Origin of the sequence: Acaryochloris sp. IP29b_bin.137 (assembly GCF_028285745.1) — a bacterium.
In the GTDB taxonomy this organism is placed as follows: Bacteria; Cyanobacteriota; Cyanobacteriia; order Thermosynechococcales; family Thermosynechococcaceae; genus Acaryochloris.
In genome coordinates this window covers 1-49895 of the sequence record NZ_JANQOP010000124.1, presented here as the reverse complement: position 1 = coordinate 49895, position 49895 = coordinate 1, and the positions used below count along the sequence as shown (strand labels likewise).

Genomic DNA, 49895 nt, shown 5'->3' with positions numbered 1-49895 from the left:
TGAAAGGAAGTTGACGGCGAAGTCTGCCCGAGGGCGGACAAGCTTCTGCTGCCCATTATCAGTCAATTTGCAGCCTTTTCTGGTTGCTGTCAACGCATTGATGTACTCGCAGGAGATAGACATGCTATCGAACCCCCGTCAAAATCAGGCCACCCGCCGATTCTCTGCTAAATCTTTGTTGAAATTGAGCGGCGTGGTTTTAGGACTTGGCCTCTCGTTGGGCAGCATTGCCCCCGCTACCTTGGCTTCGGATCATGATGATGGTGAAACCAATACCAAGAGCCGTAATCTCAACCTGACGGACTTATATGTGTTCCGCGAAGGCGATCAAAATCCCAACGCCTCCACCGATGACTTGGTGTTGATTATGAATACCAACCCTCGGTCGGTGGCCCGGCAGCAATACTATTTCAATAACAAGGCCCGCTACGAATTTCATATTGCTCGCACCCCCGATAACGATGCCACCCCCACGGGTAAGCCAGATGTGACGTTACGGTTTGAATTTAGTCAACCCAAGCCAAATCAGACTCAGACTGTCAAAATTACTACGATTCGCGACGGCAGCAGCCATGTAGGCAAAGCGATCACCACCCCCCTTAATAGCGACCCCAAGACCACCCAAGTGCCCATGGGCGGCCAGACCCTCTCCGTTTTTGCCGGACTCCGAGAAGATCCCTTTTTCTTTGATGTGGAGCAGTTTTTCCGGGTCCGAGCGGGGGCGTTAGGCAAAGGACCTGCCGTGGGCTTCCGGGACCCTGATAAAGCGGTCGATTTTACGACGGGCTATAACGTCAATGCGATCGCAGTTCGCGTTCCCATCAAGTTCCTCCAGAATGAGTCGGGTGCCACGACCTTTGACGTTTGGCAAACCATTTCCGTCCGGGGCAAAGGTGGCAAATACCGACAAGTGGAACGCTTGGCCCGTCCAGCAGTCAATGAAGGGCTGATTGTTTCCAATGATTTCCTCAACGCCCTCAACAGCGTCGGTCCTGACTTTGAAGCCGCTGCCCTAGCCGGTCAAAAACCTGCCGCCAAAGTTGCCGGTCCCATTGTTAATGAAGCTGCTCAAACCCTCAAAGCCATTGGCAACGATGACCAGCGCACCAATACCTTGCTGCAAGCTTTCTTACCGGACGTGATGCGGATTGATACCACGGATACTAGCGGTTATGGCAATGCCCTGAATAGCAAAGGCAGCCCTATTCGTGGTCGCTTGCTGAAAGACGATGTGGTGGATATCACCCTGAGCGTCCTCACCAATGGGGCCATCACCACGGATAACGTCTCCTACGAGGGCACTCCCGGCAATCCCTCTCAGGGTCACAGTCCACTCCAAACCCAGTTTCCTTACCTGGCGCTACCCAACTAAGTCTCCCTGTTCTAAAGCCATTTGTTTTCATCCTTTGCGATTTCCCTGCCCTGGCTTGCAGAGGATGAAAGCTTTACTAATCCACCATGAGGTTTTGCAATGATTTTGAATATCTGGAAATGGTCCCGCACCTCTTTGCTCTCAGGCGTGACGCTTACCCTAGTGCTGGGAATTAGCGTTGACCTGGGGCAGCCAGCCCGAGCCCATTCCCATGGGGGGGAAACTCATGCCCATACGAGAGAATCCCATTCCCATGCAGTCGAACATTCGGTAACAGATGCCCTGCAGCGCGAGATTGCCTTCTACCAAAATCGAATTCAGGCCAATCCCACAGATGGTTTAGATCGTGCCTCTCTCGCGACTCTATATCTGCAACTGGCCTCCTCGACTGGCAACACCCACTGGTATCACGAGGCGGAAGAAACCGCCCGCCAGTCTTTGACTAACTTACCCTTCAATAACCCCGAAGCCCAGCTGGCCCTGGCAAAAGTGGCTCAAGCGGAACATCAGTTTACGGAAGCGCTACAGTTTGCCGAGGAAGTCCTGCAGGAGAATCCCATAAATCAGCAAGCCCTCTCGATTGTTGTGACCAGCAAGCTAGCTCAGGGGCAGCTTGCGCAAGCACAACCAGTGGCCGATCAGTTGGTTGAACAAGCTCCGACCTTGGTCAGCTATACCCTTCGAGCCTTGGTCCTTGTGGCCCAAGGTGAAGATCAAGCCGCTCTCCAAGATTTCCAGCAAGCCTTGGCTCTAGAACAACCCGATCAACTGTCTCAATCTGCCTGGGCGCGAACATTGCTAGGCCGCTATTATGCCCGTCGGGGCCAACTGCCTCTAGCGAAACAGTACTATCAAGAAGCCCTACATCTACAACCCCAGTCTTCTTTTGCCCAAGTCAAACTGGCGGAACTGGAAACCCGTCAAGGCAATTACGGCACTGCCGAAACCCTCTATCAACAACTACTTCAGCATCCAGAAGCCTCTCATGGACTAGACCATGCGGCCTTGCAGGGACTCGCTCAACTGAAGGTTCTCGAAGGGAAGCTGACGGAAGCCAAGCAGCTCTGGGATGAAGCCGAACATGAGTTTCGCGATCACCAGGATCTGGATCATTTTGGTCATCGTCGGGATTTAGCAAAGTTACTGTTAGCAAGAGGCCACCAAGCAGATTTACCGGAAGCGTTGACTCTGATGCAGACAGAAGCCAGCCTTCGTCGAGATCCTGAAACTCTGAAGACGTTGGCTTGGGTGCTGTCGCGGCTGAACCGATATCGGGAGGCTCAGAGTGTGTTGCAGGATGCGATCGCACTCGGCATACAAGATGCCAGTTTGTTCTATCGAGCCAGTTTAGTAGAAGCTGCCCTAGGCAATAAAGCTCAAGCCAAGATCTATTCTCAAAAGGCATTAGCGATAGATCCCAATTTCGATACCCGAACAAGAGCCCTATTAGCTTTAGGAGGATAGTGTTTTGGCTGAATTCTCAGTCTGATGGCTTAGAAACAGTAGCGATCTCTGGGTACAAAAAATAACCAGATTAATAGTTTGCACCTGTTAGTATGTACAAGTGTGCATACCACGCTTGAGATGGTCTACCAATGGAATAGAGATAAAGCAGCAACCAATCTTCGTAAGCATGGTGTTGACTTTGCTGATGCAGTATCAGTGTTCTCAGATGACTTGGCAATTACCATCCCTGACGAGCGGTTTGATGAAGAGCGGTCACCATTGGACTTGATGCATTTGGCCGAGTTTTGGTGGTTGTCTACACCCTAAGGGGTAACGAGATTAGAATCATCTCTGCGCGCAAAGCCACTCGGCCAGAACAACAGCAGTATGAAGAGGGATAGTCATGGAAGCAGAATATGATTTCAGCAAAGGTCAGCGTGGAGCAATCGATCCGAAACCATCTGGTAAAACTCGCATCACGATTCGGCTGGATGATGAAGTTCTGGCATGGTTTCGTGAGCAAGTTCATAGGGCTGGTGGTGGAAATTATCAAACTTTGATCAATGAAGTCTTGCACCAGCATATTCAGACCAGTCGCGAATCTCTAGAAGCAACCCTACGCAAGGTTGTTCGTGAAGAACTTGAACGTATAGAAAAATAAGGTGGTTGCCTAGCCCTTACAACCTTGTAGGAGTGAACCCTATCCAATATATTTTGGCTCACGCTGATGACGATCAGAACCTCTAGAAATATGCTCCCTACTTTTTAATTTTGGGACCTACAGCCAGTTGCTGGCAGAGTATCGTCCCAAGGTCATTGCTTCTGAGCAGGATAATGAGTCTACTATTGCACTTGCACAAAAGTTAGAACATCTCCCAAATCAAACCTCAGAACAGGAAGCGCTTCTCGAACTACTTTTTATCCAAACGACCCATACGGTTAAACGGGAAAAATCTTTTGGTTGCTTGGCCAATAATTTCACTTCGTTTCACTAGTCCCCAGCACCGACTATCGAGACTATTCTCCCGATGGTCGCCTAATACTAAATAATGATCGGGAGGGATCGTTTGAGGTTGAGATAAATAGATGGGAATAGGTGGATCAATGGGCTTGCTCTCGACGTCCATCGTTACATAATTGGAACGGCATATGTCGGGGCTTGGACTCTCAGTAGTTCCCGACATTGTGTAGGGTTCTTGCAAGGGTTGATTATTAATCCATATAACATTCTGTTTAATCTCGACCTCATCACCGGGGATGCCAATAATCCGCTTTAAAAAAGCATTCTCAAAGCCACCTCGTTTTAACGCCTGGGTGGGTTCAAAAAGAACAATATCTCCTCGTTTTGGGGTTCGAAAGAGATAACTCACTTTATCCACAACGATACGATCATTAATCTGTAGAGTTGGTTCCATTCCTCCAGATGGAATATACCGAGCTTCTACAATCAATGAGCGAATAGCGAGACCCAACGGAATAGATAGCCCGATCGGGGCAATAAACAGCAGCAGAAATAATTTTAATATGATATTTTTGCTGTTTTTTCGTTGATCTGAGGCAGCTTGATAAGCATGGTTAGCGACAAAGGGTAAAACAAACCATAGCCCCAGGAAGACTAGCCACGGCGCATAAATCCAAGTTAATATTTCGGCGACGATTAGAATCGAGCCCAGAATCCATTTCCCCATATAAAGATGGCCAGCTCCTAATATGAAACGGCTTAGGAACACAGCAAGCCAAGGATCTTTATGCTTTTTTCGATGATTTTCAAATGCTGAATCGTTGGTGCGAATTACAGCTCGATAGGCACCGACCCAACTGCCAAATCCCAATAATAAGAATAGGACTATTGCAACAAAGCCGATCAGCCCAGTCTCCTGAGCCGTAATGACTGAGAAAAGTGATAGTAAAAATAAGGCTAAGTACGTAACAATGATGCCCCACCCTTGCAAGGGTTTGCCAGCATAAAGATGCCCTAATCCCGGTAAAATCATCGACCAATTAACTGCCAGCCAAGGCTCTTTGGAGGATGGCTTACCGCTAGTCTCTGGTTCTTTATCAAGCATGCTTTCCTCCAAATACTGACTAACTTAGGTCAAAGTATAGGATTCATGGGCATGATGCCGAATAAAGAAAACGCTGAAGCGAGATTAGCAAGGCTATCAACCTTATTTGATTAAAGTAAATACTGCCAGATTAACCCTATCAACATAGGTTCCACTCAAAGAAGTATTGGTCAACATTCCAAATCTAAGGCAAAAGTCAGACGATAGTACTATAAAACTAATGCCAGCCCTATCCTGGTGTGATTGGATGGGTATTCAGTCTTTACCAGAAACTATAGCTCCCAGTACTTTAAGAAAAACATGAGATAGTTCTGACTGATCACAGCGTAGGCAGAATATTGCTCATTCTCGTTGTAATCACCTTCGTTTAATAGACAAATGACAACTTCCTGACCCACTAAAGTGGCTAATTCTGTTGCCGCTGATGTAATCCGGGCTGTATTTGGGGGAATTTCTGCCGATGCGCCATCCCCATCTTCCCTCAGAATTAATCCGGAGGTTTTGATAATCCATTGGGCAAATTCTTCAGATGATTGCCGTATTAGGGGACGCTTAATTGTCTTAGCATAGTCAGATTCAAGATCATTGAAAAAGACTTTGATTGGGGCAAAAATCTTTGCTCCAAGCTTCATTAGCTCTCTTTTTTCATCTGTGGTGGGTTCAAGGTCTCCCAATAAACTACTAGGCTTAGAGAAAATGTTGAAAAAGAAAGGTGAACTGTAGTACATTTCTGATGCATTCCCTCTCCAAGTTTCCTGTGTGATTGGGGAGAGGCTAAAGAGTGTATCGAGTAAGGATCGAGGAACTTGATAACTGGGTAGCAAAGGAACTTGATCAAACCAAACAGCATAATTGTTGTATTGACTTGCATCTGGGCCATACTGGTCGTTACAGATTTGAAGTTGTTGTTCTGAAATCGTTGTGAATCGATGCAGTGGTCGAATACCTAAGGAATGACTGATTTCTATGTAGTTCAGCAGTTTTTCTGGGACATTAACCGCTTGTGAGAAATCAACATCGAAGATAATCGCGTTTGTGAGCGTACAATCGTCTAGATTGGCTTTGGACAAGTCGCTACCGATTAAATTGGCATTACTGAGATTTGCCCCTTGCAAATGGGCCGTTGCCAACGTGGCCCCTACGAAACAAGCATCCGTTAAGTCTGCCTGAATAAGGTTAGCTGAGGCCAGAGAGCTACCGCTAAAATTAGCCCCAATGGCTCGTATTCCCTGTAAATTACTGTTAGCTAACTGTGCTTCTGTTAGGTTGGCTCGATAAAGATTGGCACGCTGAAGTTGGGCATCTTGGAGATTGGCACTGGCAAGATTAGTTTGCTCCAGATTGGCCTCAGTTAAATTGCTTCTACTAAGGTCGCATTCCTTCAAATTAAGGCAAGTCAGGTCAACGGCACCGAAATCGCGCCCCATACCCTGCTGATTTTGAATTGCCCAAGCATAGAAGTTTTTACCGTGTGCTTCGAAAGTGTCATCAAACTGGGCATTTAGCAGGTTGGCCTGATCCAAAATTGTCCCTTCTAAAATTGCCCCCCGTAGATCAGCGCCTGTTAAGTTAGCATGGGCCAGATTGGTATTAGTCAGGTTTGTATCACTTAGATTTGCTTCGCTTAAGTCGAGCCCTGATAAATCGTGGTTTTTGAGATCAACACCATGGAAATTTGTTCTAATCAAAGTAGCGCGATACCAGTAACTACTCTTGTCTTTGAAGATTGCGTTTGTGAGTTGAGCACCGCGAAAATCTGCGCCCGAGAAGTTAGAAGTGAGTTGTGCACCTGTTAAGTTCGCGTAGCGTAGGTCAATGTTTTCGTAATCGGCCTGTTTCGTTGCGCGCGAATGGTTCCCACCAAAGTCTGCATTGGTTAAGTTGGCATAAGCAAAAACGGCATCGCGCCGATCTCCGGGGCCAATTTTGGTATTACTGAGATTTGCTTCAGTAAAATCGACTTCTGGCATTGGTCCCGTAAATGAACAACCGTTTAGATTGGCCCTACGGAAGTTTGCACCTGTCAAATCGACATGAGAGAAAATTCCATTCTCTATATCAGCTTTTTCCAGAATGATGTGGGCCAATAGTATGGGGTGGTGGAGAGAGCCATAAAATTTGGCTGAATTAAGGTTGATATCTGTGAAATCACGAGTGCCAGCGTCGTACTGGCTAATTAAGATGTTGGCGTTGGTTGTATTGGACATGGAGATTGAAGCTTGGGGTTGGAAGATGTATCACTAAGTTTCGATAAGCTATCAGCAATCGCAAACTTTAGAGCGTAATCTCCATTTTGGAGTAGCAAAATTATTATTCCCATGCCCGCCGGATATCTTAATTGTTAATTTGCTGGACTCTTTGATTTGAGTAGGGGGGAGTTAGCTTTGAATATCTGTACGGATGGAACCGTCCGGCATAGTAGTGTTGCAAAAAATCGCAGTCTCCAAATAGGCAAACCCCGCCTCTGCATCTCCAACCAACGCTTCAAACAATTTGGCGTCCGTCAAATTAGCCTTATCTAGATAAGTTCCTGCTAAATCGGCTCTAGTTAAGTCAGCACCAGTCAAATTAGCACCAATCATACTGGCACCACCCAGGTTAGCCTCAATTAACTTGGCATAGGATAGGTCAGCTCCATCCAAGTCTGCAAAAAAGAGACTGGCTTTAGTCAAATCGGCTTCTCTGAAAATAGCTTCATCCAATCCCGATTCGAAGAAGTTGGTCTCTCGCAAAATAGCCTTAGTAAAATTAATTTGATCCAGAGGGAGTTCTTCCAGTACGAGTCCACTCAAATTAATGCCGCTGAGGTTCATTTGACATAGAGCTTGGCGACAGATCTCGAACTTGATCTCTTGAATATTGCTGAAATCTCTCTCTCCAGCAGCATAACGCTCCAATAATTCTTCGGCAGTTATTGTTTTTCGAGTCATCACAACAATCTCAAGACAACAGCTCTTACTCAGATAGTATTCTTTGAGCAATTCACTCCATATCATCTCAGCATTGAGACTCCTGCGCACAAGTTCAGACTATAGCAACAAGCCTTTAGTCTGAGGGCGGTAGCTGACCGTCTTCCATTTGCAGGATTCGATCGGCCATATCTAGAATGCGGTTGTCGTGAGTCACCAACATCACCGTATAACCTTCGTCTTGAGCTAGTTATTGTTTAGTTGTGGATATCAACTACGTTAAGCAGCAAGTCTACACCAAATATATTCTGACCCACACTGATCACGATAAAAATCTCTGGGAAAATGCCCCTTACTTTTAATGCGGATATCTACAGTCAATTATTAGCGGAGTATCGTCCCAAAGTGATCACTTCTGAACAGGAAAACGAGGCTGCGATGATCATCGACCGGCCTTCGGCCATCGCACTTGCACAAAAGTTAGAACATCTCCCGAATCAAACCTCAGAACAAGAAGCGCTTCTCGATCTACTGGTGATGCTGATTGAAAAGTATGAAGATACCGCTTATCCGATTCCTGTCAGTAGCCCCCGTGAAGTATTGCTGCACTAGATGGAGACCAGAGAATGTATTCAAGAGGATTTGGTCGGTGTTATTGGATCGCGAGGGGTTGTGTCTGAAGTGGTGAACGGTAAGCGAGGTATTAGTATCACTCAAGCTAAATCTTTGGCTGATTACTTTGGCGTTGATGCAGGACTTTTTATTTAAGGGTGATAGCGATCACACTCAGAATTCAAGATGGCCTGTATTAAGCTCTATTCTCGTGTGCTCATCTCACACTGAGGTTATCAAGCCCCAGCGATTAGCCATGCTTTTGTGACTAGGTTCAATTCCCGGATGTGATACGCCTCACTGAGTGGACCTGATAAAGCTGCCATTGTCAAGACATAAATGTTCTGGGGGCCACACACCATGGCGAACGCTAGTATCACACCGACACCTACTTTACTCAATCATCGCTACCAGATTGTCCGTATTCTCGAAGACGGACCTTGGAGTATCGCCTGGCTAGCAGAAGATACGCAGCTTCCGTCTCGTCGGCCATGCATTATTCGCCAGGTTAAACCCCTAACCACAGATGCTTATATCCAAAAACAGCTTTGCGATCGCCTTCAATCCGAAATCGATACCTGGCAAAAACTAGGTGGAATTCATGACCAAATTCCTTGGCTATCTAGCTTTGTCGATACGACTGGTCAAATGTACCTGGTTGAGGAATGGGTTCCAGGGCTCACCCTCACCCAAACCGTTCAAGAACAGGGAGCCTTAGATGAGGACACCGTTCAACATATTTTGACCAAGATACTGACTCTCGTGGACTATCTACACAAAAATCAGGTGGTCCACTGTGCATTAGAACCCAACAACATTGTGCTACGGGAAGAAGACCAAAAACCCGTGCTCCAATACGGAGGTCTACTGAATCAGGTGATTGCCAATACGTTGTTAGAGAACGACATCCGGCCCATCCCCTGGATTCCCATCTCTGGTTTCCTACCCCACGAGCAAGTCATTCTCGATCAACATTATTACTCCAGCAATCTTTACAGCCTGGGTCTGATCGGTATTTATTTGATAACCGGACAAACCCCCTACGACTTGTTCAATCTGGATACGGGGATCGGCGATTGGCACGAAGCGGCATTCGCAGAAGATTCGGCCTTTGTCGCTATCTTAAATAAGGCGATTGCTCGGTTCCCGGGAGAGCGATTTCTCACGGCTCGACAAATGCTGAAAGCTCTGGCTGCACCCGGTCAATTTGTCCAAGAGTCCCTCTTAGCCCACTCCACGCTAATGGCACAGATGGGAGCCTATTTGAATTCTTGCTTGCTCAGCTTAAATCCTTCCGAGCCGTCTCTCCATTCCTATTCGGGATAGCCAGTCCGTTCCCACCGCCAAGCATCTTGAATTCGCTTTAAGTGATAACAATCACGTCATCGTCGTGATAGCTCTCAGCCGTGGTCAGTGATGATTCTCATCGCTGACCCTTTTTAGATCTGAGATGCTTAGCATATCCCTCCAATAGGACGGCTCAAGGATTCAATACAGGGTTTGCAACTTGGGTCTCTGTGGAAGGGGGAATGATGACTGGGAGAAGTATAAATGGTTAGCAATTTCTTAGATAAAGGAACTCAAGGATCTAAGTCCGATTGGAATCCACACAAAAGGGATGAGGCCATCCAGGCGACATGGGCCAACTCAACCCCATCCCTATATGCCATCTCGCTAAACCGAGATCACGCCAAAGTGACCTGTTCAACGGATGCCCAAACCTCGTTGTTCCAGGCCGTGGAAACATCCGCAACGCTCCCTTCTCTAGGAGAGCTAATTGCACTCTCCTGCCACCGCCTAATCTCATATATCCAGCTATCTCGCTTTCTGCCGATCTATGTCAAACAGGCTTGGATTCGCCAAATTAGGGTGTTGGATTTACAACGCTGGCAAGCCAGTTTAACGATTCTGGAAGAACTCTATTTTGATCATCGCTGTGCTCAGGAAGACTATCGGCCGGGCCATGATATCTTTGATGCTCAGACCAACCTGCATCAAGATTTCAATACCGAGATGTCCTGCATTGAGCATGAACTCAATACCATTCAAATGATTCTCAAGTATGCGGAAGTCTCTACTGACGTTATCTAGAGTTTCAGGGACGAATGAGGCTAGATCCGCGATCCATCCCTAAATCCGCTCCATCTGACGAAAGCGTCATCCAACAATCGAGAAAAACCATGGACTATGCGCATCCACCTAACTGAACTCTGATCGTTAACCCGATATCCGGTATATCCTGTTAAGTTGTCGGTATCGCGCAGCGGAACAGTTGAAACGTGATTGATTTAAAGCAGCTACGGGATCACCCGGGAGCCTTTGCAGATCGTCTCAGTCGGCGGGGAGAGTATGATCTGCAGGCTATTTTGGACCTAGATCAAAAGCAGCGCGAATTGGAGACCCAGCGATCGCAACTCCAAGCCCGCAGTAATCAAATTGGTAAAACGATCGGCGAACGGATGAAATCCGGCTCCAATCCTCAAGATCCAGAAATTCAGGAACTGCGACAGGAAGGCGGCACCGTCAAAGCCACTCTGAGTGAGTTAGAACCACAAGAACGCGATCTAAAAGCCGAAATTGGCGAGCTGTTGCTGACGATACCGAATTTACCCAGTGATGATACCCCAGTGGGTAAAAATGAAACAGACAATATCGAAGTGCGGCAATGGGGAGCAGAATACATTCCTAACAATGCCAAACTGGCCCATTGGGAAATTGGTGAAAATCTCGGTATTTTAAACTTTGAGCGCTCTGTCAAAATTGCTCAAAGTCGCTTTGCTACATTGGTTGGAGCTGGGGCTGCCTTAGAACGTGCCCTGATTCAATTGATGCTCGATCAACAGGTAGCAGCCGGCTATGTCGAAGTTCTACCACCCGTTCTGGTCAACAGCGATTCTTTAACGGCGACCGGACAACTCCCCAAGTTCGCCGAAGAAAGCTTTAAATGTGATCAAGATGACTTGTGGCTGAGTCCCACCGCCGAAGTCCCTGTCACCAACCTCTACCGGGATGAGATTATCAACGCTGAAGATCTACCCATCTATCACTGTGCCTATACCCCTTGTTTTCGACGAGAAGCAGGGAGCTATGGGCGCGATACCCGGGGCCTGATCCGGCTTCATCAATTTAATAAAGTTGAACTGGTCAAATTGGTGCATCCCAGTACCTCAGCCGCCGAACATGAGACCCTTGTTAACCATGCGGCTGCTATTTTAGAGGCGCTGAAACTGCCTTATCGCGTGGTCGAGCTTTGTACGGGGGACCTCGGATTTTCAGCTGCAAAATGCTACGACCTCGAAGTATGGCTCCCCTCGGCAGACGGTTACCGGGAAATTTCCAGCTGCTCTAATTTCCTCGACTTCCAAGCGAGACGAGGCAATATCCGCTTTAAAGAATCGGGTCAGAAAGGGACCCAGTTTGTCCATACCCTGAATGGATCGGGCTTGGCCGTCGGACGAACCATGGCGGCCGTCTTAGAAAATTATCAGCAACCGGATGGGACGGTTCACGTCCCTGACGTCTTGCAGCCCTATTTAAACCGCACAGTCCTGTAAAGGCCCGAACCTTCTACAATAGGTGGGACACTGATAAGGTAGGCGGTTGCCGTCTAAGGGAATAGGTTAAGCCCAATCTTTGGGGTCCTATCGGTTGCCCGTCCAACCAATGTTCAATTAAAGGAGCATGTCTTGCTATGCGTTTGAATCGCATCCTGGCTTTAGCATTAGTGACTCTCTGTTTTATTGCTGCTTTGGGAAACTGGTTGGGCGGATCGGTTAGCAAAAGCAAGTCGCCAGGGTCTGCTAATGTCGCCTTGATCAATGTTTATGGTGTGATCAGCGATGAATCCTCGGGGGGAGCCTTCAGCTCCGGGGATGGAGCTAACGCCAATAAACTGATTCAGAGCATTAAAAATGCTCGAGAAGATGAGGGCATTAAAGCGATTTTGCTACGGATCAATAGCCCGGGTGGGACCGCTGCTGCCTCTCAAGCTGTCTATGAGGAACTGATGCGCACCCGCAATGACTCAGATATTAAGATTATTGCCAGTTTAGGAGATGTGGCTGCTTCGGGGGGCTACTACATTGCCAGTGCAGCTGACCATATTGTGGCCAATCCGTCCTCCATCACTGGCTCAATTGGGGTGATTGTCCGCACCCAAAATGTCTCATCCCTAATGGATAAGATTGGCGTCCAAACCAACACGATTCAAAGTGGACCGTTGAAAGATATTCTGTCTCCCTTCCGAGAGACCAAACCCGAAGAGCGAAAAATCCTGCAAGGCGTCGTAGATGAATCGTATCAGCAGTTCTTGGATGCCATCGTGGCTGGACGAGAGATGTCTTTAGACAAACTTAAGCCGTTAGCCGATGGCCGGATCTTTACAGGAACTCAAGCCAAAGAGAAAAATCTAGTAGATTCTCTCGGTAATTATTATGATGCCCTCAAGACGACCGCCGAATTAGCCAATATTTCGGGTGAACCCAGCGTCCGGGATTTTGGTAAAAGCAGTTTTTTTGGGGATTTAGGTCCATTTTTATCGCAGTCTTACCCACCCCTGCCCACGGAATGGATTTCGTCTGAATCCCAATGGCCCCGCTGGTATAAGATTCCCCTGACGATTATGGAGTAAGCAATGCTGGATGCTCTATTTACGACTTTCTTTGGTCCTCAACCGTCACGAAGTCACTCATCGATCACCGTCCTCATTGGCTTTGTCCTCCTCAGTATTTTGGCCTTGAATGCCGCTGGCAAAACGGGAGCAGGCATTGCGGGTGTTATTATTTTCTTCCTCCTCTTTTTGGTCGCAGGCCTGTTGGGCTGGCTATGGGTATCCGCAGCACTGCACTTTATTGCCCAGCTATTCGGGGGACAAGGGAGTGCGCAAGCAAGTTTGCAGGCGGTGATGCAGGGATTATGGCCTTTGATGATCTCGGGGCCTGCGATCGCAGCGTCGCGATGGCCTAGTCTCTTGGGCCAGTTTTTAGGTCTATTGTTAGGGTTTGTCGTTTTAATCGGCACGGTGATTACCCTGACCCGTGCCTTGGGCCAGGTCCATCAACTTCACTGGCAAAAAGCCCTGTTAAGCGTCGTTTTGACCTTAGTTTCCTCACTTCTTGCTTGGTTGGGGCTGATTTTGTGGCCTCTAATGGTGTTATTTGGTTTGTAGCGACCTTCATCAATATTTATTCATGGGTCGCAATATTTTATAACGTTATTTGCCTGTTTTTTAATAAAAAGATACTGATCCCAAGGGGATTTCAGTGCATCTACCCAAGCGATTTTGATAGCATCAGGGAAATACTAGAGTTAAGCAACTAATTCTATTGAACAGTCACAACCTTATAGGGCCTCATCATGATTCAAGACCCAACCCATACAATGTTTTGGACCATCATGGTCTGTGAATTCTTGGTCGCTTTTGGTTTAATTACCTACCTCGCTCAAGGGGAAAAGCGTCGCAATAAACCTCAGTAATCATTGCTTTTATTTGCAGTTAGCAACTTTCAACATACCTCCTAAAATAACCAACAGCAGCTCAGCAACGACTGTGCTGCTTTTTTCATTATCGTCAGCGCTGAAGGCTGGGTTAGCGAAGCCTTTGAAATCATGGCGTACGAAAGCACGAAACGGTTTGATGCGATTGATTTAAGACTCGACTCTCTTGCTGCCAAGCTAAATGGGCTAGACCATCATTGATCCACTCTTAGCAACACTATGCGCCAGGAGGTTGAGGGGAGTGTAGGAAATGAGCAGCAATCAGTTCTGGGTTTTGAGAGTAACGGGGTGGAGGGAGATCATCTACTTCATCTTTGGAAGACTCAGTTGCTCTATCCGAAGATTTGGTTTATCTCTATGGGAACATCAGGGAATGCTTGAAAGCTAAGCATTTCTCCCAGATTAAAGATTTGCAGTTGTTGATAAGTAGTCGTTATGGGCTGGCAATAGCGTTTAACCTGGGTATCGTTTAGGTTAACCAGCCAAACCTCAGGAATGTGTTCCTGAGCGTACATAGGAATTTTCACGTCCCGGTCAAACTCAATGGTGCTATCGGACACCTCTACCAAGGCAAAAATATCGTCAGGTTTAGGGTGTCCTGCATCGTAAAAATCTTCTCGTCGTTGCAGGATAGAGACATCCGGCTGTGGTTCGGAGTGATCACTCAGGAGAATGGGACTTTGCACTCGAATCAATGCTTTTTGGAATAGCTTTAAGACTAATAGCTCATTGAGTCGATCTACACAGGCGGCATGGTGTCTGCCAACGGGCGACATTTCAATAATTTCTCCCTGAATAAGTTCCACATGGTCCCGGTCAGTCAAAATGCCAGATTCAATCATCTGGTGATACTGTCCTACCGTGAATTTTTTTCGCAGAATTTGGACGGTCATTTTAAGCGATATTCCTAAACATGGAATTTTAGCTGAGAACTATACGGGCAGAAGTCTTGGGGGTATTTAATTGCAGTATAGTTCGCAAAAGATCAGAGATAACTTACCGAAGTCCTGGAATGAGTTCACGGATTGCTTTTGCACAGCTACTATTGCAGACCTAGCCTTACCCCACGATACCTTCTTTCATTGCTTGAAGATGTTGCACGATTGAAGTGTCTGAGGATTGGTGTGAGTTTAGGGTTTGGCATTGCGCTGATATCGCAAATGTTACTCTCTGCCAACGCAATTCCTCTAGCCCATTTGGATTATTCAGGATTTTGCTGTGATGGAAAGTTGATTGGCTGATCGTCTGGATCATAGCCAAGATCTCCCACAAAGCAAAATGACAGCATCAGAGAAAAAGTTCTACGATCTAAGTTGAGAACAGGGTCTGTGGCTTGAGTAGTAGAATCGGTCACCATGTGTTTAATGTCAGAGGTGAAACGAGCCCATTCTCTCTTGGTGTGAGAATCTTGATAATTGCTTAAATTGCTTTTGGGGCCTAGCTTTTTCAAGAAGTCTGATAGAGGCAATTCGATGGAAGGATTTTCTGTTATCTTTCCATTGTTGGAGGCAAAGGTTGCTTGCTCCAGCCGCATATCGATTTCGTCGAAGAGACTGCGCATAAAGTCAGGGTATCTGCCTGATAATGCCAGAAATGACATCACGATTCGCTTTTTTGGATCGTCGGGAAGGTCGTGGCCTTTTTCTTTGTGCCTAGTTTTCCAAATAATTTGCAGGATTTTATAGATATTGATGAGCCTTTTCCCGGTACGAGGGGTGATATCCACATATTTACAGCAATCAACTAACAGCTTTAGTTCTTCTTCATCAAATGCATCGACGGTTGCAATTGTTGAGATATAGGTGACTTCTTCTGGAGTCGGAGGTTGGTCTGATAGTGCTTCATTACGCTTGGCAGGGCTAGGATTGCTTTTCTGTTCTGTTTCAGAGGCTTTTGGAAGTTCTGTTGGTTCTGTGCTTGGATTGACTGCAGCTTTGGCATATGGCTCAGATGGTTTTGGACTGGGTAAGCTTTCCTCTGGGGATTTAGCAGAGGAGGTGAGGTTCTGAGCTATCGTTTCATCCTCTGCACTGGATAGGTGATCTACTTCATCGATTACTAGCCGTAGCTTTTCAGATTCTAAGTTGGCTGTATCTTGAATAGATTGGCTTTTTGGTTGCCCTGACTCTGAATTGGAGTGACTTGAAGGCTTAGTACTTGGATCATGGACAGCCTGATACACATTGCCTGCTTTACGTGACTGATCCTCTGGGTCTGAATTTGGTTCTTTGATGGTGAGCTGTGAACGAAAGTACTTTTCAACGGTGTCCGGTGAAATGGGACGCATGCGATAGGGGATTTGGATGATTTTTTCCAGGTAGTCGATACCGGAGGGTTTGCCTCGGCGCTTGAGAACGCCTGCATAGACTTGTTCTAGCGCACGGGCAATGTAGCGATCGTCAATGGCTAAAATGACAACAAATAGTTTGGTATTAAGGAGAAGCTGGACCGCTTCCAGCACTTCAACGACGCGGTCGGGGGGACAACGATCGAGATCATCAATGTAGAGAAATACTCTGGCAGGACCACGGGGAAAAAGTTGTTGAATTTCTTCCTCATTGCCTTGATTTAGGGTCAGACGCGAGGATAGGGCCGCAAGGTCTTGTTTGATCTGCTGCATTAGACCCAGATGTTTGCCATAGTCATCGCCTGATATGCGAGCGTTGACGAAGTCGAGTAATGAAGGATATTGCGCATTGGGTCCCAACTGTAGACGTTCTTCTTCAACCCTTAAACGTAGTTGAGCAACTGCTTGGGCTTCTGATGCGACTCTGTCCTGGGACTGTTGGATTAAGGTATCTTTCTCGCCTTGAATGCGAGCTTGCTCCTTTTGGACTGAGCCAATGTAGGTTGTGAGGGCTTTGATGATAGGTAGTAGGCTAATCAACGTGGCAGATCCAAGCTGCAACCAGGTCGGAAATTCTTTGATTGCCTCAGAAAGCCAAGAGACTAGTGAATTGAGACGGTTCTTAATCCATTCAGGTATGAGGTCACGAAGAGTTTGAGAATTGAGGATGGTTTGTAACAGTTGGATAATTACTTCTCGACTGTCAGAGCTGACGGTAAGTGCAATCAACAAACCCATACAGAATAGGGCAAGTAAGCCTTGCCAGCTTTTAATAGTGTCACGAAACCTTTGGAAAGATTTGCCAGCAGCAGAAAAGGCTTCGATATCCTCTTTAGAAAATTTGAGTCGGGCAATACCGTTAAAGAATGGTGTCCATAGTGCTCCTATTCTTCGTCGATTGAGTTTCTGATTGATACTAATTTCGTTGCTTTTTTGCTTTCGTTCTAAGGTTTTTTCAGCTTCTTTAAGCTTTTGCTCCAATGCCTGAAAGTTCTGAGTTTTCTGTCGTTGAATTTTATCTAGTGTTGACCAAAGGACATTGGATATTTCTTGATCGGATTTTAAGCTGCTCCACTTTGCTCTGTCTTCTTTGCTCAGCCGTTGTTCCAGTAGGGCATCGGCATCTGCTTCGTTGATTTCATACAGTACCTCCCATAAATTCCCACCTTGTCGTAAAGCTTGATTGACCCGAGCAATTTCACCGAATTGGAGGTTCTCATCTATACCAAGTGGTGTTTGCTGGGAATGGCTTTCTGTTTTTGTTGGCTCTAATGCCCCTTGCTGGCGCTGCCAATAAGTTATTCGATTCCGTATTCTTTTTGGAAAACCTTCGAAAAAGAAAAATAAACTCCGTTCAATAACTTGCAAAAAATAGTCAAATTTGCTTGCACTTGGCAAGTGGTTTAGCTGGGGAAAGTAATATGCTGTAAGCTGTCTTTCAAGCCAATCTATAAAGGGTCGGCCTTCAATATAAGAATCAAGTTTATTAACCCAATTAATATCTGTAGATTTGAAGTGGGTTTTTTCTATGCGCCATTGCAAAAAGACAGTGATTAAATACAAGATGATCAATAAAATGGCGAAAAGAATAGTGAAAAATATTAATCCTAGATGAACAATGAGTTGCCCAATCGCTAAATCAAGGAGAGAACAAATTAATAAGAAAATTGTATAGATTTTGTTTTTTATCGATCGATAGAAAGATTGGATCAGTCGATAGTGGCGGAGAATATAATAATTCAGGAATTTATAGGGAGTGTAATGCTGGCTCCGATCAGCAGGACTGATTGGTGATGCTTTTTCAATGAGTGGGATATCCTTTTCGCTTAAAAAGCGGCCCAGTTTTTGTTCTAAGGTAATTTGTCGATTTAATTCATAGAAGATTTCCTGCATCAAACTTGCCCAAAGATTAGACTTGGCATAGGTCCAGGCGTTGAATTGAATCTGATAAACATGACCCACAGATGGAGACATACGTTCTATTTGTGCTTCTTGCCTAGGATTCCACTTTCCCCAGGCTTCTTCTGAAGTCACTGATTGGCGTCGTCGAGCCTTGATCTGGGATTGAATAAGATGCATGCCAAACGATTTGCCACTGCCCCAATTGCCTAATAGTCCGACGGCAACTGGAGGGGTCAAGCTCCTGAGTAGCAGCACTTCAGTTAATGCATTAATTTCATCTTCAACATCTAGAGCATCATTCCCAAAGGCTCGATCGTTTTTAATTCCTTGAGAAATGAGGATATTGCCGATCAGCTCAGATAAATTTTTAATGGGTTTGGCAATGATGGGAGGATACATCCACAGGAGCCTAAAGTCTTGCTCAAGGGTGCGTTTACACAGACATATTGTTCTGTCAGAACTGCCACTGACGATGGTTTTTCCATCTGGGGAGAAGGCGACGGACCTGACAGGGGCAGTATGTCCCGAGAAGGGTTGGCCGATGGGCTGGCCCTCAAGATTCCACAAGCGCAGGGTGTTGTCATAACTGCCACTGACTGACGATGGTCTGGCCATCGGGGGAGAAGGCGACGGACAAGACAGAGGAAGTATGTCCCGAGAAGGGTTGGCCAATGGGCTGGCCCTCCACCAGATCGAAAAGATGAAGAGAACCGTCTTTTAACCCTGCAACGACTTGTTGCCCGTTAGGAGAAATTGTGGTTGATAAAACCGGGCTTTTTAGTGCTGCAAAAATATCAGGCGGTAATGATTTATCCATCGCAGGTGGAATCCTAGAATAGGCAAATCCTTTTCAGGTTGCTCAATCTTATTAACAAGGCTGATCATTTCAATACAACAAGGACATGCGATCCTAAGGGCAAACCTTGCCGAAGATTTACTGTGGCTTGTTGTTTAAGTTTCATCCCTGACAGACCTCCCACTGAATCTTCTCCAAACCAGAATGAGAAGACCTCTAACAGTGAAGATATCTGCTATTTAGGCCTAAATTATGCGTGTTTGGATATGTCAGCAGGTAACGACGCTGTCAACCTAGCCTCGCCCTGCAATCACGTCCTTCATTTCCCGCACGGCCCGCTCCAAACCCACCAACACCGACCGACTCATAATCGTATGGCCAATATTCAGTTCTTCCATCCCCGGTAAACAGGCCACGGGATAGGTATTCCAATAGGTCAAACCATGACCTGCATTGACTCGCAGACCTAAAGCAAGGGCGCGATCACATCCCTGCTTCAGCACTTCCAACTCTTGGGCCTGCTGGGCCTCGCCCTTGGCTTCCGCGTAAGTCCCCGTATGCAGTTCAATAAACTTGGCCTGCACCTGAGCGGCTGCTTCAATTTGGGCAGCATCGGCATCGATAAACAGGCTGACGGGAATATTAGCAGCTTGTAAGGTCTGGACTACATCCGCCATATGAGTTTGCTGGCCGACCACATCTAGCCCCCCTTCTGTGGTTACTTCCTCTCGCTTTTCCGGCACCAGGGTGACATAATCCGGTTGGATACGCAGTGCGATCTCAACCATTTCCGCCGTTGCCGCCATTTCCAAATTTAAATGAGTACGAACCGTTTTTCGCAATACCTCAACATCCCGATCCTGAATATGACGTCGATCTTCCCGTAGATGAACCGTAATGCCATCGGCACCCGCTAATTCCGCTAACACCGCTGCAGCTACTGGATCGGGTTCTACAGTGCGACGGGCTTGGCGAATCGTCGCCACATGATCGATATTGACACCAAGGGTAGGCACGATAACACTCCTGGCTAGGGGGAAGATCAATTATAAAGTTTATTGCGGGTGGCGGAGCATGGGATAGAGTATGGGTGAATTCCCCACCTGCACTGTGCCCAACATTTCAAAGCCATGCTTTTGGTAAAGGGCAACATTGCGAGCATTCGTTGCTTCTAAATACACGAGTTCTTGCTGCTGATCACAGATCCTGAGGGTGTGGGCGAGTAATGCTGATCCATAGCCTTGCCCCTGACAGATTGGATCCGTGCCGATCAGGGCTAAATGCCAATGGGGGACTTGGGGATGGTAACCATCAAGCTGCTCCAGAATAGAGTCTAGGGCCAATTGTTGACTCTCCTCAACCCCCTGCTGAATGAATGCCATCAAGGCTGATTCATTGGGCTGAGTGTTAGGAGGTAGCCAAAGCGCCACCGCACCAAACTCCTCAGTATAAAATGCAGTGGCCTGGTGAAAAGCTTCTCCTCCAAAGGCTTGAGCGAACAGCGGTAAACCTTGAGCATATTGAGATGGCTGTGGAAACATCCACCGAAACGCTGGATCGCTACAGAAGGCTAAGGTGAGAATAGCCAGACAATCCTCTACTTCTGCTGGAGTGGCTATGTTGATCTTGAGAGGTTCCAAGAGCCTGCTCCTAACGCTAGGGGTTTATTTCCAAGTGTGGCTAGCTTGTTCTAGAACAAACTGGGCCACAGTCTCCACTTGCGTATTGTTGAGCTGATCTGCAAACCCCGGCATATTGTTTTGTCCCTGGTCAATAAGATTGATAAGTGGCTCCAGAGCGCCGTAGCCATCCCGTTCTAAAGATTTCTGCTTTAAAGTTTTACGACGACGGATAATATTGCCGCCTTTGGGGTGACAGCCTGCACAGTAGTTCTCAAACAGCACTACTCCGTCTTCAGGCGAGGCCGCCCAGGCAGAGGAGAGATTCAACCCTAACCCCATCACCATTAGGCAGGCGAATAAGCTAGCTTTTCGGCTCAAAGCAATCAAGACATGGAGTAACTTCACCAAAACATCGCCTAATGTAGCGTTCAACTCTATTGTTGTTGACGATTGAGTGGCAAGCAACCTGCTTCGCTAATCTTTATGTCGTCTGAATTCCTGATTCTCTGGTAACCGCTGCTGCAGTCTCGGCAGGATGGCTTTATATTTTCTCAATCTGGCCCAGTCTTTATCGGTTGGATTCGCAATCCGGCTGATATCCATGTTGTCTGTCATATCAGCAATTTTGACCTGCAGTGCGATCGCATTATCCATCACTCTTTCCAAATACCCTTCATAGGGTTCCTGCTCACGTTTGGTAATCGCATCAATGGCGGCCAAAATCTCGTCAGGGAATCCTGCCTCAGCCAGTTCCTCCAGGGTTAAAGCTGAGTCTTCCACGGCATCATGGAGCACGCCCACGATTTTCTCAGGCAGAGTATTGCCCGCTGCCATGACTCGCAGGGGGTGGTTAATGTAGGGCTGGCCTGCTTTATCGATTTGATCGGTATGGCATTGGGTTGCGATTGCGATCGCGGTAACCAGCAAGTCTTCTAAAGAACGGAGTTGGACAAGGGAAGACATAACCTAAGATGACAAAGATTAAGAAAATCCCTCCAGACTTGAAGGGAGTCTCAACTCTATCCTAGCGGCAGAGCCAGGTCTTTCAAGATCTGAAGGGGAAGTGTAGTGAGCGACTTTGGGGCTGAATCCATGCCCACAGCTTTACTGAACCGGGGACTCAACGGTTGAGGCCACCACATCCACCGTCACGCTCCCATGGGGAACTGCTTGAGGCTGAGTGGACGAATCAGCAGGGTCGGCAGCATCCGTGGCTTTGACGTACCAGTTTTTAAGAGACTGGAGTCCGCGCTTCATGGATGTGTAGGAGTCACCATACTGATCCGTGAATTTGGTATCGACGCGAGTGGCTTGCTTCCGTAACGGAGGCGTGAGGGTCTTTTTAAGAGCGGTTGCCATCATCTGGAAGACCCGTTGTAAACGCTCCCAGGTTGAACTGGAGTCTGTTTCATTGCCCCAGGCTTCTTTGAAATTACTGGACGCTTGATGGCGCTTTTCTTTCAGGTCTGCAGCGGCTGTGGCCGACATTTCTGCAGCTAGAGGGCGAACAATGGTATACCCTTCTTTCAGTTCTGCAGAAGTTTGATTAAAGGCATCCTTGAGGATCTTGCCAATCCGCTGGCTACGAGTCCCACCTTCAGTTTTGATTTGGTTAAAGGTCTGCATCATTGGAGTTGTATTGTTCATATCCATCCGTAAAATCTCCTGCACTGTATGTCTGAAATTGTGGAGCTACTAAACAACAGGGTTTGCTTCAATATCAATTGTGTTCGCGGTTGCAAACGTTTCTTCAGAAGTGCGGTTTTTCTTGTTTTCCAACATCAGCTGACAGACTTCAGAAATGAGGAAAGTCGCTAGTACACCGTCATCAATCCAACCCACTACCGGCAAAACATCAGGGGCGATATCTAACGGGCTAACCAGATAAAACAGCGCCCCAACGATGAGAGCCCAGCGATATTTGGGATGGCGAATACCTTTACGAAAGGCAGTTTGAAACAGGTTAAACAGAGAGGTTTGCTTCATCAAAGGTTCTGTGCTTCAGTAACCCTATTCTCACAGACCCACCCCAAAAAATCTGGTGTAGATTACCCGCAAAGATGGGGTAAAACTACACCGAATCGACCGTATACGGTTTGCCACCCCTGCAGAATTCAGGCCAGAGTTATTTTCAGTTACCCAATTGCGAGGATTCTTTTTCCTTTGTTTTCGAACGCGCACGCGAAAACAAAATGGATGTTAGCCCTGACATATAACCAATTTTCCATAAAGCATTACATTTCTGTTTAAAACGTTCTGGTTTATCTGTTGGCATCCATAAATATAAAACTTCCATTGGAGACTTTATTAATTCTAATAGCCTGCCCATAACTGACTTAATTAATCTAAATTTAGATGATGAAACTTGAATATCAAAAAGATTGGCCCTAGAAACACCTTGCCAATAGAGTCTTTGAGTAAACCAAGATTGAGTTAGCCTAGAACTAGGGATAAAATGCTTAACGAAAATATCAGGATCATAATAAATTCCATAGCCTTTATCTCTAATTTGATCCCGCAGCAAAATTTCTTCACATGATAATAGACTCTTCCCTTTTCGGCCTAGATCTAAGGTAAAGCCACCTAGTTCAACAAGTAGCGATCGCAGGATAGCCATATTAGCACCTGCAATAAACTGATTATTCTCGAGGAAAATGGGTTTATCCGACCAATCCACTATGGTGAGATATGAAAGAAACTCATCTGGCAACCACAGCGGCTTGGTCGACTCCCAAATGGGTTCCGTCTTGCCTCCAACACAGCCAGGCTGGGGCTGGATCTCTTCAAAAGCCTTACAGACATCTTCCAACCATTGAGGATTTGCAATGGCATCATCATCAAGATAGGCAATGTACTTTCCCTTAGCATGCTGCCAGCCAGTATTCCGAGCCTGAGACAGCCCTAACTTTGGCTCATAAATGTAGTGTAAGTTAGGTATGTTAACCAGTTCAGCAGTTACAACCTTTTTGGTCTCATCAGTCGAGCAGTTATCTATGACCAATATCTCATAAAGCTCTGTAACGAGGGTTTGCTCAGCTAAACTTTTGAGTGACTTACGAAGATGGTCAGCACGGTTAAAAGTGCAAATAATAGCAGATATTTGTATGGACATTTTAATAGATTAATGACACATTTGTTTTGCGTTTAAATAAGCATAATTAGCAAATAGTGAGCTCCCCCACTTAGACAGTCTTAGACAAATAAATTGACCATAGTCTCAACATTAGCAGCAGCTTTAGTCAAGCCTTCAAGAGCATACTTATCTGTGACATAGAGGCGTAAATCAGCAGGAGCGAGTTGGGAGGCGTAGATTGACGATATTACAACACTCCAGCCGCTATATTTCGCCAGCAGGTCTAAAAATGTTGCCATGGGGACGCTAACTCACGATACATTGTCTTGAAAAGCCTGGTCTCAAAACTTTATTTATTTATCCGATTGGACTTGGTATTTGCACATGGGAATTGAGCATTAGGAACTGGCATATTTAGAAAAGAACAAAGTTCAGGCCATCCTTGCCCCTTTTCCCAACAGACCTCAAGCAATTTGTCAGGTCGATTACGAAAGTAGTCTCGTACTTGTCGGTGATGCTCTCTGTAGCGATTAATATACTGTCGCTCATGCTTCTGAGGCATAGCATGGCCAAAGAATTTCTCACGCCCAGACGATGGTCCGCACCACTCTGAATGCTGCAGAACACTTCTGAGCCAGATCTCTTCATTTAACCGGGTAGTGAGAATAAAACGAGAATCAGGATAATGACTATCAAGCTCACGATAAATGAAGGGCCAAGGCCAATCGTCAAAGCTATCATACTGATCGACCCAAGCAAATATCTGCTGCAGATTGCCGTTTACAACATCCTCTAATAGCACGTTCCGATTTGAAGTCGTATGATTATAACCAAGCATTTTTAAGGCATAGCCAAGACTGGTTGTACCAGTCTTAATCAGGCCAATACAAAATACTTTGGGCAACTTATCACTAGATTTCAACACACTGACTCAATCTCTTTCTGAATGCTTTCGCAACGTACATTATTTTGGTTGGTATCTTTAACTTAAAATCCTAGAGAGATAGTTCTGTTAAAAGACATTTCAAAAAGGCTGCATCACTCCTCTGTTGGTCCTCCCGAACTCACTCTTTGACAAAAAGAAGCGAAATCTTGGGTGTTTCTCTAGAAGTTTCAGATTTATCCTAGAGTATTCCTTCGACAAACATTTCCTAACAGAAAATGAGGCAATATAGAGTTTTTCTGTGATAAACAATAAGAGAAGCATAATTACTCAAAAAAATTCCTCAGAAATAAATTTTCCCTCCAGTTAAGTGCCACTTTTTTGAAGTACTGGTTGTACTAAAGACTGACCATCAAAGTAATCAGGAATTGGTGCATCCATTAAATCTAAGATGGTTGGCGCTAAGTCAACCCCATGACCTATGGGTAATGTTGTCCCTGAAGCAATATCTGGACCTTTCATGATCAAAAAGCCCTGCGAACGGTGGCTACCTGTGCGACGATAGGGCACTGGGCCGATGCGACCGAATTGAGAATGATCAATGACATCTGCTGGCATGTCAGTCCATTCCACAACCAAGTCTGCATCTGGCAGTTTTGGATCGTTGTCATGGGCCGATTGTCTGGTTCGTCTTACTTTTTTGACAACTGATTCCCCCGTTCGGGGATTAACGATCAAATTTAGTTGTTGGATCAACTCATCGCACAAAGAGTCGTATTCTTCCGGAGGAACAAGCCCATTGGGTTCTCGGCCTTGGAGATTGACGCGAATATAGCCTTCCGAGAAGCTAGGCAGAGCGAAAGCCTTCATATGTGGCCACAGCAGCTTGTACCACAACGTGGGCTGCCAAAAGAGTGGAACCCCTCGCTTTTGTAATTGTCCGGGAGAAATCAATCTATGGGCTCTAAAACTCCCAAGCCTGTCTATATATCTATGATATCGAGTGGGTAAACGCTTTCGCAGAAAGCGCTCAAATGGATTGGCTATATGTTTCCGCTGCCAAATGTCACTTGTCCAGCTCTTAGTATTAGGAGAGGTGATCACGGGTGGAACTGTGGCGCTCTTGTGCCCAGGGGCAAGCATCGTCTTACCTGGAAAGCTGAAGCGATACAAAAATTCAGGTAAAAACAGCATACTGGCAACATCAGTTATGTTACTGCCACTACCGTGGGCAGCAAATACCACGACAGTGGCATCTTCAGGAGCAGCATCAAGGATTTCTCCAATGGCTTGATCTGCCGCATCAAAAACATCGAGCATTGGGTCTTCGGTACCTAGTTGCCCTTTTCCATACTCGTATAGGGGGTGGTCAGATTGGCTCATAAACCAAAGATCGTGACCTGCTGAATGGGTTTCACCAAAGATGGTCAAAAATAAATCCCATTGGTCCTGTTGTAGCAAGTCACGACAAATATTTACTCGCTGCTTAAGTCCCGAAATTAACGACTGACGTAGACGATGGAGATAAGCTTGATCCCACCAATCACCATGATCTTTATGAAGGGCTGGGTGCTTCCCATGGCGTTCATTCAAAGCCTCTAATAGTTCGTTGGGCTTTGAGCAACTTGGTGTTTGAGGAGAGTGCGCTCCCCAAGCAAGTACCTGCACCCCATTAACATCACGGGCAAGCGTAGATTGCGGTAGGTCAAAAGTCGCCACTCGATATTGGTCACCCAAGTCATAGAAAGGGGCATACTCATCAAAACTATAGGCTTCAATCTGCTCAACATTGTAGGTTCCCTCCCAAAATTTAAGCGGGGACCAATATCCAGTCTTATCAGGTAAGCAACCCGTTAAAAAAGTAGTCCATGGGGTTTCCGCCTTGTAATAGTCAATGTTGCTCAGGCGACCGTAGGCACCTTGCTCACGAAGGCGTTTAAGATTCTGAAGATATCCCTGAGACATCCAAGTTTCAAGCAGATTTGGATCTGCTGCATCTAAACCAATTGCAATAACAGGCTGCTTCATAGGTTTGTTTCTCTAATCAAAAAAAATGGGAGGGAGGACGATTACAAATCTCTAATCGATAGACAAAATAAGAGGTCAATTACATTCAGAAGCGAGTGACAAGATTCTTGTATCGAAGTATCCAAATTGAAGTGTATAAATGATTTGAACTAACTTGATGGACTTAGGTCATACTGCATCTGGTGATATTTCCATAGCAGTCCACGCCTTTCAAGAAGATTTTGATAACGCCCTTGCTCAACTATGCAACCTTGCTCTAGCACCACAACCTTATCCGCTTGAGCGATAGTTGATAATCGATGGGCAATAGCAATGACAGTCCGGCCAATGGCTAATTTTGCCAGAGATTCTTGTATTACTCGTTCTGTTTCTGAGTCTAAAGCACTTGTTGCCTCATCTAATATCAGAATTTCTGGATTACGCAATAGTGCACGAGCTATTGCGATCCGCTGACGTTGACCACCAGATAAACGAGTACCGCGATCGCCCAGGTTGGTATCAAATCCATGGGGAAGCTCAAGAATAAAATCTAATGCTCCAGCTTGGCGAGCCACTTCCAAAATCAAATCTTCATCTATATGGTCAAGACCGTAAGCGATGTTGTCTCTTACAGAAGTATTGAATATAAAGGTATCTTGACTAACAATCGCCATCCGACTTCGGAAAGAATTTATATCTAGATCACGTAGATCGACTCCATCAATCAGAATCGAACCCTGGCTAGGGTCAAAAAATCGAGGAATCAACTCAGCTAATGTTGATTTACCAGCCCCCGAAGAACCAACTAGCGCCGTAGTCTGTCCTTTTTTAATAGATAGAGTAATATCTTTGAGAACAACTTCGTCAGAATGATAGCTAAAATCAACAGCAATAAAGTCAATCGAATGTGTTAGCTGTGAAAAAATTTGACTTCCATTCATTAGGTACTGCTTATTATCTCGTCTCAGAAGCTCACTGACACTGTTAAACGAACCTTGAAAGCTACTCATTCTTGCCAAGGATCCGTTGATTTGAGTCAACAGCGGCATTGTGCGCGATAAGGTCACCAGAAAAGTTAGCAATGTGGCTGTCCGCATATGCCCAGGACGAACCAAAGAATTAAAAGCGAAAGCAACCATCACAATAAGCATCGTACCTGCCATACCGCGAGTCAGGGGTTGAACGGCAACAGCTAGTCGACCCACTTTGGCACGAGCATTTAAGACATTCTGACTAGCTCTATAAAATCGTTGACGCTCATACTCCTGAGTAACACAGGAATGAACAGTACGAATACCATCAATAAATTCTAGACCAATAGAGGTTAATTGCTTATTCGCAGCTGGAACATCAAAACTAGCTTCGCGAACTCTTGAGGTAATCTTTGAAATAACAACCGATAAAAGACTAAATCCTACCAATGCACCGAGGAATAATTGCCAAGAAAGTGTTAGCATCAAAGCCACATATACAAGCATTGTAAAGCCTTGAGTCACTAACATTGACATTGAGATAAGCACATGCTGGATCTGATCAGTCTCACCTCGCAAAATATTGATCAACTCACCGGAAGACTTCTTGAAAAAAAAGCTGAGACTAAGACTCTGCAATTGTTCAAATATCGACTTATGTATACGGTCAACCAGGCTAAAGGCAGTTAGCTTAGAATAAAGCAAGCTAAAATACTGAAAAGCAGACTGAATCCAAGTCATCAACAATATTAAAAAAGCAATGCGATAAATACGCTGATCCACGGGAGCCCGAGTTGCAAGAACATGAACATCGAACCAATCGAAACCAGTGCGGATAGGGAATTCATCAGGCTTAGCCAAGCTTTGAAGGAATACCCCAATTGAACCAATAGTAAGTCCAGCAGACAAAGCTGCTATCAATGAAAAAAGCAGGGATAAAAATACTAGCCAGCGAATATGTTTTAACTCTCGAAGAATAAGATGATTTTCTCTCCAAAAGCGAACATTTTTTATTAACTCTTTTATTTGAAAAATGAACTTAGAAAGCATGATTTTATAGAGAAAAGAAAGGGCTATGTTGCTAATGAAGGAAATAATAGAGTAAAAATAGAGAGATGAAATTAGTTGGTTAATACCTAAGCATTTCTGAAACTACTTCTTCTTGGTGAGGCGATGCATGAACATTAAACTTTCCTCTGTTGCTACTATAGGAATGAATAGAATAGGACCAGCCATACTCAGAAAAAATATTCATGATATCCTTGAACCAAATATCACCTCCATTAGTTGGATTCGAACACTTCAAAGTCATCTATGAAATTAATCTAGAGTTGATACCAACCGGTAAGATCTGTGTTTAAAAAACGCTGTAGTTCCATGATGTCATCAAAATAAATATCAATGAGTTGTTTGCGAAGATGCAATGGAAGCTGAGGGACTCTATTAACTGACATCAAAAAACGGCTTCTAGTCTCAACATAAAGCTTTCTAAGTGTTTCATATGTACTTTCCGGGAAATACCTTGATAGGCCAGGACCATACGTGCGTCTAAAGTGTTCAAGCAAGCTATAGATAGTTTTATTCTTCGGTATGCCTGCCTGATTAAAGGTAGGGCTATAGTTTCCTAAAAAATATGTGTCATCGACAGACAAAAAGCGACAAATATCTTGTAGCACTCTAGGGGTATCATGTTTAAGATTCTCAAAAAGAAAGATCTTGAGATTATTCGGCTCAACTATATTTGTGTATCTTGACAAACTTTTCCAGTAAAAACCATATTGTAATAGTGAGCTTTTACTATCCTCACTAATCAGATGCGAAAAATAAGGGAAAAGATCTTTTTCAGAGATATTGTCAGGCAATCTGTTATTTCGGTATTGCATTAAATACTCAGAGTAAGCTCGATCAATTGGATTTCTGAGAACGGCTATTAATTTAGCATTAGGTATAAAGCGCTGAATGCTTCCAGGTGCATTGATACTATATAGATATGTTGTTGTTGCCTCCCCAATAGCAGATTCTTTATTTACATTTTTAAAATAGTTTTGATATTTAGATAGATCTTCGTGGTCAATATAATCCTTATGCTTGTGAAAAAAGTGGATCTCCTTTAGTGGACTCATATAAATTTGAGGGTGTTTTTTAAGATTATAATATAGTGATGTTGTTCCAGATTTCGGAGCACCAATAATCAAAAAATTAGGAAGTACCATAACTCTAAAGATTAGATTTAATATATATAGATTTGGTCAGGTTAAAGACATAAAAAATTAAACTGAAGCATAGTAGGTATCAACCGTTTTTTGTGCTACAGATTTCCAATCCATATTAGTAGCTACGCCGAGGCTATGATTACCCATCGTATGGATGCTTGATTGATCCTTCCTAGCTTGAATCATTGCGCTGAGTAAACCCTGATTACTGTCAGGTTTATATAGAAAGGCTTGTGATTCATCTAATAATTCAGGAATACAGCTAATTTTAGGCGCAATACATACTTTGCCAAATGACATTGCCAGAATCAAAGCACCTGAAGTTAAAATACTGTGATAGGGAAACACAATTACGTCACAGGCATTCATATATATCTGAATCTCTTCATCCAAAATATGTTTTAGATGCAGGATGATTTTTGGATTGTTATTTGCTTCCTTTAAAATTTTATCAGAAATATTGATGGTTATTGGACTGCCAGCTATAACAAGAGTTGAATCCTGTCGTTCTAATTCATTAAATGCTTTGACTAGTTGAACAACACCTTTATAGGGTCGAATATTTCCGAGGAATAAGTAGCAAAAATCAGAACTAGGAATCCCTAATAACCTGCGAGCATCTGACTTTGAAATTGAGTTTTCGTAATAATCTATATAGTTGCCGTGGTCAATAACGACTATTTTCTTATGGTCAACCCCAAATCTAGATTCAACCTCTTCTTTTGCAAAATAACTATGGACAATCATTGAATCTGAAACTTTTGCCACAGACCAATTCAAGATATAATCAAGCAGTTGCAACAGTGGGTTTGAATAGGTTTCATGACATTTTAAATTATGAACAGTCCATACTATTTTGTTTTTTTTAAACTTTAAAATTAATAATCCTAAAACAAACCCTATTACTTTGATCAGAGATCTATAAGTACTCTTTGCTTTAAGGTAAGGTTCAAGCCAGTGTATGTGAATGACATTTGGCTTGTACTTTTTAGTCGCTGTAGGCAAAAAGAATTTATACGGATCAATCCCATGAACTTGAACATCTAGGTTGCTCAATGATTGCTCTAATAAGCTTTGATAAGGGTTTGTCGACGGTAGTTTAGGAACGAAACAAACAGTTAGATTGGGATCGTCTATGCGATTCTTTTCAAGAATGCTATTGATATTTAGATCATCTTTTCCTTTATTAATATTTAAAGTATTCATGATTTTCTCAATATTTATATCTACTATTGTTTCCTGAATCCTGTTTCATAAATACCTTCAGTCAATCTAGGACTATTTAATATTACTAATCAGTTCAGCGCAATACGTCGGCGTAAAACATACAGCATATTCATAAGCTTTTCATATTTTTCAGGGCCAAACCAATGCATCAATGCAATTGCAGTACTCAGTCTGAAGTACTCTTTTGTTAGAACTTTTAATGGATAGCTCTTAAATGCTAGATGTTTGTATTTAGAGGCCTGGGTAACATTCTTGTCTTTGCTTTGTAATGCTTTCCAGGCTATAACCATATTTGCATGACTGCAGCTCCGTTTTTTTAAAGGCAATAAGTCTGTATCAACTGACTGAAAAACTTTGTTGATTACTTGGTGGAAAGACGTTTCCATTAAGTGATAGTTTTTAGAGAGGCTGTTAGATACCATTCTAAATTTAACAAGTGGCTCATGTATGGCTGCAAATCTATATCTTTTTGCAATTCGAATCCACATTTCCCAATCTTCAACACAGCGAAAATTTATATCAAACAGACCCACTTGGTCAAAGCATTCACGTCGTACCATCACTGAGGAAGGACAATCTACAAAATTACCTTGAATGAGCAATTCCCAAACGTTGCCTTCTTTAAATGCTTTAAACATTCGACCTGTGGTCTGGCCTTCTTCATTTATGATTGCTGCAGAAGTGTAAATTAGACCAATATGAGTATCTCGATTGAGTACTTGAATCTGTTTAGATAATTTAGTTGGCTCCCAAACATCATCTGCATCTAGAAAAGCAATGTAATCTCCTTTGGCTCTATTAATACCCATATTGCGTGTCGTGGCTAGACCTTGATTTTGATCGTGCTGAATTAGACTTACTCTACGGTCTTCAAGCTGGGATGCCCACTCTACTGTTTCATCTGTACTGGCATCGTCTATGATTAATACCTCAAAGTTGTTGAAAGTTTGTTGTAAAACACTTTCTACCGTTTGAGGTAAATAAGGCATTGCGTTATATGCGGGGATAATCACTGAAACTTTTGTCATCAAATATATCTCATTGAAGTAATTAGCTTTTAGGTATGCAGCGTTTTAAGATTTTTTTACTGAGCAGAGACTTTTTTATTAATTCCTAGCCTCAACAGGCGAAGATTATGTGTGAGTTTTCTTAATCCTTCATAGCCGCCAGGACCAAAAATCAATACCATTGAGATCGCAACGACCAAGCGGGTGCAGTATTCAGAAAATAAAATTGGGAAATGATATGAGAGAGCCTCACGTAGATACCGAAGTGCTTCCCTCGCATCGCCTTGATCAATTTGCATCCATCCCTGCGATAGATAGACACAACTGTAGCTCTTTCGCTTTAAGTGCTGAAAACCATCGGGAACAGATTTGAATGATTTTTCTATCACTTCTATAGAAGTTTTTTTTGTCCCTTCCATGGATCGACTTCTAGACATACTTTGGCTTCTATGTCGATAGAACGTTAGAACTTCTTTGACTACACCAAATTGGTACTTGTAAGCTAAACGAATTCCCATGTCCCAGTCTTGGAATCCTTCTAAATCTGGATCAAAATAGCCTACTGCATCAAAGCACTTAGAACGAATAAGTGCGACGCTATTGCTACATAAGATGTCATCCCTAACTATAATTTTTTCCCAGACATTTCCGCACGCTTGAGACGCTACCACTCTGCCAAGAGAATTGCCTCGCTCATCAATCAATCCAGTCCAGGTATAGACCACTCCAATATCAGAATGTCTCTCTAAATATGACACCTGCTTTTCTAGTTTGGTGGGTTCCCACAAATCATCTGCATCTAGAAGGGCAATATATTCACCTACTGCGTTTTCTATCCCGACATTCCTAGCAATTTGGGCTCCTTTATTTTCTTGAGAAATAAACTTAATTCTTGGATCTACCAGTTCTGCAGACCATTGAACAATATGATCTGAACTACCATCATCAATAATAATCAACTCAAAGTTTTTGAACGTCTGTTCAAGGACACTATTTACCGTAGAAGGCAAAAAGCGCATTACATTATAGGCAGGAATAATTACAGATACTTTAGGCATAATCTAACGTTTCTCACTTACCAGTAAGTTCTTGTGAACTTCAAGCTGCTCATTGAGCTAATGCAATAAACTTTTGAATTTGGATCCTTTCAACACCTGAAGCACCTCCTCATAGTTTGATATTTTCTGTCTGTGGACTCCAAGATTGACTTTTTGGAATTCGCTATTGTAAGTAATATCTAACCGAGGAACACCGAGAAAGTCGATTACCCCATCCATAACTGAGTTCTTATCAGAGCATATTGATTCATAGCTTATCTCGATCACCCTATTGGGCAATAAATGTAGGATATTTCTTATAAGTGTAGCTATGGCCTCGCGAACCCTCAGATCCCTAAGCAGTTGTGAAGAGTTTAAAGATATCTCTGAAGCATTTGATTGATGGCTTCCTTTGAAGTGAACTGCATTATTTTGCTGAAGACTAGCTTTTGAAATTAAGATATCTAGATAATTCGCCCGGACTAAGTGAATAATTTTATACTCATTATTAATTAGATCAATGAGAATCTCAGGTCGAGGGAGTAGTTGGTTATACATCAACTTAAACCCTAAGGTTTGATGGCTTCCCTGGTAGGAATGAAGCTGATCTAAGTATTGAAAGATAATCTGAGGCCGTGAGCCAAAATTAGAGTTTGCAAACCTGTAGTAACTTGGGTGGGGTAATGAGTTGCCTTCAGTCCATAATGACTTGTAGGTTCCCCGTTGTGTTTTCACCCTTTCCCATTCCCGTCGCCAAAGAAACAATTCACCAAACACCTTGATTTCAGGGTGGCAACTGAGAAGATCTTGGAACCAAGTTGACCCACTCCTTTGAGTCGTAATGATACAGAATTTATCTTTTTTAATTCGGTTTTTTGAGTCCATATTATTTACTTAACTGCAGGCAATTCTCTTGTCATTCAATATAGTATTTCTGTTATTTCTTCTAGTTGTATCGACTATAATGTTCTAAGATTTGGTTGCATTATTTTGGTTTATGGAATAGACCTTGTTGTACTACTGTCTTCCGTTGGGGATTTATCCCACTGCCAACCTGCAGTTGCAAACAAAGCCCACCAATATGTGTAAGTTACTGTACTCCGCCATACATTATCAGTAAGCATTCCTAATGTAGAGACTATCAAAAGCCCTAGAAGAACTGTACAAAATCTTCGCTGTTCTGAGCCTTTTGGCAAGTTTATGATTAGTTTAAAAAGACGAATAAACTGAACAACTATAAATGTTATAAACGAGGCTAGTCCTACAATTCCTGTTTCAACTAATGCTCGAACATAGTCATTGTGTGCAATATTATCATATTGACTCAAATGCACCGTTGTATCCAACCCATATCCCAGCCAAGGAGATTTTTGCCATTCGTTTAGTAAGCCATACCATTGGGTTACCCGCCAGTGAAAACTATTGGTAGAACCTCCTGTACTTTGCAGTAATATTGAACGTGAGAAACTGATATCCGGATTGAATAATGGCGTACTTAGAAGTTCTTCAAGTCGAACCTGCCCATATTCGGTAAATAGGAAAAAATTGCTGACCATTAGAAGTACTACAATGCCCCCTAGAATGGTGCGAATATTTAATCGACTAGCTGACATAAATGCTACAAATACGACTAGCATAAATAAAGTTGTTACTGATCTAGTCAAAATAAGGACAAAGACTAGTATGCTGAGTAACACCATCCAACGTAATTGTTGTCGTTTCAGACTAACTTTCCACCAAACCACACCGATAAATACTAATAAATATTTTGTAAAGGCAGATGACTTAACGAATGTTCCTTTAATTCGTTGTGAATCTTCTAAAATGCCGACCGCGGGTTTTAGCAAAGGAGGGAGTATGTCAGGGATTAACAATTGTATAAATGAGACAAACAAGGGAATCGCCAGAGACCAGATTAGAAGAGTAATCGCTTTCTCTGCGATGATTTTGTCTTTAAGCTGCATGAATAGCAAATAAATCATGAGCCATGAGAACAAGCGGACCCATTCCCGAATAGCGCCACTGAAATATATGCTTTCACTAAATCCCAATCCACCAAGCGGGATTAGGATAACCCATATGCCCTGGAATAGTACCCACCCTGCAAAGAACCACCAAAAGCGATCAGTCTGTATGACTTTTCCAGTCAACAACTGAACGACAACATAAGTCAACGTCAAAAGAAATAGGCCCATTCCCGCTAGAGCCGGGACACCTGGGTAGAAATCAATGGCAGTACGCAGAATTAATATACCGAGAACAACTTTCTCAATACTGGAAAATGCATAGACAAGCACTGCCAAGCAAAGAATAAACCCCATACATAGAACTAGAAGTTGGGGTTGAGCAACTGCGATTACACCTGCAAACAATCCCAGAATGACCGCCCCAAGACCAATCCATGTACTTAGATTTGAGAATTTAGCCAATGTTTGGTTGTGAATGGGGTTCTTTCTTGCAGACATTTCAAGGGTTTAATTTATTCTTCTGAGCATATCGTCTAAGAATATTGAGTGAAGCGTTATTCTTTTAACGCACTCACTGTTGACGAGTAATTCTGTAGCTTATATCGATAGTATTTGTCTCTTTCTGCAGTCATACCATTGACTGCAACACCTAAGATACCGATACCGTTATCTGTCAACTCTGCAACAGATTGCTGCAGCAAATCTTTGTCAGTGAAATTGGGTTGAGCCACCAGCATTAATTGGTTGCTATCGCGGCTTAACGCTAAAGCATCTACACACCCTGTGATGGGAGGCGTATCGACAATCACTAAATCATAATCATTGGCAGCTTGTTTCAGAAGCATATGTATTGCCTCTGATTCGAAAAAACGGGAGGGATAGATATGAGAACTCCCAGCTGTTATAACCGACAGATTATTTATCTCTGTTGGCTTTGCCGCTTCAGATAGGTTCATATCCCCAACAACAATATCAGTCAGGCCAGCTTGTTTTTTGAGATTAAACAGACTATGTTGAGTTGGCCGACGTAGGTCTGCATCAATGATTAATGTTCGGCGAGATAGCATGGCTGCTACTGCAGCTAGGTGAGAGGCGGTAACTGATTTTCCTTCTCCCGAAATCGTGCTGCTAATGACGAGAACCGGAAGCTTGCCCAAAAAACGAAACTCAATTGACTTGAGTAGCGCTCGATACGCTTCAACTAAAGCAGGGCTATTGAAAAAATACTCCGGGGACTGGAGATTAAGCGCCGCTTCAGGCAATGTGGGCAACACACTGAGGACTGGGAGTTGGATCAGTTTCTCAATTTCAGCAGCGTTATGAAGTTTACGGTCAAGTAATTCGAGTAATAAGACCGTTGAGATTGTCCAAACGGCCCCCGCAGCAATGCTTAAGACCAGGACAACTGGCAATTTCGGCCAACTCGCCCTTCCAGATGGTTCTGCAACCATAATGACCCTAAGATTGCTAACCAGCTGTGCTTCTGCTATGCGGGCTTCATTCAACTTACCTTCTAACAGCTTCACCTCGTCCGCCAACGTTTGGCGTTTCCGTTCCATCGCTGTGAAGGTCTTCTCGAGGATAGGATACTGTTTGCGGCGATCCTCCAGATTAGTAATACTATTACGAACAGCGATGAGCTTTTCCTGCAAAGATCGCTGCTCAAGTTCACCCTGTACCATTTGGACGGATAAGTCTTGGCTCACTTTATCAGCAAAAACTGTGTTAGGCGTAGATGCGTCTAATCCACTGCCCGTCAACTGTGATATTTGCTGAGCATAGAGGCTGCGAATTTGATCTCGCTCTTGCACAAGTTGAAGCATCTCTGGGTGCGTCTCAGTTAGGTCACCGCGCCGGGACGCAATTTTTGAATCCAGGGCAGCTAACTGAGCCCGTACCTTCTGTAATTCAGGATCTTGACCACTGCGCACGGATTGATAGGTGCCTTCAATTCCCTTGGCATTGGTGACGGCGCGAAGCGAACGATTTCGAGCCTTGACCTCTCGAAGTTGAGACGTTATCTCTCGAGCTTGATCCTCTAAATTTGCTAGGCTTTGTACTAATAGTCGATTAGATTCGCTGGTGGTTTTACCATCGCCTGAGTCACCCGAAAACGATAAAAATCCATAGGATCGCTTAAACTGGCTGATTTGCGACTCAACTTGAGCGAGTTGTACCCGCCTTTGCGGAACATGACGTTCTAAGAATTGTCGTACATTTTTCGCTTCTAAACGAATGGTTTCAGTATTGTCCTTGATAACGGTGCGGGCCAGTATATTTAGAAAATCTGCTGAAAGTTGTGGGTCTTTACTTGCAAGACTAATTTGAATGATTTGGGTGCCTGCGATTATTTCAACCTCCAAACCCTGCTTGATATAACCAATTGAAAGTGGAGGTTCAAACTGTTTCCCTCCTTCATGTTCGTAGGTTAACAAGGCCGCTTCTAAAATATTCTTAGAACCAACTAGCTCCTCTTGCGTGGCCAGGGGAATGCCACCTCTACCCGGCTGTTGGGCAATATCACGACCAAATTCAGAGACACTTTCTGGAGGTCTCTCATTGAGCATAAGTCGAACCTTAGACTCATACTGACGAGGGGCGAGAAAAAAGTAACTGATTCCCCCGACGATCACCGAGGAAAAGACTGCTATTGCAGGCAACCTGTGTCGCTTGAGAATGCTGAGTGTCTGGACTAATTTTTTTGATTCCATATTAATCCCCTGATTCGGGTATCCAACAAGCTATCTAGTAAGAAGTCTATTAAATGATTGAGTGCGAAGTTTGATCTCAAAAAAAGATCAGGGTTGTTTTAACCATAAATTGCAAATCTAATACAAGCGACCCATCCTTTAAATAAATCGTAGCTAGATAAAAACCGAATAATATCACGGAGGCATACCCAAAAGAGGCTCCCTATGGACATTAAAAAGCCTGTAAATATCCAAATCCAAGGCTCCTGAATAAAACCAATAGGCTTGAATAAGGGCAGCATAAACACGAGAGTTGTCGCCGTTAATTGTGAATGAGAACTGCAAAAATGAGCACCTTAGAGCTGGGTCAAAACCACGAGGCAGAATTGCGACGTCCGAGACTAACAATCGTCGCAACAACGAAACTGCGGATACATTTTTTTGATGGATGTTAGAGTTGCCCTGAATGTTCATACCGCCCCCACTATTACTTCTGGTTTTGACTCACGAGAGATTTCGGAGTGCCAGACGTTTCTGCCTGTGCTAAGACTGGATGGAGCAGATGGTTGTATAGGTTGATGGTTTTTGTCGCAATAATATCCCAATCGTAATGAACCCGAACATGGTGTTGTGCACGTTTAGCCCTATCAGCCAAGTCTTGAGGATTTCGAACAGCCCACTCTAGGCAACGAATCAAAGCGTTTAAATCGCCTGCCTTAAACAGCACTCCGCGTTCTTGACCTAGCAGTTGCTGATGGGCAGGAATATTGCTGGCCAGGATGGGGCGTCCCTCTCGCATCGCTTCTAGCATCACCAAGGGCAATCCTTCTAGATCAGACGGCAATGTAAATAAACCTGCCCCTCTGACAATCTCTGCTAAACGACGGCCTCTGAGCTCTCCAGTGAAGACAATATCTTCTCTCTCTGCTGCCATCGACCATAGCTGGGACATAAATGCATTAGTATCGCTCGTCCCACCCACCAAAACAAGCTTCCACCCCTTCAGATTGAGGGATGTAAACGCTCGGAGCAAGAGATCAGGCCGCTTCTCAGGCACTAGTCTGCCTAAGAACAGTACATATTTGTTTGGCGTCAAACCTAAGGATGCTCCGTAGGAAAAGCTGGTATCTGAATCGGCATATTTTGCAGGAGCATTAGGGATATAAACAGTGGGCCTGCCATATTTTTTAACGAAGTAATACTCAAGATCTTGCGAGACCACAATGATACTATGGGCAAAACGGACTGCGGCGCTTTCGCCTAAGCGAATCAAGGTACTAGAAAGCCTGCCCCATTTCGCTCGCCGCCAGTCTAAGCCATGGCAGGTGACAACGACTTTTGCGTTCGTGAAATAAGATAAAAGTCTGGGTATCCAGCTAAACAGTGAGGGCCCGAGGGCATGGAAATGTACAATGTCGTATCGAGAGCGACAAGCTGCAATTGCACCCAGAGCCGAACTGAAAAAAGCATCTATCCCTCTTAATCGGAGAGTTGGCAAAGCAATCACTTGGACTCCCTCCCACTCATAACGGTCGAACCAATTGCTATTGATATAGGAAGATCGGGCAAATAAGTCGACGGAATGGCCTTGAGAAACCATACGGGAATAAATCTCGGCTCCATTATGTTCAATGCCTCCCTGCTTAGCAGGTAGACCCTTCGGGCCAATAACAGCAATCTTCAAGAGACCCACCTAATTAAATGAATGTGTACCTGGGAGTGAGCAAGCAGCTTCAGATTGGCGTCGGAACTGCTTGACTCAATTTTGGTGAAAGAACACTACCAGTTTGGAGGAGGTCTAACTTTAGAGGGGCTATTTAGCGTATCAAAACAAGATTTTGTGGGTACCATGAGCATAGACTCCTATTTACGATGATATGTGCCTGGGAGTTATGAGCGGCTTCAGATTGGCGTCGGGGCCGCTCCGTATTGAGCGTTACATTTTGATTTTCGGACGCGGCGTTCTTTGCAATCTTTTATCTTGTTCTTTTTCCCATCGCTGCCACATCTGTTGATAGACATCGGCAATGACGGTCTCGGCTAAATAGGGTTGAACGGTCTGCGTACAGGCTGCTATTGGAAACTCTTCTGGATGCATTAAAATCTTGCTCAGCGCGTTTGCGATCGCAGAAGGGGTTGATTCGTTACAAAGAACGCCGTTATGGCGCGTGATGATGCTGGGCATTTCACCACATCGAGTGGTTACAACTGGAGTGCCACAAGCAAGGGCCTCCAGTGCAACAATCGGCACCGCTTCAAAGACGCTGGTGATAACAAAAGCATCACAAAGACGATACAAATCTGCCAATTCACGGAAATTCAGCTGGCCCAAAAGAGTCACCTGCTTAGACAGGCCCATACGATCAATTTCCAATTGAGTAGCAGTTAGCAACTCACCATCGCCAGCGATTAAAAGGTGAGGTTTGAGTCGACTCGTGTGAGAATTCAGCGCAGCCAGGGCATGGATCGCCAAAATAGGATTTTTCTGAGGATGCAGTCGCCCTGCAAACAGCAATAAGTGCGTATCTGGAGATAGCCCTATTGACTGACAGTGATCACATTTCTTTTTTTTGCGCTCATCAGAGGATAATGAATAAAAAATCTGAGAATCAACTGAATTTTTGACGTGGCTTGTACGGCTGGCGAGGCGTGGATATTGCTGTTGGTAAAATTTAACCGAATCAGTATGGGGAGAGAGAACTTGGTCAAATTGCCTCATCAAAAAACGTTCTAGGGAAAAATATAAAAACGGAAACTGGCCCCAAAGTATCGCATTTCCAGTTCCCTCGCAGATTTGCTTTTGGATATCATTATGGATAAAGTAGGTCTTCTCCCCGGACCAATTCATTGTTGCTAGCGTCGGCTCTAATCTATGGAAATGCATGAAATCCGAGGCAAGGGAGCGGCCCATCAAAGCCAATGTGTATCTAAGAGAAGTAGGAATATGTTTCCGAACATTATCATTTTGTACACTGATCAATGGTAAAAACTCTAACTTTCTCCCCGCTAATTCAGTGTTTATCCATTGACCTATCGGCCAACTAGAATCAACTGAAGTCCCAACGAGTCTTAATTTGAATTCATCTGGCGCGTACTTAATAAAGTTAAAAATTACAGTTTGAATTCCCCCAAGGCTAGAGTGCCACGGATTAAACTGATAAAAAATTGTCAGCACCGGTCTGTTCAAACAACTCATAATTCCAGACTCTGAATTGAGGTCATCCACATACCACCCTTGCATTCAGAATTTTGCAGACCACAAACCCCATTGGCACGATTTTTGCCAATGATCGGGAAGTCTGTCAGCGTCAACTTTCTGGATGTAAGCATGTATCTACGGAGGATCGATACCAAATTGAATGAGTTGTTTGACAGAAACTTTAGTTAAATCTATTTAGCTCCATCCTCTCCCTTTTCACTTAAATTGCTTGAAGCAATTTAAGTGAAAAGGGAGATGCATTAACCATCAATAAAAACTTAGCTTCGTGATAATTATTAAGATCTATTATAAACGATGTTGTGATTATTATACAAACGAAACCATTTTCATATAAGAGACTACGTTCCTACGTACACCTATCGGGAATAGTTTCTTCTTTTACGCAAAAATTTCGTAAAATACCAAGTTAATATAGAAGCAAGCCTCATGACACTTTTAAACTTAAAACCATAAATAAAAGTAAGCCTAAGAAATGGTACTTATTATGGTAGTAACAGCATAAATGCTTGCAGATATAAACAATATCTAGATCTTGTCTTTACAAGCAGATGATGATGAATATATCTATCCTCTTACTAACTTGCCTGCCTATATGTAGCCTAGACAACATTAAATTTAACCTTTGAATATTCAATTTCTGATTATTATTGGGGATTAGGTCAACTTTGAACAGATAGATAAAGTAATTGAATAGATAGATAAAGTAATTGAATAGATAGATAAAGTAATATTCTGTCAGTAAAAAGTCCGGTGTTGCATGCTCAGTCTGGCTACCTCAGCGCAATTCTCTAGTGCAGGTACTATGAGCAATGCCCGGCTACATCAACACAATCCTCTAGTTGGTTCTCAATAAACACCAATAGCCTTGATAGACAACCGAAAGTCACCAGGGCTAAACCGTGGATTGAGAGCCCCATCATATTCAAACTTACTCAGCATCACCTGCATAGCCCGAATCTGTTGAGATTGAACCGGAGGTGCATCACTAACGGTCTTGGCCCGAAACACAGGTGTCAGGTGATTAAAGGGAATTCGAACGGTAATCCATTCCCGAGCCACCGTATCAAACGAAAACGCATAAGCAATACTATCCCATTTATCCTCGTCGCGGAGCAAAAATTTATAGCGTTGACCATCTCCCTTGACCTGTAATTCAATTCCTTGATGGGCCGAAAGATCTAAAGGCGGCTCGAAGTTGCGCGTGCGGACAGAGGCAAATCCACCAGAATTTGCGGTTGAGACAGTTCCAGTAAAGGTTGCTACGCCAACCTCATAGCGTAAACCACTATTACTGACGCCGCCCATGACTACATCATCGACAGCTCCCCACAGCTGATCAAGCTGGTCGGATTGACTAAAGTCAAAGATCAGATTTGCTTGGACCGGGGGTGGGGCTGGGGGAGTAAATCCAGGCATCATTTTTTGGAACCAGTTCAGAACAGGAATTTCTTCGAAATAGGATAAGGTCTGGAAAAATCGACCGACATCCCAAGATTGCCGAGTTCGGTCAGCCATAATGTCGCTAGCAGTAGAGCACCATGCCTTTATTGTAAGCATGGGTCACCCTTCATCGGTTGTCGCTAGCTGTGCCCCAACCTTTTCTGAAAGGATTGGCCCCACTAGGCAGGTGATCACGATGTAGGCAATCACAGCATTGAAAATGTTGTCATCCACTAAATTGGCCTCTTTCCCAAATAGGGTGATAACCAACACCAATGCGGCCCGAGGAATAGTGAGGCTAAAGAGGGTTAACACCTCAGTCCAGGTGTAGTGGAAGAATCGGCCCGCTAGCCAGGCTGAGATGAATTTAGCGAATAGGGCTCCACCGACGATTACACCCGCGATCCCGAGGCTGCCTGGCGCTGAGACAAACACGGCCGGATTTGCCAGTACGCCCACGGACACCATAAAGGCGGGAATAAATAGACTATTGCCCACAAAATCAACTCGGTTCATTAAGTCACTATCTAGGGGAATAGAGCGATTGAGTGCCAACCCAGCGATAAAAGCGCCCACAATGGAATCTACTCCAAGTCCTTGGGTGGCAGAAGCCACTCCAAACAGTGTGGCAACCACAAAAATAAACTGCAGCCCCAACGCAGCATCTGGGTTGAGAAAGGATTGTGCCAGAATCGGGATACCACCAAAGCACAGTGCTATTAGGAGAGGTAACCCTACCAAGAGCTTCAGCCATAGAGCGAGTCCAATTTGGCCTTGAGCCGTCGCCTGAATCAAGGCAAATCCAACCAAGGTCAATAGGGATGTTAAGACAGTGCCGCCGACAGCGACGCCAATAGATTCTCGTTGTGCTAAACCAAGACGGGTCATACTGGGATAGGCCAACAGGGTATGGGGCGAGAACAGAATGCCCAATAGCGCTGAGGCCAAAACCGTCGACCCTGATATGGCAATCATGCCAGTGGCAAACATCATCTGTCCCAGCCCCATGCCAACCAGGAGAGGAATGCCAAAGGTCAGGAGGCCAAAGATCAGCGATCGCAATCCCAATTGCTGTAGATTGCCCAGGTCCATTTGCAGACCCGCCAACAACATAATGTAAAGGAGGCCCACTTTTTCTAGAAAGATAAGCTGAGTATCCCGCGCGAGAATGCCTAGACCATGACTGCCCAATAAACACCCCAACAGAATCAGAACCACTAAGGTCGGAAGTTTTAAAGGTTTGGCAATTAGGGGAGCGACTAGAAGTATGGCCAACACAACGCTGAAGGCATAGACGGGATCTTGCAGGGGCAGCGCCAGCATAGGGATAGGCTTAACAGAAAAAATCATGAGCGGAATTTAAATTATTCTGAACTTCTGAATTTGTCCCAATCACCTTGGGCTGAAAAGGCCAGTTTGGTCTGCTTTGTCGCCAATTTTACCGACTTTTGGTAGCGCGGGAGTTTGAGCGCGATCATAAGAAACCCATTTCAGGTTTTCGATTGTGATCGATGACATCCTATCGATTGATGGTGAGGTGTATCTTGGATGAAGTGATGACAAGGTTTGGAGATCTATGATTACCTGCACCAACTGCGGCCACTCTAACCCAGAGGGAGCAATTACCTGTGAAGCTTGCTACGTAGAGTTACCCAAGATGTCGTCTTGTCCCAGTTGCCATGCTCAGGTACCGGAAGACGCCGTCTTTTGTTCTCAATGTGGGACCTCGCTGCAGGGGGCTGCCCCTCCCAGCTTAGATATGGCCACTGCCCCAACACAAGTGAATGCAGGTAAAGGGATTCCAGCGACGGACGTTGTGAGTTTTGATACGCCTTCCGGGATTCCAGCGACCGATGTGGTCGTGCCGCTGCCTGATCCCCCCGCCATGACACCCCCAGATCAAATCGAAATGACAGAATTTCCAGAGATGGATTTGGGATTTGCCCCGACGGAAGTGACCCCTCCTGGGTCCCCAACTCCCTCCATGTCAGTGGAAATGAGTGAGCAGCCGACGGAAAATATGGCACCATCGCCGCCGCTCCCCAGCTCACCCCTGCCGATGCCCCCAGACTTACCCGAGATGCCTGAGCCATCGCCGCCCATGCCGCCAGCCCTGTCGGAGCCCCCGATGCCGCCAGTCATGTCTGAACCCCCAATGCCGCCGGTATCCTCTGAGCCCCCATCCATGTCTGCCGGGATATCCCAGTCGCCCATGCCATCTGCCGAGGTGCCCTCAACCCCTGAGCCACCTCTGTCTATTCCCGAGCCTGTTATCTCTGAAACGCCACAACCCACGACGACCCCCATCCCAGAGCAGCCGACTCCGCCTCCGGTAGGGGCAACACAGCTACAGCTCCCGGTTGCCAGTCTTCTGCATGAGCGGAGTAATATGACGGTTGACTTACCTACGAATCTGAATCTTGTCCATATTGGCAAGCCGAACGATCGAATTCCGCCAGATGTCGATGTGTCTGGATTCCCGGATAGTGATGTCGTCTCTCGGGTCCATGCCGATATCCGCATTGATCCAGATGGGTATTACCTCGAAGATACTGGGAGTGCCAACGGCACCTATGTAAATAATCAGCCGTTGCGTCCAGGAGATCGCTATCGGTTACGGGCGGGCGATCGCATCTCCTTAGGTAAAGAGGACAAAGTCAGCTTTATCTTCCATCCAGGTTAATCGCTCAATATCTTAGCTACTGACTTTCTATTTTCTGCCCTCAAGGTTACTGGGGGCATATTTTTTGCGGGTTTTGATGGCTAGGAGCATCACCAACAGCGTACATACACCCGCCAGATATAGGGGGTAACCGTAGGTCACTGGGGCAGACTGTTGAATCATGAGTCCTGCAATGACGGGGCCAATACCATTGGAGATGCTGAGATAGGAGGCATTTAAACCCATAACCATACCTTGCTGCTGAGCATTGGCGTTCAGAGAAATCAGCGTATTGATAATCGGTTGGACAAGGGAGTTAAAGACAGAAAAGAAAATGGTGATCGAGACAAAATAGATTAAATTCGGCCAGATGGGCATGGCGAGAAAGGCCAGACTGCGAATCAGCAAGGCTGAGAATAAGATCAACAGCAAATTCACTCTTTTGGTTAGACGAGGCACCCCAAAGGTCTGCATCAACACCCCGAGTAGGCCGTAAACGATAAACATCAGGGCCAAAGACTGAGGGGTTTGGTTGAGCACGTTGAGGAAATACGGCTGGAAAGAATAGGTGAAAATCGTAAAGGTCGTGCCAATCAAGAAGTTGATCAATAACAGAATTCCAACTTTGGGAAGGGTTAATCCTGTGATTAATTTAGCCAATCCCAACTCAAACCGATGCCGTTGCGGTCGCTGCTCTGCTAACGTTTCGGGCAAGAGAAAGTAGGTTACGCCTAAAGCGATGCCTGCGATCCAAGCTGACACTAAAAAACTAGCTCCGAGGGAAATCGCCTGCGCTCCTATACTGATAATGGGGCCGAGAACAAAGCCGACGCCAAAGGCCGCCCCAAACAGACTAAATCCACGCGCCCGATTCTCCGCATCGGTGACATCCGCAATCACTGCCTGAATCACGGAATTGTTGCCTCCGGTTATCCCATCTAGAAAACGGGCCAAGAATAACACCCAAGCAGCAGTAGCCATGCCGGCCATCAGATTGGCCAACATCGTCCCAGCTAAACTCACAATTAAGAGGGGCCGTCTCCCCCAGCGGTCTGAGAGCTGGCCAATCACAGGGGTGGCGATAAATTGAGCAAGGGAAAAGATGGAGAAGAGAAAGCTGGTCTCAAAATCATTGAGTCCAAACTGCCGACCGTAGGGATACAGGGTTGGCAGCAAAATGGTAAAGCTGAGGGAATTAACGAGGGCAATGGCGGAGACGATCCAAACTTCGCGCTTCATGCCTAGCGTCGTCGCTCTTGTAGCTTGCGATAAACGTCTTTGATGTCTACATCATGATGAGCTAAGGCCACCAGACTATGATAAATCAGGTCTGCGACTTCTCCGGCGATTTCATCGGCATTATTATCCTTACAGGCCATCACCACTTCTGCAGATTCCTCGCCAATTTTTTTGAGGATTTTGTTATCGCCAGCGGCAAATAGCTGGCAGGTGTAAGACTCTGGAGAGGGATGCTGTTTGCGATCGCAAATGACCGCAAACACCTGAGACAGGGTATCCGCAGGGGGAGCCACAATTTCCCCTCCCACCTGATGAAAACAGCTTCGCTCCCCCGTATGACAAGCAATGTCACCGATTTGCTCGACGCCAATTAGGAGGGCATCGCTGTCACAGTCATACCGGAGTGATTTGACCTGCTGCACATGGCCCGAGGTTTCGCCTTTGGGCCAGAGTTCTTGTCTAGACCGACTCCAAAACCAAGTTCGTCCCGTCTCCATTGTCTTTTGTAGGGACTCACGATTCATCCAAGCCATCATCAATACCGTTCCATCTAAATAGTCTTGGATAATCGCTGGGATTAGCCCCTGGGCATCATAGCGAATTTCATCAACTGGGATTGCCAGGCTTGCAAAAGAAGACATCAGCGTAGGAAGCAGAAAACGACTTCTTAGATTATCACCCGGGCGAGAACGATATAAATAAATTGATAAAATTCAATGTTAAGCATAAAAATATTCAATTAATTATCTTTATGAGGTTAGGCAATTTATCTAAAAAATGTTATATTTGATACAGAAAATAAATCGTTCATCCCTTAACTCGTTTTTAACTCTGTTCAAGTAGTCAAGGGACGGAAGTAGAGCCTTCGCTCGAAGGAACGCGCCTCAAATCTATACGCATCAGTAAAAAACGATCGGAGGCGAACCATGAAACTGACTTATCGCGGCGTTGAATACGACTATACCCCCCCTCAAGTGGATATGACTGCCAGTGGTGAAGTGGGGCAATATCGAGGACTGGAATGGAGATTTAGAAATCCACAAACCGTTCCTGTTCTTCAACCCAACTTAGATTTGGTATACCGTGGCGTTCCCTATCAAACGGGACAGCCTGAAGCGGTATCCACACCTGTTTATACCCCAGCTCCAACAGTGGCTCCTACTGAGGTCGAAGGATTATCCGTTGCCAATATGGCCCGCGCCTTGATGATGTCCCATCACAAGTGGATTAAGACTCGTCAGCAAGCACTATTGACCCGTGTAGCAACGGAAGTAGGATTAGGGGCTGATGCCGCCTACTATTGGAATCATATTCAAGGCAAAGTACACCCTAGTTTTCGCAGCAGTTACGATCGCTCTCGTGCTGCCCTCAGTTAATCTCCATCCTTTTTGCGAATAGGGATCCATTCAAACGACAATCACGAGTCTGTTCACCTCCAAAGTTGGGGGTGATTTTTTTTTGCCTCCCCTGTGAAGAAGAGACTACCCGATCAAAATAGACCGTGGCATAATTAACCTTCAGTAGCAAAAAAACTATGATCTGCAATGATCAATACAGCCAAAAATTGGCAGCGTTTATAGGTCGCAAGCATGTAAGCTTTTGTGAAATGAGTTTTTATTAATTGTGTCTTCAGGTCCCAACCCCCAACTCTTTATTCCCGCCAATGCCTGTCTCTCGCACCAAGAGCTGACAGAGGGAGGATTTTGGACCCCATCCGTCTCGATGGTCCGGTTTTCACCCTATCCGCCGCAAGGATATTATCGCAGCCTGGTCGGAACCCCCTTTTGGACCTTAGGGCGAGATCAATCTTGTTCCATTGCGTTTAACGATGTCACCTTATCCCGACAGCACGCTCTTATTTTTTCTACCCCCTTACATGAGTTTTACTTCACGGATCTAAACAGCTTAAATGGCTCCTTTGTGAATGAGCAACGGGTCTTACATCCGACCGGTTTACACCATGGAGACCGGTTAAAAGTAGGCCGACTATCCATGGAGTTTCAACTCTCCTCTGCGTTAGAACCTTTTAGGCCGAATGCGACACAAAAGCTAGTGCTGATGGTGCAACCGTCAGCCACCCAAGGCAAGCTTTGGCAAGAGTTATTGATCTACCAAGGAGTTTCTGTCATCTGGGAGAAACTCACCTCTAGTGAAGACCTGAGCAATTGTCTGGACAGTTATGCGCTTCATGAAAGTCGATTGCCCGATCTCCTCTTAGTTGAAGCTGAAACCTTAAATCCCAACCCCTACCAGTTTTGTCGATGGTGTCAAGAGGCATATCCGTCCCTGAAAATTGTTTTAACCTGCCGGGGCAGAACCGAAGTGCTGCCTTCCGAGCTGAAATGGGCCAAAGCTCAAGGCGCGACCGATCTACTCCCTGCCTTTCGAGAAGATAATATGTTGGCGCGAGTGGTAGATATGGTCGCCCAAGTAAATGTGGTTCTCAAGCTTCTCGGTAGCCAAGAACTGGAGCAAAACACAGTCGCCACAGATTTTTTCTCACTGCTAAAAGACTTGAAAGATGAGTCGAGATAAGTCTTGTTTGGAAGTATCTCTCGCCCCATACCGCTAGAGCAGCGGTTGTAAACGACTGACAATATCCTCTGGCGGCAAAACCCCTTCGATTCGCTCCACAGGCTGACTATCCTTAAACAAGACCAGGGTAGGCAAAGCGTGAATATGATATTCCGTTGCAAGCTCTGGGTAGCGCTCGGTGTCAATTTTGACCACTTGCAGTTTGTCTTTCATCAAAGCACTCACTTGGTCCAGAATGGGTACCAACATGCGGCAAGGCCCACACCAAGTGGCGTAGAAATCGACAAGTACCGGTTTATCTGATCCAGATAATAATTCGGCAAAGTTCTTGTATTGCTTTTTCGTGGCCATAAGCACTGTCTACCAAGGACTATCTTTCATCCTAGGGCCAGTTTGAGCGGATAGGGCGCGATAATTTTATTAATTTCAGGTTTCCGCCGCGTCTTGCTGCGCGCCTGCCTAATTCAAATTTATAAGGGGATTGGCCAACAATTCGCTGAGATCGTTGAGATCAACGCACCGCTGCTGATCCAGCTGTTGCAAATAGCGTTTTTCTTGATAGTATAGGCGTTTAATTTCATCCAGCTCTTGCAAGCAGTAGGATTCCTCAGCGAGCAAACTTTGAACTTGCTCCGATTCGTCCATCAGCATTTGTTGCAGATAGGTATTGAGGATCTGGCGCTGTCCCAGTTCCCGTTTGGCCGATTTCATCGCCGATTCCCACATTTGCAGCAAATGTCGACAGCGTTTTTCGCAGGCAATGCGTTCTAGACTAGCGGCCGCTGCTCGAATCGAAAGGCTGGGGCGCAGTATGTCTAGCTCTGTTTTTTCATTCAGCTGAATCAGGTGATAGACCTGCTGGATCTCCTGTGAAAATTCGGTACAGAGATCTTGTACCGCTGCTATTAAGTCAAATCTGGGGATTTCGAACTCTGGATGTTCTGGTGGAGGCTCGCTTCTAGTTGAGTCATCTTCGATGGCTAAGATTTGCCGCCACAAAAACCGATGGTGGGAAAAGCTAAACTCAATATCTCGCTGCTTCAGGGCATTATGAATGTCTTGGCGAAACTGAGGCCGATGCAGATAAATCCGCAGGAGTTGGGCTTCTGCCGCTTCCCGCAGGGTAAAGTCGGCGGGGCGCTGCCATTTTTGCGAT

General features: G+C 44.9%; 43 protein-coding genes, 4 pseudogenes and 1 riboswitch. Of the genes and pseudogenes, 14 read left to right on the top strand and 33 right to left on the bottom strand.

Features of this window, described 5'->3' with window-relative positions; genetic code table 11:
- Window positions 1-121: 121 nt before the first annotated feature.
- The 4 genes and pseudogenes from Q0991_RS09625 (at window position 122) to Q0991_RS09610 (ending at window position 3479) form a co-directional block, all read left to right on the top strand.
- A complete protein-coding gene (locus tag Q0991_RS09625) occupies window positions 122-1372 on the top strand; it encodes a DUF4331 domain-containing protein (RefSeq protein WP_299487802.1) in 1251 nt (416 codons plus the stop codon).
- A 99-nt stretch (window positions 1373-1471) separates the two neighbouring features.
- Window positions 1472-2836: a tetratricopeptide repeat protein gene (locus Q0991_RS09620; RefSeq protein ID WP_299487800.1), complete on the top strand. Its 1365-nt coding sequence runs from the start codon at window positions 1472-1474 to the stop codon at window positions 2834-2836.
- Between the two features lie 120 nt (window positions 2837-2956).
- A pseudogene (locus Q0991_RS09615) lies at window positions 2957-3219 on the top strand (BrnT family toxin).
- Window positions 3220-3221: 2 nt separating this feature from the next.
- On the top strand, window positions 3222-3479 hold the full coding sequence (locus Q0991_RS09610) for a BrnA antitoxin family protein (protein WP_299487798.1): 258 nt from the start codon (window positions 3222-3224) through the stop codon (window positions 3477-3479).
- A gap of 250 nt (window positions 3480-3729) precedes the next feature.
- On the opposite strand, the gene lepB is transcribed toward Q0991_RS09610, so the two are convergent.
- The 4 genes and pseudogenes from lepB to Q0991_RS09590 form a co-directional block, all read right to left on the bottom strand.
- A complete protein-coding gene (gene lepB, locus Q0991_RS09605) occupies window positions 3730-4884 on the bottom strand; it encodes a signal peptidase I (RefSeq protein ID WP_299487796.1) in 1155 nt (384 codons plus the stop codon).
- Between the two features lie 272 nt (window positions 4885-5156).
- Window positions 5157-7091 (bottom strand): pentapeptide repeat-containing protein, encoded by a 1935-nt coding sequence (locus Q0991_RS09600; RefSeq protein ID WP_299487794.1) that lies wholly within the window; start codon window positions 7089-7091, stop codon window positions 5157-5159.
- A gap of 171 nt (window positions 7092-7262) precedes the next feature.
- Window positions 7263-7814: a pentapeptide repeat-containing protein gene (locus Q0991_RS09595; protein ID WP_299487792.1), complete on the bottom strand. Its 552-nt coding sequence runs from the start codon at window positions 7812-7814 to the stop codon at window positions 7263-7265.
- Between the two features lie 115 nt (window positions 7815-7929).
- Window positions 7930-8049 (bottom strand): annotated as a pseudogene (locus Q0991_RS09590) (ABC transporter ATP-binding protein); the annotation flags it as partial.
- A gap of 7 nt (window positions 8050-8056) precedes the next feature.
- Between Q0991_RS09590 and Q0991_RS09585 the strand changes: the two are divergent.
- The 7 genes and pseudogenes from Q0991_RS09585 to Q0991_RS09550 all read left to right on the top strand — a co-directional run bounded on the left by Q0991_RS09585 (window position 8057) and on the right by Q0991_RS09550 (window position 13572).
- Window positions 8057-8155 carry a hypothetical protein gene (locus tag Q0991_RS09585; protein WP_299487791.1) on the top strand — a complete coding sequence of 33 codons (99 nt, stop codon included), beginning with the start codon at window positions 8057-8059 and terminating at the stop codon, window positions 8153-8155.
- Window positions 8139-8561: pseudogene (locus tag Q0991_RS25140) on the top strand (transcriptional regulator). The gene Q0991_RS09585 and the pseudogene Q0991_RS25140 overlap by 17 nt, the downstream one beginning before the upstream one ends.
- 204 nt (window positions 8562-8765) lie before the next feature.
- Entirely contained in the window at window positions 8766-9731 is a 966-nt protein-coding gene (locus Q0991_RS09570) for a protein kinase (RefSeq protein ID WP_299487785.1), read from the top strand.
- Between the two features lie 225 nt (window positions 9732-9956).
- Window positions 9957-10496, top strand: a complete 540-nt coding sequence (locus Q0991_RS09565; protein WP_299487783.1) for a hypothetical protein — start codon at window positions 9957-9959, stop codon at window positions 10494-10496.
- A gap of 188 nt (window positions 10497-10684) precedes the next feature.
- A complete protein-coding gene (serS, locus tag Q0991_RS09560) occupies window positions 10685-11959 on the top strand; it encodes a serine--tRNA ligase (RefSeq protein WP_299487781.1) in 1275 nt (424 codons plus the stop codon).
- Window positions 11960-12096: 137 nt separating this feature from the next.
- Window positions 12097-13035 carry a signal peptide peptidase SppA gene (gene sppA, locus Q0991_RS09555; RefSeq protein ID WP_299487778.1) on the top strand — a complete coding sequence of 313 codons (939 nt, stop codon included), beginning with the start codon at window positions 12097-12099 and terminating at the stop codon, window positions 13033-13035.
- A gap of 3 nt (window positions 13036-13038) precedes the next feature.
- The gene (locus Q0991_RS09550) at window positions 13039-13572 is read left to right on the top strand and encodes a YIP1 family protein (protein WP_299487775.1); all 534 of its coding nucleotides are present in this window, start codon (window positions 13039-13041) and stop codon (window positions 13570-13572) included.
- Between the two features lie 661 nt (window positions 13573-14233).
- On the opposite strand, the gene Q0991_RS09545 is transcribed toward Q0991_RS09550, so the two are convergent.
- The 25 genes from Q0991_RS09545 to Q0991_RS09430 all read right to left on the bottom strand — a co-directional run bounded on the left by Q0991_RS09545 (window position 14234) and on the right by Q0991_RS09430 (window position 43626).
- The gene (locus Q0991_RS09545; protein ID WP_299487773.1) at window positions 14234-14794 is read right to left on the bottom strand and encodes a Uma2 family endonuclease; all 561 of its coding nucleotides are present in this window, start codon (window positions 14792-14794) and stop codon (window positions 14234-14236) included.
- Window positions 14795-15102: 308 nt separating this feature from the next.
- Window positions 15103-18765 (bottom strand): P-loop NTPase fold protein, encoded by a 3663-nt coding sequence (locus Q0991_RS09540; protein ID WP_299487771.1) that lies wholly within the window; start codon window positions 18763-18765, stop codon window positions 15103-15105.
- The gene (locus Q0991_RS09535) at window positions 18731-18967 is read right to left on the bottom strand and encodes a hypothetical protein (protein WP_299487769.1); all 237 of its coding nucleotides are present in this window, start codon (window positions 18965-18967) and stop codon (window positions 18731-18733) included. The genes Q0991_RS09540 and Q0991_RS09535 overlap by 35 nt, the downstream gene beginning before the upstream one ends.
- A 272-nt stretch (window positions 18968-19239) precedes the next feature.
- Window positions 19240-19962, bottom strand: a complete 723-nt coding sequence (locus Q0991_RS09530; protein WP_299487767.1) for a pyridoxine 5'-phosphate synthase — start codon at window positions 19960-19962, stop codon at window positions 19240-19242.
- 39 nt (window positions 19963-20001) lie between these two features.
- On the bottom strand, window positions 20002-20586 hold the full coding sequence (locus Q0991_RS09525; RefSeq protein WP_299487765.1) for an N-acetyltransferase: 585 nt from the start codon (window positions 20584-20586) through the stop codon (window positions 20002-20004).
- A 24-nt stretch (window positions 20587-20610) separates the two neighbouring features.
- A complete protein-coding gene (locus tag Q0991_RS09520; protein WP_299487762.1) occupies window positions 20611-21000 on the bottom strand; it encodes a c-type cytochrome in 390 nt (129 codons plus the stop codon).
- A 42-nt stretch (window positions 21001-21042) separates the two neighbouring features.
- Window positions 21043-21531 (bottom strand): GTP pyrophosphokinase, encoded by a 489-nt coding sequence (locus tag Q0991_RS09515; protein ID WP_299487759.1) that lies wholly within the window; start codon window positions 21529-21531, stop codon window positions 21043-21045.
- A 141-nt stretch (window positions 21532-21672) separates the two neighbouring features.
- Window positions 21673-22221: a hypothetical protein gene (locus Q0991_RS09510; protein WP_299487757.1), complete on the bottom strand. Its 549-nt coding sequence runs from the start codon at window positions 22219-22221 to the stop codon at window positions 21673-21675.
- 42 nt (window positions 22222-22263) lie between these two features.
- On the bottom strand, window positions 22264-22554 hold the full coding sequence (locus Q0991_RS09505) for a YkvA family protein (RefSeq protein ID WP_299487755.1): 291 nt from the start codon (window positions 22552-22554) through the stop codon (window positions 22264-22266).
- A gap of 145 nt (window positions 22555-22699) precedes the next feature.
- Window positions 22700-23680 carry a glycosyltransferase gene (locus Q0991_RS09500; protein ID WP_299487753.1) on the bottom strand — a complete coding sequence of 327 codons (981 nt, stop codon included), beginning with the start codon at window positions 23678-23680 and terminating at the stop codon, window positions 22700-22702.
- An 80-nt stretch (window positions 23681-23760) separates the two neighbouring features.
- Window positions 23761-23940 (bottom strand): hypothetical protein, encoded by a 180-nt coding sequence (locus Q0991_RS09495; protein ID WP_299487751.1) that lies wholly within the window; start codon window positions 23938-23940, stop codon window positions 23761-23763.
- Window positions 23941-23990: 50 nt separating this feature from the next.
- Window positions 23991-24563 carry a sulfotransferase family protein gene (locus tag Q0991_RS09490; RefSeq protein WP_299487749.1) on the bottom strand — a complete coding sequence of 191 codons (573 nt, stop codon included), beginning with the start codon at window positions 24561-24563 and terminating at the stop codon, window positions 23991-23993.
- Window positions 24564-24890: 327 nt separating this feature from the next.
- Window positions 24891-26552: an alkaline phosphatase family protein gene (locus tag Q0991_RS09485; RefSeq protein ID WP_299487747.1), complete on the bottom strand. Its 1662-nt coding sequence runs from the start codon at window positions 26550-26552 to the stop codon at window positions 24891-24893.
- 149 nt (window positions 26553-26701) lie between these two features.
- The gene (hepA, locus tag Q0991_RS09480) at window positions 26702-28552 is read right to left on the bottom strand and encodes a heterocyst formation ABC transporter subunit HepA (protein WP_299487745.1); all 1851 of its coding nucleotides are present in this window, start codon (window positions 28550-28552) and stop codon (window positions 26702-26704) included.
- Between the two features lie 275 nt (window positions 28553-28827).
- Window positions 28828-29715 carry a sulfotransferase domain-containing protein gene (locus tag Q0991_RS09475; protein WP_299487742.1) on the bottom strand — a complete coding sequence of 296 codons (888 nt, stop codon included), beginning with the start codon at window positions 29713-29715 and terminating at the stop codon, window positions 28828-28830.
- Between the two features lie 57 nt (window positions 29716-29772).
- Complete coding sequence (locus Q0991_RS09470) at window positions 29773-30921, bottom strand: glycosyltransferase (RefSeq protein WP_299487740.1); 1149 nt, start codon at window positions 30919-30921, stop codon at window positions 29773-29775.
- Between the two features lie 89 nt (window positions 30922-31010).
- On the bottom strand, window positions 31011-31970 hold the full coding sequence (locus tag Q0991_RS09465) for a glycosyltransferase (RefSeq protein WP_299487738.1): 960 nt from the start codon (window positions 31968-31970) through the stop codon (window positions 31011-31013).
- 56 nt (window positions 31971-32026) lie between these two features.
- On the bottom strand, window positions 32027-33007 hold the full coding sequence (locus Q0991_RS09460) for a glycosyltransferase family A protein (RefSeq protein ID WP_299487736.1): 981 nt from the start codon (window positions 33005-33007) through the stop codon (window positions 32027-32029).
- Window positions 33008-33064: 57 nt separating this feature from the next.
- Window positions 33065-33871: a sulfotransferase gene (locus tag Q0991_RS25135; RefSeq protein ID WP_366524933.1), complete on the bottom strand. Its 807-nt coding sequence runs from the start codon at window positions 33869-33871 to the stop codon at window positions 33065-33067.
- Window positions 33872-33981: 110 nt separating this feature from the next.
- Window positions 33982-35451 (bottom strand): O-antigen ligase family protein, encoded by a 1470-nt coding sequence (locus tag Q0991_RS09455; RefSeq protein WP_299487734.1) that lies wholly within the window; start codon window positions 35449-35451, stop codon window positions 33982-33984.
- A 56-nt stretch (window positions 35452-35507) separates the two neighbouring features.
- Window positions 35508-37664 (bottom strand): polysaccharide biosynthesis tyrosine autokinase, encoded by a 2157-nt coding sequence (locus tag Q0991_RS09450; RefSeq protein ID WP_299487732.1) that lies wholly within the window; start codon window positions 37662-37664, stop codon window positions 35508-35510.
- Window positions 37665-38130: 466 nt separating this feature from the next.
- Window positions 38131-39327, bottom strand: a complete 1197-nt coding sequence (locus Q0991_RS09445; RefSeq protein ID WP_299487730.1) for a glycosyltransferase family 4 protein — start codon at window positions 39325-39327, stop codon at window positions 38131-38133.
- Between the two features lie 252 nt (window positions 39328-39579).
- Entirely contained in the window at window positions 39580-40830 is a 1251-nt protein-coding gene (locus Q0991_RS09440; RefSeq protein ID WP_366524935.1) for a glycosyltransferase family 4 protein, read from the bottom strand.
- Window positions 40831-41709: 879 nt separating this feature from the next.
- Window positions 41710-42378 (bottom strand): CIA30 family protein, encoded by a 669-nt coding sequence (locus tag Q0991_RS09435; protein ID WP_366524934.1) that lies wholly within the window; start codon window positions 42376-42378, stop codon window positions 41710-41712.
- Window positions 42379-42423: 45 nt separating this feature from the next.
- Entirely contained in the window at window positions 42424-43626 is a 1203-nt protein-coding gene (locus Q0991_RS09430; protein WP_299487724.1) for a cation:proton antiporter, read from the bottom strand.
- Window positions 43627-43879: 253 nt separating this feature from the next.
- Here Q0991_RS09430 and Q0991_RS09425 point away from each other — a divergent pair, with 253 nt between their 5' ends.
- Window positions 43880-44986, top strand: coding sequence for an FHA domain-containing protein (locus tag Q0991_RS09425; RefSeq protein WP_299487722.1), 1107 nt, complete (start codon window positions 43880-43882; stop codon window positions 44984-44986).
- Window positions 44987-45013: 27 nt separating this feature from the next.
- On the opposite strand, the gene Q0991_RS09420 is transcribed toward Q0991_RS09425, so the two are convergent.
- Window positions 45014-46204 (bottom strand): MFS transporter, encoded by a 1191-nt coding sequence (locus Q0991_RS09420; RefSeq protein ID WP_299487720.1) that lies wholly within the window; start codon window positions 46202-46204, stop codon window positions 45014-45016.
- A 2-nt stretch (window positions 46205-46206) separates the two neighbouring features.
- A complete protein-coding gene (gene hisIE / locus Q0991_RS09415) occupies window positions 46207-46845 on the bottom strand; it encodes a bifunctional phosphoribosyl-AMP cyclohydrolase/phosphoribosyl-ATP diphosphatase HisIE (RefSeq protein WP_299487717.1) in 639 nt (212 codons plus the stop codon).
- Window positions 46846-47006: 161 nt separating this feature from the next.
- Window positions 47007-47088, top strand: a riboswitch (Glutamine riboswitch).
- A 42-nt stretch (window positions 47089-47130) separates the two neighbouring features.
- On the opposite strand from hisIE, the gene Q0991_RS09410 reads away from it, so the two are divergent.
- The gene (locus Q0991_RS09410) at window positions 47131-47580 is read left to right on the top strand and encodes a DUF4278 domain-containing protein (protein ID WP_299487716.1); all 450 of its coding nucleotides are present in this window, start codon (window positions 47131-47133) and stop codon (window positions 47578-47580) included.
- A gap of 247 nt (window positions 47581-47827) precedes the next feature.
- Window positions 47828-48739, top strand: coding sequence for an FHA domain-containing protein (locus Q0991_RS09405; RefSeq protein WP_299487714.1), 912 nt, complete (start codon window positions 47828-47830; stop codon window positions 48737-48739).
- 33 nt (window positions 48740-48772) lie between these two features.
- Here Q0991_RS09405 and trxA read toward each other — a convergent pair whose 3' ends face one another.
- Window positions 48773-49090 carry a thioredoxin gene (trxA, locus tag Q0991_RS09400; protein ID WP_299487712.1) on the bottom strand — a complete coding sequence of 106 codons (318 nt, stop codon included), beginning with the start codon at window positions 49088-49090 and terminating at the stop codon, window positions 48773-48775.
- Window positions 49091-49198: 108 nt separating this feature from the next.
- A pseudogene (locus Q0991_RS09395) lies at window positions 49199-49895 on the bottom strand (DNA primase); the annotation flags it as partial.

Coding starts and splice junctions, on each gene's coding strand:
- Q0991_RS09610 (WP_299487798.1), top strand. CDS start 3,222: ATGGAAGCAGAATATGATTTCAGCAAAGGTCAGCGTGGAGCAATCGAT.
- hisIE (WP_299487717.1), bottom strand. CDS start 46,845: ATGTCTTCTTTTGCAAGCCTGGCAATCCCAGTTGATGAAATTCGCTAT.
- Q0991_RS09535 (WP_299487769.1), bottom strand. CDS start 18,967: ATGGATAAATCATTACCGCCTGATATTTTTGCAGCACTAAAAAGCCCG.
- Q0991_RS09430 (WP_299487724.1), bottom strand. CDS start 43,626: ATGCTGGCGCTGCCCCTGCAAGATCCCGTCTATGCCTTCAGCGTTGTG.
- lepB (WP_299487796.1), bottom strand. CDS start 4,884: ATGCTTGATAAAGAACCAGAGACTAGCGGTAAGCCATCCTCCAAAGAG.
- Q0991_RS09505 (WP_299487755.1), bottom strand. CDS start 22,554: ATGAAGCAAACCTCTCTGTTTAACCTGTTTCAAACTGCCTTTCGTAAA.
- hepA (WP_299487745.1), bottom strand. CDS start 28,552: ATGCTTTCTAAGTTCATTTTTCAAATAAAAGAGTTAATAAAAAATGTT.
- Q0991_RS09435 (WP_366524934.1), bottom strand. CDS start 42,378: ATGGCTGACCGAACTCGGCAATCTTGGGATGTCGGTCGATTTTTCCAG.
- Q0991_RS09625 (WP_299487802.1), top strand. CDS start 122: ATGCTATCGAACCCCCGTCAAAATCAGGCCACCCGCCGATTCTCTGCT.
- Q0991_RS09565 (WP_299487783.1), top strand. CDS start 9,957: ATGGTTAGCAATTTCTTAGATAAAGGAACTCAAGGATCTAAGTCCGAT.
- Q0991_RS09500 (WP_299487753.1), bottom strand. CDS start 23,680: ATGTCCATACAAATATCTGCTATTATTTGCACTTTTAACCGTGCTGAC.
- Q0991_RS09455 (WP_299487734.1), bottom strand. CDS start 35,451: ATGTCTGCAAGAAAGAACCCCATTCACAACCAAACATTGGCTAAATTC.
- Q0991_RS09460 (WP_299487736.1), bottom strand. CDS start 33,007: ATGCCTAAAGTATCTGTAATTATTCCTGCCTATAATGTAATGCGCTTT.
- Q0991_RS09465 (WP_299487738.1), bottom strand. CDS start 31,970: ATGACAAAAGTTTCAGTGATTATCCCCGCATATAACGCAATGCCTTAT.
- Q0991_RS09425 (WP_299487722.1), top strand. CDS start 43,880: ATGATTACCTGCACCAACTGCGGCCACTCTAACCCAGAGGGAGCAATT.
- Q0991_RS09545 (WP_299487773.1), bottom strand. CDS start 14,794: ATGACCGTCCAAATTCTGCGAAAAAAATTCACGGTAGGACAGTATCAC.
- Q0991_RS09570 (WP_299487785.1), top strand. CDS start 8,766: ATGGCGAACGCTAGTATCACACCGACACCTACTTTACTCAATCATCGC.
- Q0991_RS09600 (WP_299487794.1), bottom strand. CDS start 7,091: ATGTCCAATACAACCAACGCCAACATCTTAATTAGCCAGTACGACGCT.
- Q0991_RS09475 (WP_299487742.1), bottom strand. CDS start 29,715: ATGGTACTTCCTAATTTTTTGATTATTGGTGCTCCGAAATCTGGAACA.
- Q0991_RS09540 (WP_299487771.1), bottom strand. CDS start 18,765: ATGGCCAGACCATCGTCAGTCAGTGGCAGTTATGACAACACCCTGCGC.
- Q0991_RS09485 (WP_299487747.1), bottom strand. CDS start 26,552: ATGAAGCAGCCTGTTATTGCAATTGGTTTAGATGCAGCAGATCCAAAT.
- Q0991_RS09420 (WP_299487720.1), bottom strand. CDS start 46,204: ATGAAGCGCGAAGTTTGGATCGTCTCCGCCATTGCCCTCGTTAATTCC.
- Q0991_RS09495 (WP_299487751.1), bottom strand. CDS start 23,940: ATGGCAACATTTTTAGACCTGCTGGCGAAATATAGCGGCTGGAGTGTT.
- Q0991_RS09515 (WP_299487759.1), bottom strand. CDS start 21,531: ATGTCTTCCCTTGTCCAACTCCGTTCTTTAGAAGACTTGCTGGTTACC.
- sppA (WP_299487778.1), top strand. CDS start 12,097: ATGCGTTTGAATCGCATCCTGGCTTTAGCATTAGTGACTCTCTGTTTT.
- trxA (WP_299487712.1), bottom strand. CDS start 49,090: ATGGCCACGAAAAAGCAATACAAGAACTTTGCCGAATTATTATCTGGA.
- Q0991_RS25135 (WP_366524933.1), bottom strand. CDS start 33,871: ATGGACTCAAAAAACCGAATTAAAAAAGATAAATTCTGTATCATTACG.
- Q0991_RS09510 (WP_299487757.1), bottom strand. CDS start 22,221: ATGGATATGAACAATACAACTCCAATGATGCAGACCTTTAACCAAATC.
- Q0991_RS09595 (WP_299487792.1), bottom strand. CDS start 7,814: ATGACTCGAAAAACAATAACTGCCGAAGAATTATTGGAGCGTTATGCT.
- Q0991_RS09450 (WP_299487732.1), bottom strand. CDS start 37,664: ATGGAATCAAAAAAATTAGTCCAGACACTCAGCATTCTCAAGCGACAC.
- Q0991_RS09470 (WP_299487740.1), bottom strand. CDS start 30,921: ATGAATACTTTAAATATTAATAAAGGAAAAGATGATCTAAATATCAAT.
- Q0991_RS09410 (WP_299487716.1), top strand. CDS start 47,131: ATGAAACTGACTTATCGCGGCGTTGAATACGACTATACCCCCCCTCAA.
- Q0991_RS09620 (WP_299487800.1), top strand. CDS start 1,472: ATGATTTTGAATATCTGGAAATGGTCCCGCACCTCTTTGCTCTCAGGC.
- Q0991_RS09550 (WP_299487775.1), top strand. CDS start 13,039: ATGCTGGATGCTCTATTTACGACTTTCTTTGGTCCTCAACCGTCACGA.